At 56.3% G+C, this 57,671-nt stretch carries 46 protein-coding genes, 1 tRNA gene and 1 pseudogene (2 of these 48 running past the window's edge); 20 read left to right on the forward strand and 28 right to left on the reverse strand.

The annotated features are described in order from the left end of the window. Together J7412_RS13265 and J7412_RS13270 are read right to left on the reverse strand one after the other, a co-directional pair. Window positions 1-1,015, reverse strand: partial view of a dipeptide ABC transporter ATP-binding protein gene (locus tag J7412_RS13265; RefSeq protein WP_209079061.1) — the 5' portion only. The gene continues 86 nt to the left of window position 1, outside the view; the window shows 1,015 of its 1,101 coding nt (coding positions 1-1,015); its start codon is at window positions 1,013-1,015; the stop codon falls past the left edge of the window. Further along, the gene (locus J7412_RS13270) at window positions 1,012-2,037 is read right to left on the reverse strand and encodes an ABC transporter ATP-binding protein (RefSeq protein ID WP_209079062.1); all 1,026 of its coding nucleotides are present in this window, start codon (window positions 2,035-2,037) and stop codon (window positions 1,012-1,014) included. Before J7412_RS13270 ends, J7412_RS13265 begins: the two co-directional genes overlap by 4 nt. A 341-nt stretch (window positions 2,038-2,378) precedes the next feature. On the opposite strand from J7412_RS13270, the gene J7412_RS13275 reads away from it, so the two are divergent. After that, the gene (locus J7412_RS13275; protein WP_209079063.1) at window positions 2,379-3,002 is read left to right on the forward strand and encodes a glutathione binding-like protein; all 624 of its coding nucleotides are present in this window, start codon (window positions 2,379-2,381) and stop codon (window positions 3,000-3,002) included. A 161-nt stretch (window positions 3,003-3,163) separates the two neighbouring features. On the opposite strand, the gene J7412_RS13280 is transcribed toward J7412_RS13275, so the two are convergent. The 11 genes and pseudogenes from J7412_RS13280 to J7412_RS13330 form a co-directional block, all read right to left on the reverse strand. Continuing rightward, window positions 3,164-4,138: an NADPH:quinone oxidoreductase family protein gene (locus J7412_RS13280; RefSeq protein WP_209079064.1), complete on the reverse strand. Its 975-nt coding sequence runs from the start codon at window positions 4,136-4,138 to the stop codon at window positions 3,164-3,166. A 27-nt stretch (window positions 4,139-4,165) separates the two neighbouring features. After that, complete coding sequence (locus J7412_RS13285; RefSeq protein WP_209079065.1) at window positions 4,166-5,371, reverse strand: acyl-CoA dehydrogenase family protein; 1,206 nt, start codon at window positions 5,369-5,371, stop codon at window positions 4,166-4,168. Window positions 5,372-5,543: 172 nt separating this feature from the next. Further along, on the reverse strand, window positions 5,544-6,566 hold the full coding sequence (locus tag J7412_RS13290; RefSeq protein ID WP_209079066.1) for an AraC family transcriptional regulator: 1,023 nt from the start codon (window positions 6,564-6,566) through the stop codon (window positions 5,544-5,546). A 928-nt stretch (window positions 6,567-7,494) separates the two neighbouring features. Then, complete coding sequence (locus J7412_RS13295) at window positions 7,495-8,262, reverse strand: hypothetical protein (RefSeq protein ID WP_209079067.1); 768 nt, start codon at window positions 8,260-8,262, stop codon at window positions 7,495-7,497. Window positions 8,263-8,327: 65 nt separating this feature from the next. Then, window positions 8,328-8,843 carry a DUF805 domain-containing protein gene (locus J7412_RS13300; protein WP_209079068.1) on the reverse strand — a complete coding sequence of 172 codons (516 nt, stop codon included), beginning with the start codon at window positions 8,841-8,843 and terminating at the stop codon, window positions 8,328-8,330. A gap of 55 nt (window positions 8,844-8,898) precedes the next feature. Further along, complete coding sequence (locus tag J7412_RS13305; protein ID WP_209079069.1) at window positions 8,899-17,619, reverse strand: VCBS domain-containing protein; 8,721 nt, start codon at window positions 17,617-17,619, stop codon at window positions 8,899-8,901. 23 nt (window positions 17,620-17,642) lie between these two features. Continuing rightward, window positions 17,643-18,944 carry an HlyD family type I secretion periplasmic adaptor subunit gene (locus J7412_RS13310; RefSeq protein WP_209079070.1) on the reverse strand — a complete coding sequence of 434 codons (1,302 nt, stop codon included), beginning with the start codon at window positions 18,942-18,944 and terminating at the stop codon, window positions 17,643-17,645. Then, window positions 18,941-20,902: an ATP-binding cassette domain-containing protein gene (locus J7412_RS13315; RefSeq protein ID WP_209079071.1), complete on the reverse strand. Its 1,962-nt coding sequence runs from the start codon at window positions 20,900-20,902 to the stop codon at window positions 18,941-18,943. Before J7412_RS13315 ends, J7412_RS13310 begins: the two co-directional genes overlap by 4 nt. After that, window positions 20,899-22,377 (reverse strand): hypothetical protein, encoded by a 1,479-nt coding sequence (locus J7412_RS13320; protein WP_209079072.1) that lies wholly within the window; start codon window positions 22,375-22,377, stop codon window positions 20,899-20,901. The genes J7412_RS13315 and J7412_RS13320 overlap by 4 nt, the downstream gene beginning before the upstream one ends. A 464-nt stretch (window positions 22,378-22,841) precedes the next feature. Next, a pseudogene (locus tag J7412_RS13325) lies at window positions 22,842-23,099 on the reverse strand (transposase); the annotation flags it as partial. 218 nt (window positions 23,100-23,317) lie between these two features. Next, on the reverse strand, window positions 23,318-23,971 hold the full coding sequence (locus J7412_RS13330; protein ID WP_209079073.1) for a GntR family transcriptional regulator: 654 nt from the start codon (window positions 23,969-23,971) through the stop codon (window positions 23,318-23,320). A 194-nt stretch (window positions 23,972-24,165) separates the two neighbouring features. On the opposite strand from J7412_RS13330, the gene J7412_RS13335 reads away from it, so the two are divergent. From J7412_RS13335 to J7412_RS13395, 13 genes are all read left to right on the forward strand, one after another. Continuing rightward, complete coding sequence (locus J7412_RS13335) at window positions 24,166-25,284, forward strand: Gfo/Idh/MocA family oxidoreductase (protein ID WP_209079074.1); 1,119 nt, start codon at window positions 24,166-24,168, stop codon at window positions 25,282-25,284. Between the two features lie 60 nt (window positions 25,285-25,344). Next, window positions 25,345-26,352 carry a TRAP transporter substrate-binding protein DctP gene (gene dctP, locus J7412_RS13340; protein WP_209079075.1) on the forward strand — a complete coding sequence of 336 codons (1,008 nt, stop codon included), beginning with the start codon at window positions 25,345-25,347 and terminating at the stop codon, window positions 26,350-26,352. Between the two features lie 27 nt (window positions 26,353-26,379). Continuing rightward, window positions 26,380-26,970, forward strand: coding sequence for a TRAP transporter small permease subunit (locus tag J7412_RS13345; RefSeq protein WP_209079076.1), 591 nt, complete (start codon window positions 26,380-26,382; stop codon window positions 26,968-26,970). Then, complete coding sequence (locus tag J7412_RS13350) at window positions 26,967-28,262, forward strand: TRAP transporter large permease (RefSeq protein ID WP_209079077.1); 1,296 nt, start codon at window positions 26,967-26,969, stop codon at window positions 28,260-28,262. The genes J7412_RS13345 and J7412_RS13350 overlap by 4 nt, the downstream gene beginning before the upstream one ends. A gap of 4 nt (window positions 28,263-28,266) precedes the next feature. Beyond that, window positions 28,267-30,165 carry a sugar phosphate isomerase/epimerase and 4-hydroxyphenylpyruvate domain-containing protein gene (locus tag J7412_RS13355; RefSeq protein ID WP_209079078.1) on the forward strand — a complete coding sequence of 633 codons (1,899 nt, stop codon included), beginning with the start codon at window positions 28,267-28,269 and terminating at the stop codon, window positions 30,163-30,165. Further along, window positions 30,162-31,034, forward strand: coding sequence for a shikimate dehydrogenase (locus J7412_RS13360; protein ID WP_209079079.1), 873 nt, complete (start codon window positions 30,162-30,164; stop codon window positions 31,032-31,034). Before J7412_RS13355 ends, J7412_RS13360 begins: the two co-directional genes overlap by 4 nt. After that, complete coding sequence (locus tag J7412_RS13365; protein ID WP_209079080.1) at window positions 31,027-31,839, forward strand: citryl-CoA lyase; 813 nt, start codon at window positions 31,027-31,029, stop codon at window positions 31,837-31,839. Before J7412_RS13360 ends, J7412_RS13365 begins: the two co-directional genes overlap by 8 nt. Further along, window positions 31,836-33,017 (forward strand): Gfo/Idh/MocA family oxidoreductase, encoded by a 1,182-nt coding sequence (locus J7412_RS13370; protein WP_209079081.1) that lies wholly within the window; start codon window positions 31,836-31,838, stop codon window positions 33,015-33,017. The genes J7412_RS13365 and J7412_RS13370 overlap by 4 nt, the downstream gene beginning before the upstream one ends. After that, window positions 33,007-33,672: a hypothetical protein gene (locus J7412_RS13375; protein WP_209079082.1), complete on the forward strand. Its 666-nt coding sequence runs from the start codon at window positions 33,007-33,009 to the stop codon at window positions 33,670-33,672. Before J7412_RS13370 ends, J7412_RS13375 begins: the two co-directional genes overlap by 11 nt. Before the next feature lies 1 nt (window position 33,673). Beyond that, on the forward strand, window positions 33,674-34,864 hold the full coding sequence (locus J7412_RS13380) for a Gfo/Idh/MocA family oxidoreductase (protein WP_209079083.1): 1,191 nt from the start codon (window positions 33,674-33,676) through the stop codon (window positions 34,862-34,864). 144 nt (window positions 34,865-35,008) lie between these two features. Beyond that, a complete protein-coding gene (locus J7412_RS13385; protein WP_209079084.1) occupies window positions 35,009-35,923 on the forward strand; it encodes a sugar phosphate isomerase/epimerase in 915 nt (304 codons plus the stop codon). After that, window positions 35,904-37,313, forward strand: a complete 1,410-nt coding sequence (locus J7412_RS13390; protein WP_209079085.1) for an aldehyde dehydrogenase family protein — start codon at window positions 35,904-35,906, stop codon at window positions 37,311-37,313. Before J7412_RS13385 ends, J7412_RS13390 begins: the two co-directional genes overlap by 20 nt. Further along, complete coding sequence (locus J7412_RS13395; protein ID WP_209079086.1) at window positions 37,313-39,106, forward strand: thiamine pyrophosphate-binding protein; 1,794 nt, start codon at window positions 37,313-37,315, stop codon at window positions 39,104-39,106. The genes J7412_RS13390 and J7412_RS13395 overlap by 1 nt, the downstream gene beginning before the upstream one ends. A 278-nt stretch (window positions 39,107-39,384) precedes the next feature. Here the strand turns inward: J7412_RS13395 and J7412_RS13400 are convergent, their stop codons facing one another. The 8 genes from J7412_RS13400 to J7412_RS13435 all read right to left on the reverse strand — a co-directional run bounded on the left by J7412_RS13400 (window position 39,385) and on the right by J7412_RS13435 (window position 45,990). After that, window positions 39,385-40,998, reverse strand: a complete 1,614-nt coding sequence (locus J7412_RS13400; protein ID WP_209079087.1) for a tyrosine-type recombinase/integrase — start codon at window positions 40,996-40,998, stop codon at window positions 39,385-39,387. Continuing rightward, window positions 40,995-41,432 carry an AlpA family phage regulatory protein gene (locus J7412_RS13405; RefSeq protein ID WP_209079088.1) on the reverse strand — a complete coding sequence of 146 codons (438 nt, stop codon included), beginning with the start codon at window positions 41,430-41,432 and terminating at the stop codon, window positions 40,995-40,997. Before J7412_RS13405 ends, J7412_RS13400 begins: the two co-directional genes overlap by 4 nt. After that, the gene (locus J7412_RS13410; RefSeq protein ID WP_209079089.1) at window positions 41,432-41,635 is read right to left on the reverse strand and encodes an AlpA family phage regulatory protein; all 204 of its coding nucleotides are present in this window, start codon (window positions 41,633-41,635) and stop codon (window positions 41,432-41,434) included. Before J7412_RS13410 ends, J7412_RS13405 begins: the two co-directional genes overlap by 1 nt. A gap of 101 nt (window positions 41,636-41,736) precedes the next feature. Next, entirely contained in the window at window positions 41,737-42,381 is a 645-nt protein-coding gene (locus J7412_RS13415) for a hypothetical protein (RefSeq protein WP_209079090.1), read from the reverse strand. 135 nt (window positions 42,382-42,516) lie between these two features. Next, on the reverse strand, window positions 42,517-42,894 hold the full coding sequence (locus tag J7412_RS13420) for a hypothetical protein (RefSeq protein ID WP_209079091.1): 378 nt from the start codon (window positions 42,892-42,894) through the stop codon (window positions 42,517-42,519). A gap of 7 nt (window positions 42,895-42,901) precedes the next feature. Continuing rightward, window positions 42,902-44,092 (reverse strand): integrase arm-type DNA-binding domain-containing protein, encoded by a 1,191-nt coding sequence (locus J7412_RS13425; RefSeq protein WP_209079092.1) that lies wholly within the window; start codon window positions 44,090-44,092, stop codon window positions 42,902-42,904. Between the two features lie 163 nt (window positions 44,093-44,255). After that, window positions 44,256-44,331, reverse strand: a tRNA-Thr gene (locus J7412_RS13430). Between the two features lie 48 nt (window positions 44,332-44,379). Further along, complete coding sequence (locus tag J7412_RS13435) at window positions 44,380-45,990, reverse strand: iron ABC transporter permease (RefSeq protein ID WP_209079124.1); 1,611 nt, start codon at window positions 45,988-45,990, stop codon at window positions 44,380-44,382. Window positions 45,991-46,173: 183 nt separating this feature from the next. On the opposite strand from J7412_RS13435, the gene J7412_RS13440 reads away from it, so the two are divergent. After that, the gene (locus J7412_RS13440) at window positions 46,174-47,049 is read left to right on the forward strand and encodes a hypothetical protein (protein WP_209063097.1); all 876 of its coding nucleotides are present in this window, start codon (window positions 46,174-46,176) and stop codon (window positions 47,047-47,049) included. A gap of 79 nt (window positions 47,050-47,128) precedes the next feature. Here the strand turns inward: J7412_RS13440 and J7412_RS13445 are convergent, their stop codons facing one another. Then, window positions 47,129-47,392 (reverse strand): DUF2312 domain-containing protein, encoded by a 264-nt coding sequence (locus J7412_RS13445; protein WP_209063099.1) that lies wholly within the window; start codon window positions 47,390-47,392, stop codon window positions 47,129-47,131. A gap of 282 nt (window positions 47,393-47,674) precedes the next feature. Here J7412_RS13445 and J7412_RS13450 point away from each other — a divergent pair, with 282 nt between their 5' ends. Next, window positions 47,675-47,890, forward strand: a complete 216-nt coding sequence (locus J7412_RS13450; RefSeq protein WP_209063101.1) for a hypothetical protein — start codon at window positions 47,675-47,677, stop codon at window positions 47,888-47,890. 24 nt (window positions 47,891-47,914) lie between these two features. Here J7412_RS13450 and J7412_RS13455 read toward each other — a convergent pair whose 3' ends face one another. After that, the gene (locus tag J7412_RS13455) at window positions 47,915-49,984 is read right to left on the reverse strand and encodes an enoyl-CoA hydratase-related protein (RefSeq protein WP_209079093.1); all 2,070 of its coding nucleotides are present in this window, start codon (window positions 49,982-49,984) and stop codon (window positions 47,915-47,917) included. Window positions 49,985-50,161: 177 nt separating this feature from the next. Here J7412_RS13455 and J7412_RS13460 point away from each other — a divergent pair, with 177 nt between their 5' ends. From J7412_RS13460 to J7412_RS13475, 4 genes are read left to right on the forward strand one after another with little or no spacing between them, the layout of a single operon-like run. Further along, window positions 50,162-51,025, forward strand: a complete 864-nt coding sequence (locus tag J7412_RS13460; protein WP_209079094.1) for an MBL fold metallo-hydrolase — start codon at window positions 50,162-50,164, stop codon at window positions 51,023-51,025. 43 nt (window positions 51,026-51,068) lie between these two features. After that, a complete protein-coding gene (locus J7412_RS13465; RefSeq protein ID WP_209079125.1) occupies window positions 51,069-51,494 on the forward strand; it encodes a YeeE/YedE thiosulfate transporter family protein in 426 nt (141 codons plus the stop codon). Continuing rightward, window positions 51,494-51,928 (forward strand): DUF6691 family protein, encoded by a 435-nt coding sequence (locus J7412_RS13470; protein ID WP_209079095.1) that lies wholly within the window; start codon window positions 51,494-51,496, stop codon window positions 51,926-51,928. The genes J7412_RS13465 and J7412_RS13470 overlap by 1 nt, the downstream gene beginning before the upstream one ends. Window positions 51,929-51,937: 9 nt before the next feature. Beyond that, window positions 51,938-52,366, forward strand: coding sequence for a TIGR01244 family sulfur transferase (locus J7412_RS13475; RefSeq protein WP_209079096.1), 429 nt, complete (start codon window positions 51,938-51,940; stop codon window positions 52,364-52,366). 65 nt (window positions 52,367-52,431) lie between these two features. Here the strand turns inward: J7412_RS13475 and J7412_RS13480 are convergent, their stop codons facing one another. The 5 genes from J7412_RS13480 to J7412_RS13500 form a co-directional block, all read right to left on the reverse strand. Further along, window positions 52,432-53,766 (reverse strand): flagellar motor switch protein FliM, encoded by a 1,335-nt coding sequence (locus J7412_RS13480; RefSeq protein WP_209079097.1) that lies wholly within the window; start codon window positions 53,764-53,766, stop codon window positions 52,432-52,434. Window positions 53,767-53,851: 85 nt separating this feature from the next. Continuing rightward, on the reverse strand, window positions 53,852-56,542 hold the full coding sequence (locus tag J7412_RS13485) for an ATP-binding protein (protein ID WP_209079098.1): 2,691 nt from the start codon (window positions 56,540-56,542) through the stop codon (window positions 53,852-53,854). Continuing rightward, window positions 56,542-56,814, reverse strand: coding sequence for a hypothetical protein (locus tag J7412_RS13490; RefSeq protein ID WP_209063116.1), 273 nt, complete (start codon window positions 56,812-56,814; stop codon window positions 56,542-56,544). Before J7412_RS13490 ends, J7412_RS13485 begins: the two co-directional genes overlap by 1 nt. Continuing rightward, on the reverse strand, window positions 56,811-57,194 hold the full coding sequence (locus tag J7412_RS13495; protein ID WP_209079099.1) for a response regulator: 384 nt from the start codon (window positions 57,192-57,194) through the stop codon (window positions 56,811-56,813). The genes J7412_RS13490 and J7412_RS13495 overlap by 4 nt, the downstream gene beginning before the upstream one ends. A gap of 81 nt (window positions 57,195-57,275) precedes the next feature. After that, window positions 57,276-57,671: the 3' end of a helix-turn-helix transcriptional regulator gene (locus tag J7412_RS13500; RefSeq protein ID WP_209079100.1), read on the reverse strand. It continues 906 nt past the right edge of the window; only the last 396 of its 1,302 coding nucleotides appear in the window; the start codon falls outside the window, past its right edge; its stop codon occupies window positions 57,276-57,278.

The following is a 57,671-nucleotide window of genomic DNA, read 5'->3' on the forward strand; positions in this document are numbered from 1 at the left end:
CGGTGGCAGATCTCTGAGGGGGCGCCGACGGCGTATGACGACCGGCGATTTGTTCCCAAAAGTGACATGCGGTCTGGTGGCCGCCTCCTGCCAGTGCAGGACTTTCAGCCCGGCACCGGTCTTCGACATACGGGCATCGTGTGTGAAATCGGCATCCAGACGGCGGGTTTGACGGACTGGGCAACTCTCCCAAGAGTTCCGGCCGCGTGTCGCGAGATGAACCATCCATCATCGGGATCGCTGCCAAAAGGGCCTGGGTATAAGGATGGCGCGGCTGGCCAAAGACCTCTTCAGCCGTGCCCATTTCCACAATCCGCCCCAGATACATGACGGCTACGCGATCACTCATATGCCGTATAACACCCAGATCATGCGCAATTACGACCAGCGTCAGACCCAGGGCATCGCGCAGATCAGCCAACAAATTGATAACCTGCGCCTGTACCGACACGTCCAATGCAGAAACCGGTTCATCGCCAATAATCAACTTGGGCTCCGCGGCCAGCGCACGTGCAATACCGATGCGTTGACGCTGCCCGCCACTAAATTCGTGGGGATATCGATCCGCGTGCTCGGGGCGTAGGCCAACTTGCCGCAACAAATGTGCGACCTTTGCCCGCCGTGCTTCCCTGCCTAACTCCGGGGCATGAACTTCCAGAGGCTCGCCCACCAATTTGCCCACGCTCATGCGGGGATTGAGCGATGAGAACGGGTCTTGGAAGATGAATTGCATATCCCCGCGCAAGGCCGTCAGATCCGCACCCCGCGCATGGCTGATGTCAGTACCGTCAAAACGCACCGCGCCCCCTGTCGGCTGCAATAATCGCATCAACACCCGTGCCAAAGTCGACTTGCCACAGCCGGACTCACCAACGATGGCAAAGGTTTCACCCCGTTTGATTTGCAGGGACACACCATCGACGGCCTGCACCGGGCGCTTATTGGACAACCATCGACGCTCGGTTCCAAAGTGTTTGACCACATCAAGGGCTTCGAGAATGACATCATCCGTCATGACGACACCGCCACATGATCTTCTAAAGGCGCGAAATGGCACGCCACTGAATGGCCCCCACCGAGCTCCGTCAAAACAGGGCGCTCAACACAGGTTTCAGCGGCAAACGCACAGCGGGTGCGAAAACGGCATCCTTCAGGCATTTGTGAAATAGTTGGTACGGTTCCCGGAACGATGGCAAGCTGTTCGCCTGGACGATCCATCCGCGGCATCGCACTCATCAAACCAATGGTATAGGGATGCTGCGGATCGTCAAAAACGTCGCGCACCGGCCCCTGCTCAACAACCTGCCCCGCATACATGACCGCAACCGTGTCCGCGATTTCGCCAACCACGCCCAGATCATGAGTGATCATGACGGTACCCATGCCGGTCTCATCGCGCAGATCCCGGATCAACTCGAGGATTTGCGCCTGAATAGTAACATCTAAAGCTGTGGTTGGCTCATCCGCGATCAACACCTTTGGATCATTGGCGAGCGCCATGGCGATCATGACCCTTTGGCGCATACCACCGGACAATTGGTGCGGATATTCATGCAATCGCTGCTCAGGGTTGGCGATACCAACGCGACCCAACATCTCCTTTGCACGCCCCAAAGCCCCCTCTCGGGAACCACCCCGATGACGCTGAACGACTTCGGCAATTTGGTCCCCGATACGAAACGCCGGGTTGAGAGAAGTCATCGGTTCTTGAAAGATCATCGAGACAGTGTTGCCACGCATCTCCGCGGGAAGTTCTTCGCTTGGCAATTCCCAGCCACCCTCAGAAATCGAGAGGAAACCCGAAAAAATTTGAGTATTTTTCTTGGGAAGCAAGCCCATCAAAGCCATAGATGTGACACTCTTTCCGCAACCGGACTCGCCAACCAGACACAAAACTTCACCACGGCTCACACGCAAATTTACGCCTTGGACCACATCATTTTCCTGACCTGCGAACCGCAGAGTCAAATCGGTCAGCTCGAGAAGAGCGGTGCCCAAAGAGGTGTTTTTTGTCTCTTGCTGCAGATGCGTGCCCATCAATGCATTCCGAATCATCAAATCTGAACCAATACTAGATTGGTTTGCATAAATAGCGATAGATATTCCCAATCAGACAAAGAATGACCGGTTTAAGGTCAGCAACTGCAGCCACAACGCCGCTTTCTTAGGCAAGACACTCCCAAAGCGCTGAAGGGTTTCGCATCGCGCTGCCGCGCCCTTGCACCGCATTCCTGCAGTTCGCTGCGCAGGTGCGCGCTCAAAGAACAGCAGATCTTGCCAAACATCGGGCTTAGCCATCTATTGCGGTGCCTGCACCAGTGACGGATCTAGAAACTGGAGATAAACAAACCGGTAAACCCAAAATCAGGAGACCGCCAATGCCCGCGCTTTTGTATCACTGTCCATTCAATTGCTCGCTCGCAGTGCGGTTCGCAGCCACGGAAGGCGGAGTACCGCTGGATATCGAACTGGTTGATTTTGCATCCAAGACGCTGGCCTCGGGAGGGTCCCTTCTGGATGTGAACCCCTTAGGACAGGTATCAACCTTGCGCCTCGAGACAGGAGAACTGCTCACAGAAACCACTGCCTGCCTGCTTTGGGTGCAATCACAGGCTCAGATAAACATGCGCATTCCTGCGGACAATACGGATTATTTTCAATTGGTCCGATGGGTAAGCTTTACCGCCACAGAGCTGCACAAACAGATCTTGCGCGTGGTGTTTTATCCGGAAGCAACGGACCCGGTGAAAGACAACTTTCGCGCGCTTGCGCCAGATCGTCTGGCATTTCTGAACGCGCATCTGAGCACACGCGACTTCCTCGTCGGCAATCGCTTTACAGTGGCAGACGCCTATCTTGTCTGGTTCCTTGTGCTTTCAGCACGCGCGCAAGTGCCAATAGCAGGCTATCCGCACTTGGAGGCCTATTTCGCAAGGCAAGTAGCCCGCCCGAAGATCGCGGCGCTGATTGCCGAAGATGAGGCCACCCGCGCCAAAGCGTGAGATCATGATGCCTTGCACGAGTGCTATACGCAGTGGACAGCGCAATTCTTTACGCAGCCCAACAACACCGAAAAATGACAATGGGGTGGTGAGCACCCTCCCCGTCGATAAAAACCGCGTGCCACACCCTACTGAGCAGACCAAAACAGCAATTGATCCGCCTAGACTTGTAGAACAATACGCCCGATTACTTCACGCTCCTGAAGAGACCGGAAAGCCTCAGCCGCCTGCTCCAAAGGCAAAACGCGATCAATAAGTGGCTGCAGCTCCCCTTCCGCAATCCAACTCATGATCTTGTCGGCTGCCTCCGTGGCTTCGGCCGGGAATTTCTCCGCCCAGGCGCCCTCAAACACGCCGACAACTGAGAAGCCTTTGAGCAGAGGCAGGTTCATCGGCAGGTTTGGAATGTCCCCACTCACAAACCCAATTGGCGTGATGCGCCCGCCCCACCGCATGGATCGGGCAAGCTTTACAAAAGTGTCGCCGCCAACCATCTCAAAGCACACATCCAATCCTTCGCCGCCTGTGAGCTCCTTGATCTGTTCACGCAGATCTCCTTCACGCATGTTGACGACAGCATCCGCGCCCAGATCTTGCAGGACACCCATCTTGGCAACATCGCCCGTCCCCGCAAGAACCCGCGCGCCCAGCATCCGCCCCATGTCAACTGCGGCAAGCCCAACCCCGCCGGTGGCCCCAGTCACCATCAGGGTCTCACCTGGCTTCAACGTGCATCGTTGGACCAGCGCGTGATAGGCGGTCATGTAGTTGTGCAAGACCGTGCAGGCGACGGTAAAATCGACGCTTTCAGGCACCTTGGCGCACTTCCAGTGCTTGGTCACCGCACGTTCCGCATAGCTCCCATGCCACATTTGCCCAACGACCCGGTCCCCCGGCTTAAAGCTCGTGACCTCACTGCCGACCTCAAGAACGATGCCCGCCGCGTCCGTTCCCGGGACATAGGGCAGCGCTGGTTTCAGCTGATAGCCGCCTTCGGCCATCAGCTTGTCCATAAAACTCACAGCGGCGGCATGCACTTCGATGAGCACCTCATCAGCCGCGGGGGTCGGCTCTGGCGCTTCGCCAAGCTCAAGCGCATCCGCGCCCTCAAATTTATTACAAAGTATGGCGCGCATGGCTTAAATCCCCGTGAGTATTGCGTTCTATTCCGCCGCGATATTTGCATCGTTCTCATCGGTTTCGCCATACCCCTTTGGCACGGGAAGGTCTGGCAAACCAGCTGCACGTTTTTGAAGCGCACGGCCAATCACAACGCGGCTGATCTCGGTTGTTCCGTCAACGATCCGCAGCATCTGCGCCAAACGTGATAGGCGATCCAGCCCATACGGCTGCAAGAGCCCCATGCCCCCCAAAACCTGAGTGCACGTGTTGGCAGCCTTTACTGCGGCATCTGGCACAAACCGTTTGGCATGTGCCGCCATAAGTGGCCCTTCGGGGGTACCGAGCGCTTCAGCAGCTTTGCGGTAAAGCAGTTTGGAGGCTTCGAGATCCGTTGCCACCTCGCCCAACATCCATTGGATACCGTCAAGATCGAGGTTTTTGCCGCCAAACATCTTGCGGTTCTTTGAATAGGACAGCGCAGTATCCAGCGCGGCCTGCATCAAACCACAGCATCCAGAAGCGATCGATACCCGTGCGATATCGATGGCCATCAATGACCCCTGAAAGCCCTGGCCAATTGGCAGAATGATGTTGTCTTCGCTGACCACAACATTGTCAAAATACATCTCGGCCAGCGGCAAGAAATTGTAGGACGGTGTGTCATACTTCGGACCAAAGCTGATGCCGGGTGCGTCTGCCGGGATCGCGATCATCGCCATGTCTTTATGGCCCGGATCATCGGAGGTTTTGACAACCGTAAAGTAGATATCGGCCTCGGTCGCCAGGCTCACCCAGGCTTTGGCACCGTTGATTGTCCAGGTGCCGTCATCATTGATGGTGGCACGGGTGTACATCTTCATCGGATCAGATCCGGACTGCGGCTCAGTCAACGCAAAATTCGCAAGCTTACGACCGGAAGTCAGATCGCGCGCCCATCCCTCCTTAAAGGCGTCGGTCCCGTATCCGCAGCCCGCGAAGGTACAAATGTTGTGCATAGAAAGCGCAAAGGCATAGGCGCCATCACCCAGCCCCAATTTTTCATACACCTGAATGCCCTCTGAAAGCGGCAAACCCTGACCGCCCCACTCTTTGGGAGCGTAAAGGCCGGTCAGGCCAGCCGCGCCAGCCTTGTCAGAGGCTTCGCGAGGCCAGGTCTTATTTGTGTTCCAAACATCTACATTGGGCAGGATGACATCGTTGGCATGATCGCGTGCAGCGGCCAAAATGGTTTCGAGATGAGACGACATGGGCTTGGTCCTTTCTGTAGCGCGCAAATATCCAACTTCGCCAAACTCAGTCGGCGAAGAAAATTCGTTTCACGCAGTAAGATGTGCTATGACAGCCAGATAACAGGCTACACCAGCCTCATGCCATCTCGGACGGTGACAACCGATTGTCCAAAAGTGACAAAAAAATTACTTAGGAAAGATGCCGCTGCCGATACGAACTGGGCGTCGCGCCCGTCCATCTGTGAAACGCCTTGTGGAAACTCGCCGCCGAAGAAAAACCAACGTCTTGAGCGATGGCTTCGATACTTGCATCTCCGATTTGCAAGCGGCGAATGGCGATGTCCCGGCGCAAGCCGTCTTTGATGGCTTGAAAAGATGTGCCATCCGCATCCAGTTTGCGGATCAGCGTGCGCGGCGTCATATTGAGCGCCTTGGCAGCCCCTGCCAGATGTGCGTCTTGCCACCCCGATTGATTCAGATAAGCACGGACACGCAGAGACTGCCTGTGCTCCTGTGAGCGCGTAAAGAGCCAGTCACGCGGCGCGTTTTCCAAGAAGCGATCAAGATCATCGGTACTGCGTGTATTGACCGGTCCGAGGGAGGCCTTGGAAAAGCGAATGGACGTGGCGGGCGCACTGAAGGTGACCGGCGCAGGAAAGATAACGGCATAATCCTCCTCAAAAGAAGGACGCTCAAACGCAAATTCCACACACTCCACGGCCACTTCACGCCTGGCCAACCAGGACAAGATTCCATGGGCCAGCTTGAGGATCAGCATATGACCAAAACGCTGCGCATGAGTGTCTGACCGCGGCAGAAGACAGAGCGTTATGCTGCCTTCTGCATCGATCAGCTCAAACTGGTAATCATCAAGCAGCAGGTTCCAGAATGTCGAAAAGCGATAGAGAGCGGAAGATAGCGAGGTCGACTCACGCACCGATGTCAAAAGATGCTGCAAGGCGCGTGCCCTTATCGGACGCGACCACAACCCCATCATCTCATCTCCGGTCTCCACCGCCGCCAGTTGGTAAAGGCGCACCATCTGCTCTAATGTCACCCGCTCCAACGGGGCTTTGTTGCCACATGGAATGCCAGACCGGGCAAGCAACGACGCAAATTGACCCAGCTCACAAAGCCCCTGCAGCGCCCCGAGCCAATCCAGAATGAAGCCGCTCGAAACGGTTGAAAATGAAGATTCTGGTTCGCGTGTCATCGTGGATGACAGTAGCAGCGAATACCGAGGGCTAGAACCAATATCCTTAACGACCCAACAGTGCCATGAACCGCCAGATTCTCTGATGGCAGAAAGGTAAATCAACCTTGCGCTTGATGGGGCTGGCTTTGGACTTGATTGCCCGAATCCTCGCATCGCTCAAAACAGTCATGGGGGTATCTTCCAAAATGCTGCGCGGCACGTCCCCCAGAGATACCCCCGATTGAGGTAGACTTGGCTCGACGTGGCAGGACAACATGAAACAAGACCAATAGAAAAGACTCGCAAATACAGGTTACTATCAGACTAAATGGGACGCAAATGGAAGATTGAGCGGTACCCCACACGGACACTAAAAATGAAGCTATCACACTGTAAATAATATACAAAAATTCACACCTAACGTTCAATACCCCCAAACATACCCCCAACAAAAAAAGAATGCGCTCAACGGAGATCTCTCGCGAGAATGGTAGCTAAAAAGTCGGCTTCGTTTCACCGAAAATGCAGCTTGCATCGAACCCACTACTAATGCTCGTCGAGCTCTAAAAAGATAAATTTTGAACATCGAGAAATCTAATAGTCTTTCAAATGAACAAGGGCGCACGATGAATGCGATCAACGTGCACTGCAACAAGAAGTAATAGCATTACCTTGGGGAAGGTTGTTTTCGGCCCTAAGTTACACTCACTATGAAGCCTGATGCTGCGACGCAGCTGCCCTAAATCGGACCGCAGAAATCTCGTCGTCCTCCAAGGCGAACAGAATAGTAGAGCCCGCCAAACCTTGGTGGTTACCATGTGCCAGAGATCCGCTCTTATCAGATCACCCTAATCTATACCATTGGCACTGACGTCAGACACCAACCATTAACTTTATGTTTTCTCAACTACCTAAGAAAGGGCTTGTGAGTTATTCGTCAAGGCTATCAACATTCGTCATACCTGTAGTCGCCGTATTCAACCCAACTTGTCGCGCCGTTGTCGAAAATCAACAACTCGGACCTGTCCTCCCCCAACAAGGCAACCACGAAGTGAGCTGGCGGCTTGGAGTTTCCAAAATAGCTGTAGGCCGTCATGGCGCGTGTGGTGGCGTCGTTCACTGTGATCAGCGCATCCCATTCAGAGGACGGCTCCTCGAGCATTTCAAATGCTATTTCTCGTTTGATGCCGCCTCCACCACAATAGGTCGCATGGCTGTCATACCCTGTGTCAACGATAGCGGTACCGGATATGGGACAGATTTCCTTCAGCGACTGAATGGCTTTTGCAGATCCAGACAGGTCGAAGCTGGCGTAGCGGAGATCGCTGCCGATTTCTGAAAACTCGAGCCTTTGACCTTTGGCCACCTGATCCCACACGAACAAGAGATCATCGAAGGCCGCAAACTCGATTTCAACCGGGTAGTTGTCAACAATATGGATTGTAGCATTCACGGGCCCCACTTGAAACACCGCATCAGCCTCGCCCTGCGCATTCAGAACCTGTAGGCTCACCTCTTGTGCGTCGCTTATCTTTTGACTGTCCTGATAATTGGGCGGCACAAATCGGAGGCGGTCGCACTGTAGCTCCACACTTGCGGTTTCTTCCTGAGAGAATGCCATAGGCGCGGGCGCCGCGTTGAATGCCCAGTCTGCATGCAGTGTTGTCGCAGTTAAGGCGCTCAAGGCGGTTACTATAAGTGATGTGCGCATCATAACGGTTTCCCCATTCGTGACTGTGAATTTAGGCTGCGCATTGAGCGCCGAGCCCAATGCCGGGCTCAGGTCACCGACGGCTCATAGTCGTTTTCTCCCTTTTGCGATGGTCTGGTGAGCCACCAAATCATCAAAATCGAAAGGGCCAGTTGCAGTATCCAGACGGTGACAAGCCCGCCCACACCCAAAAAAGCGGCTGGGCCGCGCAATGCATCTGCATTTTCCACGTTCTGCTCCAGTACAGAAAACGCAGCGACACCACTCATGAGCAGAACCACGCTCGCCACACTCAAACCCAGGGGCAGCAAGAGATACCAGCCTGGCCGCCCCGTATCATGCAAACGCCGCCAGCCAGCCGCCAGCATCGGCAAAGCGACACCCAACTGGACCAAGGGCGTAATCACTTGCCGCCCTTCTCCTGTTTCAGCATCCACACCAAATAGAAAGCTGTCCAAAATCGCAGAGATGACACTCACCAGAACCACAAAGAGAACGAACCACCAGTATTCGGAGCGTTGCGCTCTTCCGGAGAAGGTGAGGTAGTTTCCAAAGCAGGTTTTCACGGCATCTGTGAACTTCATCTCAAGTCTCCCATTGTTTCGTTCTGGTCTCGCCCTTTTTGAAAGGGTGGCAGCCTCATCCGTTTTGTGTGTCGTCCGGGTCAGCGCCTGTGTCGGCTTCTGTATCGAAAACATCCGGAATATCCTGAAGTGGATCCGGCTCGTCGTGTCCAAGCACATCATCCAGCTGATCAACGGCGCCCGACTCCAAAACGTCCGGGTCCACGGCGGTCAGTTCAGGCGTTGGCAAAGCGGTGCCATCAATCCCAACAGCCACCAGATACGGATCAGACCCAAGATTTTCTGGGTGATCAGGTCCAGTGGGCGTGTTTTGTAGGCCAACGGAGGCGAGATATGGATCTACTGCATCGGGCAAGGACACGTCCGACTGATCCTGCGCAGCGGCAAACGTATCCTGATCGTCTTCGAAAACGACAAAAACGCTCTCCATGACTGGTGACATGGGTTCATCGTGCGACAACATTGGGCTGTCTACGTGATCCACGTGGCCATTGGGATGTTGCGTGGAAACCGTTTGAATACCCACCGCTGCGTTTTGCGTTGTCACTTCAGTTTGAAAGCTGGGCTGTTGGCTGAGGTGATGATCCGAAATCAGGGTGACATCGGAATGGGCGGGATCAATTGTGTAGCTGCCATCACGGTTTTGCGGCACCGCTTGCCCTAGGTGATCCTGCAAGCTGAGGCCCGCAGCAAGATGGCTGATCCGAATGCCAACAATGCTGCCGCCGGCACCATGGTTCGTTATCCGAACATCGAGATCGTAGGCGTAGTGCGGCGGAGGGGCGGCTTGAAAATACCTGCTGTCAAAGCCATGCGGCGGCCCGCCTCTCACCCAGACACCATCATTGGTCATGATGTTCTCGACATCCTTGATTTCTGGGATGTGACGCCATGAATGAGGTCCATGTCGGGAACTGTCATAGCTGCCCAGAACAAGCGTATCGGTGTTTTCTTTGCCCTCGATCTTTTCGTGCGTGGTTCCGCGCAGATAGAAGAAGTCGCTCCCCTTCTCCATGTTGATTTCTTCCCCGCCCATATTTGCGAAGATAAAGACCCTATCGTTATGTTCAGACCCTTTCACTTCGTCATGCACATGGGAAACCACCCGACCGCCGTGGTCGTGCTGCAATTGGTGCATCATCTGATCAAGGTGGGCGTTGTAGCCCCCAGACCCATGCCCACCACCGGCTGTCTGGGATCCGCTTCCAGGAATCTGTGTTGCGTGGCGAACGTCAACACTGACAGCCAGATCTGGCGGAGTGTAGGTTTGAACGACATCTATCTGGGCTGACGCCTGCGTCGTTGCCATGCCATCCGTGACCCCAATGGAAACGGGAATGTCAGCACGATGAACGCCCGAAGCTGGGTGAAAGGTCCAGGTATCTGCGCTGGTGTCGTGCGTGAAGGTGCCAAATTGTCGATCAATCCGCACGGATGAAACCGACAAACTGTCGTGATCCACATCCTGAGCCTGCACGAGCGACAGAAGCTGCGCGGACGTGAAGGTCTTATCTTGGCCCGCATCCGTCTGGCCCAGATCGCGCGCAGAAACTGTGGGGGCATCGTTCACCGGTGTGATGTTGATATGCGCCCTCGCCGGGTTTGACTCCGTATGACCATCATGGGTTGTAAACCTGAAATAGGTATCAGTGCGATGCACATCCGTTGCAGGTTGGAAAACCAGATGCCCAGCCTTCAGATCAGCGGCACTGATCTGCGTATGCGCTGCAACCTGCACCCCGTTGAGCTTCAACACGCCCTGCGATGCGTAGGGAACATCGAGTATGGTGAGGTGATCCAAAGCATCGCCATCGGGGTCGCTATAGTGCAGATCCGAAAGACGGATCGTGATTGGCGTGTCTTCCGGGGTGCTCAGTTGTGGCACGCTGACCGTCAATCGGGGCGCGTCATTTGTGCCTGTCACCGCCCAATGGAACGTGAAGCTGTCGGTTAAGCCGCCACGATCTGTTATGGTCACAGGCACATCTATGGTCCGTACTTCACCGGCCTTCAGCCCCTGATAATCGGCCACGCTGGCATCAAATGTATAGCTGCCGTCCGTGTTCAGAACAAATCCCGGCACAGTCGCTGTTGTTGTAAACTGGTGCGTATCACCAGCGTCAACGTCCAGAACTGACAAATGGCCGCTCTGGAGTGCTCCTTCGGTGACGGCGCCTTGCTGAGAAACCGCGATAGGGGCGTCATTCGTCCCATGGATAGAGAGCGTCACGGTATGATGCGTGCCGTCCTTTGACGTCACGGTGAACGTGTCAGTCAACGGCGCCGATCTCTGCGTCAGTTGCTGAATGGCCGTCTGCGTATTGTCAGCGGTATATGTCCAATGCCCCTGCGCATCGAGCAGCAAGCTGCCGTAACGGCCCGCACCGGCTGCGCCTGACAGCGGAATGAACTCCGCTTCTCCCGGATCTGGATCCGTAATTGTCAGGGTGCCAGAAGTGGAAATAGCGGCCAGCGTTGTGTGATGCCCAAGACCGACATCTTCGGTAACGTTGCCAGTATCAACGCCCGCAATCCGCGCTGAACCATTGGTGCCGGTGACCGTTATGACAAGATTGCGGGTGTCCGTCGCGCCCGCTTTGTCGGTCACAGTAACGGTAATGGTTACATCGCGTGTTTGGCCGTTTGGAATTGTCTGATAGGCCGCATTTGTGGGATCGAAACGCCACGACCCATCTCCACTTATCGAGAATCCGTCCACAGGCTGGGTGATCGAGAAATGGAGCGTGTCGCCGGTATCCACATCCGTCGCTGACATCTGACCTGTGACGCGTTGCCCCCCCTCTGTTGCGGAAGCTGTCGAAGCACTCAGTACCGGGGCATCATTGGTGCCACGCGCAAAAATCTCGATGTGCTGGGTTGCCTTCGAGCCGTCGCTGGACACGGCTTCGACATCAAAACCCATTGCATGCCGCTGACCTGCTCGCATGCTTTGCACGGCACTATTGTTCAGAGCGAAAGCCCAATGCCCGGATGCGTCCACCGTAAAGGTGCCATAGGTATTGGTTGTGGTTTGCGGTGTGAACGACACGCTGTCATGCACGTCAATGTCATGCGCCTGCAGCTGTCCGCTCACCTGCGCCTTTTTGTCCTCAACGACTTCGCCCAACCAACCAGCGCTTGAGGGGGGCGTAGCGATGACAACCCCGTCTTCGTGGCCTTGAATCGTCACCGATATAGGAACCCGCGTCCCATCTTGGGTCACAAGAACGGCCGTTTCACCCAAGTTTTCGCCCGCTTTCAAACCCTGAATGGTCGGGTTCCCATTGTCAGCGAAATACATCCACTTGTCATGTCCATCTGTGCCATGCGTGGTGTGGAATGCGCCATAAGTGCCCTTTATGGTAGAGGCAAAATTCGCTGGCAACTGGTGCAACACGCCACCAACTTCGATGGCGACCACTTGCCCCTCGCCCGTATCGGGATCTGTGATATCCACATTGTGCCATGGGGTTTCAAGCTTGCCAGAAAAACTGATCTTGTCTTCTGTCACACTGCCAGACGTTGCGCCTGTATAAACGGCTCCGTCATTGGTGCCTGTCACGGTGATAACGAGGTTTTGTGTGTCGGTGGCGGTGCCGTCAGTGACGGTGACCGGAATTGTGACCTGTTCGGTCGCGCCAGCCGCAAGATGCTGGTAGGCCGCGTCTGTCGGGTCGAAGTGCCACGAACCATCTGCATTCAGAGTGAACCCCGCAGGTGCCGCCTGGCCGAGTGAATAGGCCAACGTGTCGCCACTATCCACATCCGTCGCCGACATTTGACCCGTGACCGAGGATCCATCCTCCGTCGCAGAGGCCGTCGCAGTGCTTAGGACAGGCACATCATTGGTGCCATGTATCGTGATCTGAATCTCGTGCGTGGTGCCGTCAAGGCTTCGGATCGTCGTTGTGTCGGTTGCGGTCTGACCCGCACCGAGCTGCTGGATGACCTGCAAACGATTGTCGATATAGTAGATAAAATTACCATCTCTCTGCAGCAGAATATGACCGCCAAGGCGCGAGTTATACCCGATCCCCTGATAGGTCTGCGAACCAATATTGGGATCAAACGAGGCTTCGCCGGGATCGGGATCCGTGATGTCCAGCTTGCCATAGACCTGCAGTTCGTAATGGGTGTTGATGTAGCCGCGATCCTCCGTCACCGAAGGTATTTTGACGTCGGTGATGATCGCGGGATCCCCGTCACCGGCGAGTGTCAGGCTTGCGGTTTGCGCCACCGCCCCGCCTTGGCCATCGTTGACGGTGTAACTCAGGCTAACTGGGCCGTTGTAATTGGCATCTGGTGTGAAGGTGAAACCGTTGGCCGCATCCCCGGCAATCGTGCCGTGGCTCGCACTGAGACCTGTGATGGTGAGCTGATCCCCTGTGTCCACATCTGTCGCATGCGCCAAAAGCTGCGCTACCGTGATCGGAACCGACTTGTCTTCCGTGCCGCCCGGAAGCATGACAGGGCCAGTGACGGCAGGTCCGTCATTCGTGCCTGTGACGGTAATCGCCAGGCTTTTTGTGTCCGTCGCGGTGCCATCGGCGACCGTGACGGGGATGGTGATCTGTTCGGTCGCGCCCGCCCCAAGATGCTGGTAGGCCGCATCTGTGGGGTCAAAATGCCAACTGCCATCGGCGTTGAGCGTAAAGCCCGCAGGGGCTGCCTGTCCCAGAGAATAGGTCAGCGTGTCACCGCTATCCACATCTGTGGCCGACATTTGCCCCGCCACCGCGGCCCCATCCTCTGTCGCAGAGGCCGTCGCTGCACTCAAAACAGGCGCATCATTGGTGCCACGGATTGTGATATGGATCTGATGCGTGGTGCCATCAGCAGAGCGCACACGATAGGTTGCGTGCCCCTCTTGACCAGCGGCCAGTTGCTGGACCGCTGCATTGCTGTTGTCGGTCACGTAACTCCAGCTGCCACTGGAATCGATATGCAGGTTGCCGCCAAATGGATCGGAGATCGCATGTTCTCCGAACTGGCTGTACTGGAAGTGCTCTTGGGATGGGCCGTCGGGATCGCTCACTGTCAGCAAACCACTGACCACAATGCGCCCTTTGACATGATCCTCTGTTGCTGACCCCCTGTCTGTACCACCGATGATTGCCGCGTCGCTTACGGCGGCAAGTGTTGTGGTGGCGCCAGTATGGTTGACACCGCCGTGGGCATCTTTGACATCGTAGGTGAAGTGAACCGCACCGTTGTAGTCTCGCGCAGGCGTAAACGTATAGGTGCCGTCGCCATTGTCCCGGATGGATCCGTGATCAGCCCGCAGTCCTGCAATGGACAGCTTGCCTGTATCATTGGCATCTACCTCAACCGTGTTGGCCAAGAGCTGCGCCTTGGTCAGGGTTTGCGCTGTGTCCTCGGTACCGGGCGCAAGCGTGACTTTGGACTCGCAATAAGGGGCATCGTTGCTGCCGTGGATCGTGATCGTGATGTCATGCGCCGTGCCATCCTTGGAATAGACGGTGATTGTGTCGGTGAGCGTCTGGCCTTCACCCAGTTGGTCAATCGCAGTGCCGCGGGTGGTTGGGCGACCATCAAAAAAGCGCGCATTGCCTGCGTCAGCGGAATAGAACCATTCACCGTTCGCACGCAGATTCAAATCGCCATAGGTGCCGTGGTACGTGTAGCCAAGTCCATGAGTGTCAAAGACGGCTTCGCTTTGGTCTGGGTCAATGATTGTGAGTTTCCCGCTGGCATTCAAAGTCTCCGTACCGATCACACCGATACCAGGTTGGTGTTGATCCGGGGATTTATCGACGCCAGCCTTGTCCTCAGTGACATCCCCCGTATCCACACCACCGATCACGGCAGCGTCCCCAACAGCAGCCAGATTGAGCGAGGCGGTCTGCGCCACAGAACCACCATGTCCGTCGGTGACGGTGTAGCTCAGGCTGACTGGACCGTTGTAGTTGGCGGGGGGCGTGAAGGTGAAGCCATGAGCCGCATCGCCCGTGATTGATCCGTGGCTGACTGTTAGGCTGGTCACTGAGAGATGATCGCCCGTGTCGACATCCGTCGCATGTTCCAGCAACTGTGCCGCCGAGATCAGAACCGCCTTGTCTTCTGTGCCCCCCGGAAGCGCGACCGGACCGCTCACAGCCGGACCGTCATTGGTGCCTGTGACAGTGATCACAAGGCTTTGGGTGTCTGTGGCGGTGCCATCGGTGACGATGACCGGGATGGTGATCTGTTCGGTCGCGCCAACCGCGAGATGCTGGTAGGTCGCGTCTGTCGGGTCAAAGTGCCATGCGCCATTGCGATCCATCACAAAACCAGCGACGGGCTGCGCCATTGAAAAGCGCATGTTGTCCCCGACGTCCACGTCGGTTGCGTTCATCTGTCCGGTGATCGAGTGGCCGTCTTCCGTCGCGCTTGCACTAGCAGCGGCAAGCACAGGCGCATCATTTGTCCCATGCACTGTGATCTCAACCGCGTGGTGGGCAGAGCCGTCTAAGCTATTGACCCAGAACCGGTCGGTCACGGTCTCTCCAGCCTTCAGTCCCTGAACGCTGGGGGCGGCATTGTCCAACTGATAGGTCCAGCTGCCGTCTGCAGAGATCGTGAAGGCACCAAATCCGCCGATCCGAGACTGTGCGACAATTTGGGATTCGCCGGTGTCCGGATCCGTAACACTCAGCGATCCGCTGGCGGTGGCAGATTTATCTTCCGTGACGCCGCCTGTGGACACGCCGCCAAAGGTTGCAGCATCATTGGTGCCTTTGACGGTGATCACAAGATTTTGAGTGTCTATGGCGCTGCCATCGGTGACGGTGACCGGGATGATGATCTGTTCGCTCTGCCCCGCCGCAAGATGCTGGTAGGCCGCGTCTGTGGGATCAAAATGCCAACTGCCATCTGCGTTGAGCGTAAAGCCCGCAGGGGCCGCTTGACCGAGTGCATAGGTCAAGCTGTCGCCCGCATCCAAATCTGTGGCTGACATTTGCCCCGTCACCGCGGCCCCATCCTCTGTCGCAGAGGCCGTTGCTGCACTCAGAACAGGCGCATCATTGGTGCCACGGATTGTGATATGGATCTGATGCGTGGTGCCGTCGGCCGATGTCACAGTGAACGCGGTTGTGATGCTCTGACCGGCGCCGAGCCGTTGCACATCCGGCGCGCCGTTGTCTATGGCGTAGGTCCAAGCGCCAGATGGCCCGATGCCAAAGGTGCCGCCCAGGCTGTCCGTTTGTGGTGTGCTGACAAAATGGTCGTCTCCCTTGTCCGGATCAATGATTAACAAGGCCCCGTTGACAACGAGTTGGCCGCTGCTGACGTTGTGATCCTCGGTAACAGCGCCCCCTCCCGTGCCGGAAATAACGGCACGGTCATCGGTGCCATTGATGGTGACAACGATTTCGCGAGTGGTGCCATCAATGGTCGAAACCGTCAGCCTGTCGGTGATCTGCTCGCCTGATTTCAGCCCCTGAACTGCCGGCTGGCTGTTGTCCAGCGTGTAGCTCCAGGTCCCGTCAGGGGCCACTGTGAAGCTGCCATGGGCACCTTGCACCCCGGTCTGAGGTACAAAACCCGCCTGTCCCGCATCTGGATCGGTCACGTCCAGCTTGCCACCCGTGGATTGGGTTTTGTCCTCGGTGACCGCGCCCACTGCCGTACCGGAAATAACCGCGCGGTCATCAGTGCCCGCAACAGTGATCGTAATAGGGCATGAGGTGCCATCGATTGTGCGGACGACAAAAGTTTCTGTGACGCGGTCTTTGGCCAATAGCGCCTGCACTTCGGTTTTGCTGTTGTCGAGAGTGTATTTCCAAGCGCCGGAGCTCTCAATTTCAAGTGTCCCAAGCTTGCCGTGTTCACTTGTCGGCGCAAACGCCGCTTCACCGGGGTCAGGATCCGAAACCGAGAGTTTGCCTGAGGCGGTTTGCTGCAGATCCTCTGTTGCCGCCCCTTTTGAGAGACCAGAAACCACCGCTGCATCCGGGGTGTTCACAATGTTAAAGGGCAGCAGTGCGGTTGCAGTTTGTCCATCGGGCTGTGTTACGGTTATGCCAATTGCGCCGCTGCCAAACCAATTGGCCGCTGGAATGAGTTGGATGCCCGTGAGTGGTGTCCCCGCAGGAACAACCCATCCTCCGGTTGGATCAGGGTGCCCCGCCGAAAGCGTGGCCCCCGGTGGCAGTCCATGAAAATGCGTCGTAACGCTGTTTGAGTGGGCCCCACCATCCACAGCTGATACCATCAGCTTCAGAGGGCGGTCTTCAAAGCCCGTCGCCGTCATGGCTACAACAGCGGGGCCATTGGGATGGCCTGCAAACGCAAGCTGTGTTGACTGGGCCTGAGTGGGAACCTGCCCGCCGGTTGGCTCGCCCCTCATTTGGGGCGCTATTTCGACAGTGTGGCCGACACTATCCCCAAGCGAGGCCAAGGGGATCCGCAAGGTGCCGAGCTGACCTTCCGCGCCGGGCATATGCTGCGCGCCGGGCAGTACGTTCAAAAGATCGGAAACCTGCGTGGGTGCCACCGGAGGCACTACGGCGCGCGCGGCGCCTTGCATAGGCAGATCTTCCGGATCTTGCCCGGAGAGCTCATTGATCGCGCTTATAGGGATTTGAAAGCTTCGGCCATCTGTCCGACCGCTTGGCAGAGCTGGATCCGCTTCGCCCCCTTGGCTGGAGCGTTCTGTTTCTGGGCCCATGTCTATCGGATCGAACACAACCCATCCAAATCCCTCCTCTGACAGTCCCTCTCGGAGTGACGGCTTTTGGGCTTTGGGGTCGTCTTTCGAAGGTAAATCGGACATGGAAACCTCGTGAATTCAGTACCTCAACGTTCAGTCAGCGCGAGATCAAGATTGGTAAACACTGGCTTCCAGACATACTGGAACACCGTTTTTGAGCCTGTGACGATATCGGCCTCACCGGTCATTCCGGGTAAAAGCGAGAGCTGGTCTTCTGGAGCGCGAAAGAAGTCTCGTGGCAAAGCGACAAGCACCTCGTAGAAAGCCTGTCCGCGGTCATCAAAGAGTGTGGTTGGCGACACTTCTTCGACCACCCCAACCAAAGAACCGTAGCGACTGAAATCGAAACTCTCAATTTTTACGCGCACCTCTTGCCCCACATTCACGAAGGCAACATCGCGCGGTGATAAACGCCCGGAGAAACGCACACCGCCCTCTGCAGGCACAATGGCCGCAACTATGCCGCCGGCCTCAATCACATCTCCGGAACTTTCGTCAGGAAGTGTTTGAACAAGGCCCGCCAAAGGGGCCGTCACTTCCGCTTCCGCAACACGTGCGCGCAGGGCCTGAGCCTCGGCCATAAGAGCGCGGCGCTCTGCGACCGCATCAACAATGCGATTTCGCGCCGTCGAACTCTGGTCCAAATCAACCCGTTCAATTGAGGACTGCAGTTCAACGATTGCCGCCTCTGTTATGGTTTCTCGTCCCGCCAATCGGGAAAGATCGAAACGGTACTGCGCCTCCCGCTCAATCAGCTCAACCATGCGCGCGCGCGCAGACAGACCACGCTCTACCAAGTCTTCCTCGATTGTGCGTTCTTCTTGCGCCACAGAAATCTGGCGCTCTAGCTCTGGCCGCTGCTCTCTAATGGCATCTAATTCGGCGCGCTTTGCTTTGATTTGCGCTTCCAGAACGCTGCGCTCAGCCGACAAGAAATTCTCTTGGGTTTGGATGGCTGCGGTCTCAAACGCGACCAATGCTGGATAAGCCTTGGCATAAGCCGAAAAATCAGGCGCCCGCTTTTCCACAAATGATGTCAAACGTTCAACTTCCAAGGAAAGTCCGGCAATACGTGCGTCAGTTGCAGAAAGAGCGCTCTGCGCCTCGGTGCGGTTCATTGTAACCAGAACGTCGCCTTTCGCCACCATCTCACCCGCGCGCACCAAAACCTCTTCGACCTGTCCACCATGCCGGCTTTCCACACGCTGAACCATCGCAATTGGCTCCACCGCGCCCGGTGCCTTAGCCACTTCATCGATCTTTGCTGTCACGGACCAGCCAACAACAGCAACCAATCCCACCACGGTCGCCCACGCCGCGCGCGTGATCCACTTGGCGGTGGGGCTTTCATCGATACGAAAAGGTTCCAAGGCTTTCTTGTCATTCATGGTGTCGTCTCCTCGGCAACATCACTTAGAGGCGCGTCAAGGTTTCCCTGCTGTTGGATCGGCCCCGCATAAACAAGCGTGCCCCGATCTAGAACAATGGCCATGTCTGCCAAAGGCACCAAAGCCGCATCATGGGTGGCGATCACGACAGTCGCCGCGCCGCGCTTGCGTGCCATGAAATCTGCCAGCTGGGCTCTGGCATCGTCTCCGGCAACCGAAAGCGGATCATCCAACAGATAAACAGGAGCCTTTCTGGCGGTCGCGGCCGACCAGGCAGCGTCCTCTGCTGCGACTTGATCCAATGTCATGGCGTCTTTAAACGCCGGTGGCACATCTGGGTTTTGTCGCGGATCGGACGGCAAAAATACAAATTGCTCCGACAAACTGTCTGGGTTGAAGTGGGAAATTGAACGACCGCCAAGCATTAAGCGACCGGACTGCGTGGCCAAGGCCCCCGACAACACCCGCAAAAGAGTGGACTTGCCAGACCCATTAGGGCCTATCACGGCAACCACTATACCAGCTGGAATCTCAAAGCTTGCGCCGGTGAGGGCTGGATCAGCACCGGCCGCATAGCGTACAAACAGACCTTCCGCTTTGATATCTACCGGCGCCTCAGGCGCGTTGTCCTGTGCGTGGCTCACGGCATGGATAACTTGCAGATCCAATGTGGATTTCAATTGCCGCCACGCGTCCTTCAGGGCACGCAATCTGGGAATGGCCAAAAACACCCCTTGCGCCGGACCGGTGATCCTCCAGGTCAGCAGCATCGTTCCAATGAGCGTTCCCGGTGAAATCAGCCCACGCAAAGCAAGATCCAATCCCACGACGAGTGTGGCAAGCGCCGTCCCAGAGCCAAGCGCGTTGCCCACACTGTGCACAAGCGCCGGTTTCTGATGCGCTGCATGTGTCACACGTGCTGATGCGCGGCTCAACTGATCAAAGCGGGCCATCCATTGTTTGGACACCCCCCGGGTTCTGACGCTGTTGGCAAATGGCAAGTCAGACAGCATGGCCTTGTGCCGTTTTGTCAAATCAGCCTGAATCGGGTCTGACGTCGCCTGTGTCCACCCCAGCAAAACGCCGAGCAACAGAAAGAGAACAAGGTAAATTGCTGGAATGACTGCCAATCCACCGCCAACAACCACCAAAGCAATGAGCGTCAACAGGATGAACGGCGCATCATAAATCGCCACCGTGTTTTTGCTCGCAAAAAGATCAGCGGTCCGTTCACATTGGCGCAATTTTGCCACTGCTGTTTCCGCATCAAGCTTGTTTTGCATCAGATACGGTTGCCGAAACATCCTGTGCGCCACCGCATTACTCACAGTTGCCCCGAAACGCGCATGCTCAGACGCCAACATAGACGCACGAATACGCCGCAGAACCAGCAAGATGCCCAAAACCAATACGGCACCACTGAGCAATGCCGGCAGGCTTGACACCGCTGCGCCGCCCAGAACGCGATCATATACAGCCATCGTGAAAAACGGCACCGTGAGGGCGCACAGATTTATGGCAAGTGACTGCCATATGCCGTGCTGGACAACCCGCCGTGCCCGCGCAGCCAAAGAAAGATAGGTTATCGCAGCAGCATTTTTGGCGGTTACAGCCTCAATGTGCAAAACGCGTTCATTGGGTTTGAGAACGTAATGCTCTGCCTCCCCAACAGTCGACACGTTCTCTAAAAGTCCATCCGTGCGCAGTTGGGCGTAGAGCTCCCCATCACGCAAACACACCAACGCCCCATCACGGCAATCGCGCCAGCCAGCAGGCAATTTTTGCACAACGCTCGCTGACAGCCCCAAAAGCGACACAACCTCCGCCAGATCATCCAGGTCTTCGCTGATGCGATAGCCGTGGCAGGCACTTAGCGCCACCGGCTTTGAAATTGCGCGCCCCAGACCAGCAAGCAACGCAACAAGAAAGTCATGTACTTTTTTAGGTGCATCACTCATTTGCCGGCCTCGTTTTGCAAAGCGATTGCAGGGGCGCGAATACGCTTTGTGACAATCTCGGAAAGGGCTGCCTCTGTTGTTGTCATCACCACAGTAATGTCCTGCGCTTGTTCGTTCAGAACCGATGCAAGCCGCTTGCGGCCATCCAAATCCAGCCCCGCAGCGGGGCGCTCCAACAACAGCAACCGAGGGCGCGCCACAAGCGCTTGAACAATCATCGCACGTTTTACCGCGCCATGAGACAATCCGCCGTTTTTCGTGCGGCTGACATTCGTTTCATAGCCTTGTGCCAAACGTCCGATCAGCACATCCAAGCCAAGGGCAATCGACAGGGCCAAAGCGTCTTGCGCACGCTCCTTTTCAAAGCCCGACAGATTTTCGAGCAATGTCCCACGCACAAATTCTGGCCGCGCTGGAACCAGCACAGCATCCGTCCTGTGTGCGCCAGATCCCCACAAAGCCGTAACCAAAGACTGCAGAACCCTTGCTTCCTTCTTGGTTTCGTCGCCTTTGATCAAGATCACGTCACCTATGCTGATCTCCTCCTCAGAAAAAAAGCGCGACAGCACTCGCATGCAATCGGTGGGTGGAGCTTCGCTTGCATCCGCTTTGTCAAGGCTGCGCATCAATCTGTTGGCTGTCTGAGTGTCGGCGCGGCGCGTCAGTGCCAAAACCGCCCCAATTCCCTGACTGGCGGCGCGGCTTCCGAGAAGGGTACAAGCTGCCAGGCCGCCTGTGGTCATATGCCCATTCAGCACAACAGCGGCGCCAAAGCCCACAATCAAAACCGTTGTTGCCAGACCGGCAACTTGCATCAGATCAAGCTGACGCGCGGACGCCGCTTCCACCCCCAAAAGAGCTTGGGCGCGGCGCCTCAAAAGCGTGCTCATCTGTGCCATTTGACCAGCAATAGAACGCAAATCCCCCCCCGTGCTGTTGGTGATCTGCGTTACGATGAGTTTCATTTCCCTGTTGTTGCGCTCAAACAGCTGGCGTGCTGCTGCCCCTTGAGCGCGCGTGTAAAGAACAACTCCAGCAGCCAGAGAAATGATGCCCAATGGAACAAGCACAACTTGCCCACCGAGAAACCAAATCAGCCCTATGAAAATTAGAACAAAGGGCGCATCGTACAATCCGACAGCTGCTTCGCCTGCTTCAAAGTCCCTCGCCTTTGCTGGCCCATCCATGAGGTGCTGCGCGGTTTCAAACTCGACATGTTGGGACATCAACCGATCAGACACCAGCATCCAATTTCGATGATCTGCGGTTGCGCTGATGTGAGAAAACATGCGTGCCCGCGCCGCACGCAATACACCTCCCAGTAGCAGAGCGATCGCAACAGCCGAAAAAATCACAAAAGCTGTGCCAGAATTTTGGTTCGGGAGGATGCGATCATAAACCTGCAAAAGCGCCAAAGGCATGATCAGCGCCAGAATATTTATCGCGGTCGAAAACACAGCCAACTTAAAGTACATGCCATCACTCTCAACCATAAGTATATAAATGGTCAACAGCGCAGAAGGATATCCGCATAGCCCAATGACATGTCTTTAAAGCACGCGCGGCGCACTTTGGTATTTCTTTCGGTTCTCTGCCTTTGAAGGAATCAACAACATTAAGAAAACCTCCAAAACTCCGCGATTAGTGATTTTCACTGTTTGTGGTAAATCTAGAAAACAACCTAAGCTAATTGATAAGATAGATTGCGATTTTCAACTTGATTGAAAATACTGCTAGTGTGAAAAGCAGTCCTATTCAGCGAGAACCGCTGCTGTACAAACAATTACTTTGGACTCGAGGTGACAAAAATGCCGCGTCAAAGGATGCAGTAGTTCGATCTAGGACGTGACACTTGATTGCCGACTATACTCGGTCTCACATCCGTGCGTCGAACATCTGTGCATTGGGGTAGGATATTGATAAACTTCGAAAGTTCTCATAGGCGGCAGAACCAGAGACAGACCAAGTTTAAATGCACCTCTTCGCACAGCAAACGTTCTGATCGAATGCCAAAGCCATAGCCGAACAGCAGCATTCGAATTCGCAGTTCGGGATCAATCGAAGGACGACCGGTATGGCTATAGAATTCCGCGAGATACGTTCGAATGCCGCTCAGGTCGACATACCGGACAATTGACCACAGCAAATGCTCCTGTGGCACGTGATCTTCCAGAGAAAACTCGTAGACAGAGACGATGGGCTTCCTGCCTCAATCCTCCCACCAATTGGAAGAATTGAATCAGCAGCTCATGCACCGATCAAGGAACAGTTTTTTAACAAAATTTGCCCGTGTAGCCGGGAGAGCCAAGATGTTTACAAATGGTCTTTGAGCTTGTGGGCCCGTTTGATGCAGAACTGCAAATATGTTTTTCAAGCGTTGGAGGCACCGAAAAATAGCTACGACGTGAGCGCTCCCTAGAACGCGTCAAGCGAGTGTTCCAACCCCTTTTTTATGTGCTGTCTAAGCATGCGGTTCGCGCTTTTGCTATCTCGAGCGATGGCGGCATCGAAGATCGCCTTGTGCTCATCGACGGCTTCTTGCCCGCGGTAAGTAAGAACAAGCATCTGGTACCTGAGGTACTTGTCAAAAACGATCTCATGGATGGACATAAGGTTCTCAGAATTGCACGCGCTGATCAGGGCTTTGTGGAATTCAAAATCGTACCGTTTCCAATCCTCTTTTCCTGTTTCATCCCCACCGAGCAGTTTTTTCTCCATCAAGTGTAACTTGTGATGCGCGGCAACCAGGTTGCCTTCCCACTCGGTGTCGCCGTTCTCCACAGAGAGCTCAAGTGCGTGGCACTCGATAAGCGCGCGCAGGTCTGCAATTTCCTTTAAATCTTCCTTGGAGACCGGCTTAACAAGGAAGCCTCTTTGTTCCGGAGCCTCAACGAACCCATCGCTCGCCAACCGATTGAGAGTTTCACGCAAGGTAGACAGAGACGCTTCATAACGTTTTCTCAGCGCTTCCAACTTGAGTTTGGCACCAGGTTCAAGCTCACCAAAGATGATGTCACGCTTGATTTGTTGGTAGGTGCTGGCACCAATCGTGGAAGGCTGCTTTGCCATGTGGTCTGCTCAATATCCGAAAATTTATCCAACAAATAACAGTCAGGCGCGGCATCAGCAATCACGCTTTACACCATATGAATTTTAAAATATCAGATATTATTGAAAATCACAAGGATCACGCATACGATCCTAACATTGAGTGAGTCGCGCCCCATGCGACTGGTCATGCTGGAAAACAGAAGGGACCTTAGGTGTCAGACCCGTTTAAAATTGCCGTGGTTGGCGTGGGCTTGGTTGGCCGCAGACATGTCGATGCGATCCAATCCCTGCAAAATGTTTCCTTGACGGCAGTGGTAGACCAAACCCCCGAGGGGGAGACCTATGCGGCCAAAATAGGCGCCCCATACTTCTCCGATCTCAGTCAGATGTTGCAAACTGTTAGCCCTAACGGAGTCATTCTTGCTACTCCAACGCCACTTCATATCGAGCAAGGTCTCACTTGCGTTGCTTATGGCTGCCCTTTGCTTGTGGAAAAGCCCATCGCCGTCGATGCAGCGTCCGCTCTGAAATTGGTTCACGCTGCAGAAGTTTCAGATGTACCGTTGCTCGTCGGGCATCATCGCCGCCATAATCCGCTGATTGCGGCGGCCAAACAAGCTATTGATGCCAACAAAATTGGAGAGATCCGCGGAATTCAAGGGTCTTGCTGGTTCTACAAACCCGACGGGTATTTCGATGTGGCACCATGGCGGAAGAAAAAGGGAGCCGGCCCGATTTCTGTCAACCTCGTACACGACATTGATCTCATGCGGTACTTGGCAGGCGAGATTATTCAGGTGCACGCCTATGCCCAACCATCACTGCGCGGCTTCGATAACGAAGATGTCGCCGCTGCCGTCATGACTTTTCAAAATGGCGCAATCGCCACAATTAGTGTGTCAGACAGCATTGTATCCCCATGGAGTTGGGAACTTACGTCTGGCGAATACCCAATATATCCCACAACTCAAGAAAGTAGCTATCTCATAGGTGGTTCACACGGATCGATCTCCATACCAGATCTCCGCCTTTGGTCTCACGAAGAGGGGCAAAGAGACTGGTGGACACCAATTTCTGCCACATCCTTGATGACCGCTGCCTCGGACCCTTTGGTCAATCAGATCGCGCATTTTGTGAAGGTGGCAAGGAAAGAAGCATCACCATTGGTGTCGGGATGGGAGGGATTGAAAACCCTGCAAGTCATTGAAGCAATTCAAAAATCTTGCACGTCTGGAGTGTCAGTCACCATAGCAGAACCGACTTCCATGCAATCTGAGATCGCGCTCGCCCCTAAAATATCTGATATTTCGCAAAAAATATTGCAAAAATAATAAAATCAGCCAATGATCAACATCGAAGATTGAGTATCAGTCTAAGGGAGGAAATAGACGATGACCAAATTCACACGCAGAACTGCGCTCTCGGTGCTCATGGCCACCGGCCTCGCCTTTGGCGCCGCAGGCAGCGCGCTTGCAGCAGACAAGGTGAAGCTCCGCCTGGCAACATCAGGCTCTGAAACCGATCAGCGTTCCGTGGCCATGGCCGAAGTCTTTGCGCCGATGGTTGCTGATTTTGCTGACTATGAGCCAAGCTACAACGGCACAATCTTTGCCCAAGGTACTGAGCTTGACGCCATCAGCCGTGGCAACTTGGAAATGTCTATCGCGTCAGCACAGGAGCTGGCACAGTTCTTCCCCGAGTTCTCCATCTTTGCGACCGGATATGTCCATCAAGATGCCGCGCACCAAGTGGCCGTGTTTAACGACCCTCTGATGGACCCTTTCAAAAAGACGGCAGAAGAAGAACTGGGCGTCAAACTGCTGTCGGTCATGTACCTGGGGCGTCGCCAAGTGAACCTGCGCCAGACTAAAGATGAACTGACGGTGACGACGCCGGCCGATTTGGCTGGCGTCAATCTCCGCATGCCGGGCACAGATGCGTGGCAGTTCCTTGGCAAAACCCTTGGTGCTGCGCCAACGCCAATGGCGTTTTCCGAAGTCTATACAGCACTTTCAACAGGTGCGGTGGATGGTCAAGACAACCCGCTACCAACCGTTGTTGACGCCAAGTTCTACGAGGTCACAAATCAGATTGTTCTGACCTCGCACCTCGTCGATCTGAACTACATCGCCATGTCCAAAGCCGTTTGGGACGGCCTGACAGCTGACCAGCAAGCGACCGTTCAAAAGGCCGCAGATGCAGCCGCTGAATCAGGGCGTCAAAAACAATTGGAGAAAGAAGCAAACCTTGTCAGCTTCTTAAAGGAACAAGGTATGGCGATCTACGAACCCGATCTCGACGCATTTCGCAACCAGGTGCAGTCCATGTACCTAGACAGTGAGTTCGCTGCGTCCTGGCCAGAAGGCGTTCTGGATAAAATCAACGCCTTAGGCAACTAAGCCCAACATATTCGAGGGAGGACACTCATGAGAAAGCTGATCAGGGGGGTCTCCCGACTTTCAGAAGCGATTGCCGGCGGCATGCTGGCGGCAATCTTCATAATCTTTCTTCTGCAAATCATTTTGCGATACTTCTTTACCCCTGCCGGCTGGACCCTAGAACTGATTGGTATTCTCTGGGTTTGGGTGATCTTTTTCAGCTGTGCGTTTGTGGTTCACGAGCGTGATCACGTCAAATTCGACATTATCTATCTCTCGGTTCCCACAAAAGTGCGCATGGTGTTTGCGATCATTGGATCTCTCGCTGTGGTCGCAGGCGTGCTCTACAGCTTCCTGCCGACTTGGGACTACATCGACTGGATGAAAATCCGCAAAACCTCCACGGTGCGAAACCCCTTTACCGGCAACAAAATTCCGCTTCGCGACGTGTTCTCAATCTACCTCGTCTTTATGGCAGTTATTGCAGGTCGTTATGCATGGCTTGTGTTCGACATTTTGCGCAACGGGCCTCCAAAAACCGAACTTGAATTGGTCGTAGGCTACAACGTTGTGGACGATCATCCGCGTGTGGACGTTCCGCACGAAGATAACGACAAAGATCAGGGAACTACAAAATGAGCTTTGAACTTGCTTCGTGCCTGCTGACACTTTTTGTGCTTGCAGGGATCGGAACGCCCATCGGATACTCGATCATGCTGGCCTCGATCGTCTATCTTGGCGTTGCAGGGTTAGACGTAGCATTGGCGGGCGAGAAAATCCTGCAGGGATTTTACCGCAGCACTATTTTGCTGGCTGTTCCCCTATTTATCGTAGCAGCCAACATCATGAATGCAGGCTCTATCACGGGCCGCTTGCTGAACTTTTGCGTCGCAGCTGTAGGCCGTTTCAAAGGCGGGCTTGGCCATGTGAACGTGGTGGCTTCTCTGATTTTCTCGGGCATGTCCGGCTCTGCCGTGGCGGATGCTGCCGGCATAGGCAAAATCATCATCGAGATGATGACCAAGGACAATCGCTATCGCCGTGGATATGCGGCAGCCATCACGGCCGCCTCGGCGACAATCGGCCCGATCATTCCTCCGTCTATCCCCATGGTGCTCTATGCGCTCGTATCAAAAACCTCCATCGGTTCTTTGTTTCTAGCGGGTATCCTGCCGGGATTGATCATGGGGGCGGTACTGATGGCGATGAACTACTATCTCGCCAGCAAACGCAACTTTGCGCTTGAAGAGCCTGTGCCTCTTAAAGAGTTGCCGCGAAAGACGGCCAATGCCTTCCCTGCCCTGCTGATGCCAGCAATACTTCTCTACGGCATCTACGGCGGTGTAACCACACCTACAGAAGCCGCCGCTGTCGCAGCTTTCTATGCGCTCCTATTGGCCGCATTTTTCTATCGCGCCCTAACACTGCGCGGCCTGTTTCAGGTGTTTATCGACAGTGCGCGTTCTTCAGCAGCAGTCGGAATGGTCATCGGCGGCGCCTTCATCCTGAACTTCATCGTCATCCAGGAACAAATTCCGCAATCTATTTCCGCAATGCTGGAAGGCGCGGATGTTAGCCCGATCATGTTCCTCATTATGGTGAACCTGCTGATCCTCGTTCTGGGCTGCATTCTGGATGCCACGACCATCATCTTGGTGATCGTTCCCCTGTTTATTCCGACTTGCGAAGCACTTGGCATTGACCTCGTACACTTTGGAGTGCTTGTCGTGGTCAACTCTATGATCGGCTTGATCACTCCGCCATATGGCATTCTTCTTTTTGTCATCAACGCCGTCACCGACATTCCACTGCGCGAGATCATTGCCGAAATCTGGGCCTTCCTAGCTGTCTTGATCGGGGCGCTATTGGTCCTGCTTTTTGCACCTGATCTGGTGCTCTGGCTGCCTCGACTGTTCGGCTATCAAGGGTGATCCGATGGCCCTATCCGTATCGACAACTTCGGTTCCAGGTAGCCTGACTGACAAACTCACGGCCATCGCCAACGCCGGCTTTGACACGGTTGATATCCATGAACCAGACATCACGGCATCAGAGTTAAGTCCTGCGGCCGTCGGCAAGCTCGCAAACGAACTCGGGCTCGGTGTTGGTTTCCTACAGCCCTTTCAAAACCTTGAAGGGCAAGTAGATGCCGAGGCGACTTTCGCTCGTTTCGAAGAAAAGCTGAAATTGGCTTCTTTGCTCGGCGCCAAAGGGATCCTGGTGACATCAGCAACCGTCAATGACGACACCGCAGACGTTGAACGTCGTTTGGCCGATCTTAAACGCGCGGCCGACATGGCTAGAAAGCATGACCAAGTGATTGCGTACATGGCGCTGCCTTGGGCGAAATCTGTTTGCACAGACATTGAAGCATTTGAGGTAGTGTCACGCGTGGACGCACCAAATTTCGGATTGGCGCTGAATTCGTTTTTTTCTCTTGCGGATGGTTCCAAACCGGCGCGGTTGAGGGAAATTCCCGGCCACCAACTGTTCCATGTTCAGCTATCGGATGCACCACGCTTGGAAACGGACATCCGTCACCTCAAGCGCCACTTTGGGCTGCTTCCTGGGCTTGGCGCCCTAAACCTTTCCGGATTTGTCAAAGTACTGGCAAGAGCCGGCTACGAAGGTGCATGGTCCGTTGCCCGCGTAAACGAAACCGCGCCGCAACCCGGCGGTACCACGTTAGCACGAGACAGCTACCGCGCTTTGGTCAATCTGCTGGATGAAGTGGCTCGAAGTGAGCCCGGTATGAACTTTGGCACCCCTGCTATGCCTGCGCGGGTATATGCATCAGGTTTTGAGTTCATCGAATTCACCACCGACGAAGCTAGTGCGCGTGCGCTGGGTGAAAGCCTCGGCGCATTGAGCTTTCGCAGAGAGCGCAAACACGTCAGTAAACAAGTTGAGCTTTGGCGGCAAGGTTCCATCAACTTCGTGATCAACAAAGATCCCGAAGGTTTTGCTCGGAAGGCCTTTCTCGGCCATGGCCCATCGGTCTGTGACATGGGGTTGCGGGTTAAGGACGCCGCTCAGACTGTCGCCCGCGCAACGGCACTTGGCGCGCCAGATTTCTCTCAACCTGTGGGGATTGGCGAACTTGACATCCCTGCCATCCGAGGTGTCGGGGGCAGCGTGGTTCACTTTATCGATGAGCAATCTGACCTTCATCGTGTTTGGGATATCGAGTTTGATCCAGTGCAACACAAGTCGGTGGTCCAGCCTGCCGGGCTGCGCCGTATCGATCATGTGGCACAAACCATGCGCCACGATGAGATGCAGAGTTGGCTACTGTATTATCTGTCGACTTTCGACATGTCCAAAGCCCCTATCCACAACGTTGCGGACCCGTCCGGCGTTGTGCACAGTCAGGCTATTGAGAGCCCCGAAGGCGAGGTGCGCCTGAACCTCAATGGGGCGGTCGGGCGCAATACGTTGGCCGCTTCATTCCTGCAGGAGGGCTTAGGCGCAGGCGTGCAACATATTGCGCTGCTCACGGATGATATTTTTGAAACGTCCGAAATCCTCGCGCAACATGACTTTGGCCGCCTCAAAATCCCTCAAAATTACTATGCCGACTTGCGCGCTACATTCGGCCTGGACGCCGACTTTGTGGCGAGATTGCAAGCTGGCAGCATTCTCTACGACCGCGACGGCGCTAGCGAGTATTTCCAAATCTACAGCAGAACCATGTTCAATGGCTTCTTCTTCGAGATCGTGCAGCGGAAAGGCGGCTACGCCGGTTTTGGCGCCCGAAACGCGCCCATTCGCCTCGCAGCGCAGCAGGCCTATGCGGCGTCTGCGGATCAAAACACGGAGCCAGCACACTCATGAAGGCCGCACTCATCGGCAAAAATACCTCCGGTTCGCTAACCCCGAAACTTCATGAGCAAGAGGGGAAGGCTCAAGGCTTCGCTTACAGCTATTCCCGAATTGATCCGTCAGAAACCCCTCCGGATCTCCAGAGTGTTTCTGAGTGTATGGAATGGGCCGAGGCTCATGGTTTGGCCGGTGTAAATGTCACATACCCTTTCAAAAACGACGCCGTTGCATATGTGGATGAGCTTTCGCCAATCGCAAGGAAGTTGGCATCCGTGAATACGGTTGTGTTTCGTGACGGTCGACGCATTGGCCACAATACGGACTACGGTGGCTTTTCCAGAGCTTTGGAAGAAGTACTCCAGAACCAGTGTAAAACGACATGTGTTCTCTTTGGTGCTGGGGGCGCTGCAAGTGCTGTTGGTTTGGCGCTGCTGGACGCAGGCGTGCAAAACTTGACGGTCATCGACCCCCAACAAGACCGCGCAAAAGAGCTTTCTGAAAGCCTGAGTGCTTTGCGGCCCGGCTGTACAATTGCGCATTCCCGATTGTGCTCGTACGACACCTTGGTGAAAGCCAATGGCGTTGTGAACGCTACTCCACTGGGTATGGGGCTGGATCAAAGGAAATCCTTTGATCCAGCCAAATTGACGCTCGGCACTTGGGTTGCTGACATCGTCTACTTCCCTTTGGAAACGCCCCTTTTGCAGACCGCCAGAACTTGCGGTCTCACCGTTATGAGCGGACGCGGCATGGCGCTTCACCAAGCGGCAGAAGCCTTCCAGCTGATCACAGGGCGTCAGGCCAATGTGGCGCGCATGAGCGCTCACTTCTCCGCGCTTCTTGAAGAGAAAACACCTCATTCGGAGACAGAACATGTCTGAAGATGCAGAAGCCGTACGCCACTGGTGGCGCACATCAATCATCGACATGGCCCCGGGACAAATCGCGTTCCGTGGCGAGGCAATTGAAGACCTGATTGGCAACGTCAGTTTTGCGCAAATGATCTGGCACATGGTACGCGGGGGAGTTCCTTCCAAGGAAGTAGCCGCGCTTTTTGAGGCGGCGCTGGTTGCTGGCGTCGATCACGGCCCTCAGGCCCCATCCATTGCCGCAGCGCGCATGGCCGCGACCTGTGGCGTCGGCCTAAACAACGCCATGGCCACTGCAGTGAATATGCTCGGCGATGTTCATGGCGGGGCTGGCGAGCAATGCGCCGAACTTTACTTTGGCATTTCGGCCCGCATCGACAATGGAGAGCGCCTTTCTGATGCTGTGAAGGCAGGCCTGAATGATTGGCGCGCCACCTACGGGAAAATCGTATCGGGCTTCGGTCATCGTTTCCACAAGCCGGTCGACCCACGTGCCCCGCGTCTCTTGCAGCTTGTTCATGACGCCGCCGAAGTCGGAACAGTGTCCGGGCGCTACGCGGATATCGGCGAAGCAGTCCAGGAGGAATTGGCTCAGCAACGCGGTGGCCGCGCAATTGCCATGAACATCGATGGTGCCACAGCTGTGATCTTTTGCGAACTGGGCTTCCCCGCACCGCTGTCTCGCGGCTTGTTTTGCTTGTCGCGCTCTGTCGGCATCCTGTCACACGCATGGGAACAAATGCAGCAGGGCGGGCGCAACAAAGGGCCAATTCCTCCCAAGTACCTCCCCCTCTATCAACCAACAGGAACGGAATGACCCATCGCCCGAAATCCTTCCGGGTCGGCCTCATCGGATGTGGCCGCATAAGCGATATTTACCTCACAACTTTGGCAAAGTTTAATCAGGTCGAGGTTGTGGCCTGCGCCAGTCTTGAACCCTCCGAAAGTCGCGCGAAAGCGGCGCAGCACGGTATTCCCAAAGCCTGCACACCGGAGGATCTGCTGGCAGATCCCGGTATTGATTGTGTTTTGAATCTCACCATTCCAGCAGCGCACGCTGAAGTAAGCTGCAAAGCGCTTTTGGCTGGCAAACATGTCTATTCGGAAAAGCCTTTCGTGACCGACCGTGAAGACGGCAAAACCCTTTTGGATTTGGCCAAGCAAAAAGGACTGCTGATTGGCAATGCTCCTGACACGTTCTTGGGCGGGCGTTGGCAAACTGTACGCAGGCTCTTGGATGACGGAGCGATTGGGAAACCGACAGGCGTCTTTGCGCATGTTGGCACACATGGAACCGAAAGACACCATCCTAACCCCGACTTTTACTATCAGCCTGGCGGCGGGCCTCTGCTCGATCTCGGCCCATATTATTTGACCGCAATGGTGTTTTGCCTTGGCCCTATCTCCAAAGTTGCGGGCATGGCGCGCCGTACATTTGACAAGCGGCAAATCGAAAACGGCCCACGCAATGGCACATGGATGAATGTGGAGGTGGACACCCATTCTCTCAGCCTTTTGCAGTTTGAAAGTGGTGTGTTGGGCCAGATGACCATGAGTTTCGACATTTGGGACAGCGAGATACCTCGCTTTGAAATCTATGGCGAAACCGGCACTATTTGCATCCCTGATCCTGATCCAGTGCATGGGGCCAATGACTTTCACGGCCCCGTATGGCTGCGCACCAGGGAGACCTCTCGCTGGAGCCATCAACCACGTCCGACGGGGCGGGATTTTTGGGAGGAAATCCCGCCCGTCCATGGCTTTAACGAAAACAGCAGAGGCCTCGGGCTGTTGGACTTGGCAGCGGCTGTTGAGGAGAACAGAGCGCCGCGCGCGAGCGGCGAGTTGGCCTTCCACGTGTTCGACGCAATGGACGCAATTGCGCGATCCGGCCAGAGCTCGACTTTTGAAGAGATTGCCACCACCTGTGTGCGTCCATCACCTCTCCCAATTGATTTCTTGTCTCCAGTCAAGGACCCGGCTCATGCCCGTTGAGAACCTTAGCTTCGCCGCCCCTTTTTTCACCGTTCGCTTGCTCACTGATGTAACAACCTACGATTTGGACACCCGTGCTATCGCTCTAAACTTGGGCAAAAGCGCGATATCCGTTGAACAACAGTCACTGGCGCCGTTGACCTCTGTCATCGTTCAAGATTGCACGCTGTCTGATGTGGAGCGCTGTCTACTTATTGAAGGCTTTGACGATCACGAAGACGATGAGGCCTTTTTTAAAGAAATCAAAGCTCATTGGCCTTCTGCCTTTGATGTGCGGCGCGAAGAGCGTTTGCGCGGTGTCAGCCACTACATGTCTCCCAAATCCATCAAGGGCGATCTGGGATTGACCATGTATCACTCCGGCTCGGTACCGCTGAAAGTGGGCCTGCACAGAGATCACCCGTTCTGCCCCGTTCCGGGATTTCGAGAGGTCCACACGCAGGTCGTTGGCTTTGGTAAAATGCAGCAATGTCGGGAAAAGGACGTGGGCACCTTGTATTTGGAAGAACCAATGGCGCCCGGCACCACCCATCGTCCAATGTATGATGCCAACGGCAACTACCCTTGGCATCAATATGAAACCATCACACCAAGTGTTTTTCTCGCGGTTGAGTTGCTTCCACAAGGCGCCTCTTTCCCAGGTCAGGAGATGTAATATGTCACACAAACTTCTTCCAACCGACCTGAACTTTGATGGCCCTTTCCCTCGACTGTCGCGCCGTTTGAGGCTTGGTGTCGTCGGAGGAGGCAGGATATCAGAAACCCAGGCGACCGCAGCCCGCCTAACAGGTCAGTGGGAAGTTGTTGCGGGCGCTTTGAGTTCTGACCCAACCCGCAGCGCAGAACGTGGCAAACGTTGGTACCTGGACCCGGATCGAAGCTATTCCTCCTTTGAGGCGATGGCGGCATCAGAAGCTGATCATCCGCAAGGGGTAGATGCGGTTATGATAACCACCCCGAACAACATGCATTTTCCTGCTGCGAAGGCGTTTCTGAAGGCCGGCATCTCGGTGATCTGCGACAAACCGTTGACCAATGAAATCGATGAGGCACACGCCCTTGTCGCGGCGACCCAAGACACCAATCAGGTTTTTGGTGTCGGGTATGTAATGTCTTGTTTCCCCATGGTGCGCCAAGCAAAACACATTGTGGCTCAAGGCGGCATTGGCGAGATCAATCAGATTCACGTTGAATTCATGCAGGACTGGATGGTGCCCGAAGAAGTCGCCGATGCGCCTCACGTCAAATGGCGACTTGACCCCAAAATTTCGGGACCAACCAGCTGCGTTGGTGACATTGGCACCCATGCTGCGCATCTGGCCAGCTTCGTTTCGGGGCTTTCTCTGACCGATCTACAGGCTGAGTTTCATGTGTGCGGCGCGCCAAAGCCTTTGGAAGACACAGTCTTCATGCGTACGAAGTTTGCTGGATGTGTTCCTGGAACGCTCATGGCCACTCGGCTCGCACCTGGGAATCGCGGAGGCCTCAGGCTACGCATTTATGGCAACGAAGGTGGCGTTGAATGGGATCTGGAGAACTCCGAGCAGCTCAAATTCAACCGTTTTGGGGAGGCGGATCGGGTCATCAGCCGAGGTCATGGTCACGAGGTCGCGCCTCATGTTGAGCGTTTGATCCGCACCGCGCGGGGGTTTCCCGAAGGCATCATTGAAGCCTGGGCCACGTTGTACGCTGAACTGGCATTGGCGGTTGCTGCGCACAAAGATGGGGTTTCTTCGCCGCCAGATTGGCTGGATTTTCCAAGGGTTGAAGCTGGCGCGAATGGGGTTGCATTTGTGGACGCGGCCGTGCGTAGCAATGCGACCTCGGGTACTTGGGTGCAGGTATAATAACAATAAACATAGAGCTTTACCTGACCGCCTGTCACCGCAGGCGGTCTTTTTCTTTGGCAAAATCGAAAAGTTGATATTTTCAAAAACATCTGATATTTTTGCATTTGTGTGATGAATTAGATTCGCTGGGAGGCGCACAAGATGACCGGATCACAATCTGAGGCGAGCCCCTCATCGCTCTACTCCCTTGCGCATCTCACTTTGATCAATTGCACCCCACCGGAACTGGTCTACATCGCGGCGCGCGCAGGGTATGACGCCGTAAGTCCACGTTTTATTCCCATGCACGTCCCCGGAGAGTTCACCCAGTCTCCAGTGAGCAAATCGCAGGTCCAGGCCACAAAGACGGCTTTGACGACAACTGGATTGAGCGTGCTGGATGTCGAGCTGGCCCGCATCACTGAAGATGTAGATCCACGCAGTTTCGAAAGGTCTTTGGAAATCGGCGGTGAACTTGGCGCCAAACGCATGATCATGAGCGCTTGGACCAACACGAGAGACGATCGAGACTTTCTCATCGATGTCTACGCAGAGACATGTGAACTCGCCGCACCCTATGGTCTGACGATCGACCTCGAGTTTCCGTCCTTTTCACGCTTGCGAACATTGGACGAAGTGCTCGACATCGTGACAGCGGCCGACCAGCCCAACGGCGGTATTCTTGTCGACACCCTGTATCTGCATCTCAGCCGCGTTGACCTAGGAGAGCTGCTACATGTACCAGCTAACCTTCTGCATTTTCTGCATATTTCTGATTGCCTACCCGGCATCGCAGACACCCGCGCAGGCATGATCCAGCTCGCACGCGACGCGCGCTTGTACCCGGGAGAAGGCTGGATTGATTTTGCTGGGATCATCGAGCGCATGCCTCCTGTCGACTACTGCATAGAGCTGCCCAACCAGAGCCGCGTCGCGGAACTTGGCTATGAAGAACACGCGCGCCGCTGCCTGACACACGCGAAACGCACATTTGGAGAGGCGCGTTCTCAACGCCGCCTGTCAGACCCTTCCACCCTTTCCATCAACGAGGAACACCATGGGCAGAGAGCTCACTAACGAAGAGCGTGACCTGGTCGCGCAGATGGTCGATCGCGCACGCGCGGCAATGGCCCAGATCGAAGACTGGAGTCAGGCGGATCTTGACCGGCTGTCCCAAGCAATCGCCTGGTATGCTGGCAACGAGAAAACTTTCACCCGTTTGGCCAAGCAAGGCGTGGATGAAAGTGGCATTGGGGATCGCGAAGGTCGCCCCGGCAAACGCTTCAAAATTCATATGGTATTGCGCGACGTCTTGCGCACCCCTTCCACCGGCGCCGTTGAGGTGGACGAAGCAAAGGGCCTGGTCAAATATGCAAAACCGGCTGGTGTGATCGCCTCCCTCATCCCCATGACCAACCCGGCCATGACGCCGCCGGTGACAGGCGTGTCGTCAGCAAACGCGCGCAACGCGGTCATTTTCTCTCCACATCCCCGTACTGCACAGACCACCTACGAGATGGTCGAGGTCATGCGCGCCGCCTGCCGCGCAGCTGGCGCACCAGAGGATCTCTTCCAATCCATCCGCAAACCTTCTATCCCAATGACCCAACATTTGATGGAGGTTTGTGACCTGACCCTCGCCACGGGCGGCAAACCCATGGTCAAGGCCGCCTATAGCTCTGGTCGTCCAGCCTATGGCGTCGGCGCAGGCAATTCCTCCATCGTGATCGACGAAACCGCGGATCTGGACATCGCGGCTCAGAACACACGCATTTCCAAAACATCCGACTTCGGCTCAGGCTGTTCGGCAGACGGCAACATCATCATTCAGCGCTCGATCTACGAGAACATGGTGAAAGCGCTGGAAGCGGAAGGCGGCTACCTATGTTCTGAGGAAGAAAAAGCACTGCTCGAAGCCGCCATGTGGGACGAAAATGGCAACCGCACATTCCCGACAATCGCCTGTCGCCCTCAGCAAACTGCAGAGGTCGCCGGGTTCTCTATTCCCGAAGACCGAAAATTTCTGATGGTCGAGAACCAAGGCCAAATCGGGCCAGAGCACAAATTCTCCAAAGAGAAGCTCACCACGCTCATGGCCCTCTATCACTTTGACAGTTTCGACGACGCGCTCGAAACCGTCGGCAAGATCTATGCGACCGGTGGCAAGGGGCATTCCTGCGGCATCTACAGCCACAATGACGATCACATTGACCGCCTCGCACGTCTGGCGCCGGTGAGCCGTATGATGGTGCGCCAACCCCAATCCAAGGCCAACGCGGGCGCATGGACCAACGGCATGCCCATGACCTCTTCGCTTGGCTGCGGCATCTGGGGCGGCAACATCACCAATGAGAATGTCACCATGAAACACATGATGAATTACACGTGGGTCAGCCGCCCTATCGCAGAGGATCGACCTTCTGAGGAAGAGCTGTTTGGAGAATTCTATGGCGAGGAGGTCGCGTGATGGACGGCAGCAAAGTGGACGGGAAAACCGTAGCAGAGCACATCGTCGATTTCCTGCAGCGCAGAGAGGTTGAACATGTGTTCGGCCTTTGCGGTCACACCAACATTGCGGTGCTTGCCGCTCTGGCAGAGAGCCCGATTGATTTTATCACAGTACGTCACGAACAAATCGCCAGCCACGCCGCAGACGCCTATGCCCGCGTGAGCGGTAAGGCCTCGGTGGTGCTGTCACACCTCTCCCCTGGTTTGACCAACTGCGCCACCGGGGTCGCCAATGCCGCATTGGATTGTATTCCAATGGTGGTCATTGCTGGCGACATTCCCACGCATTATTACGGAAAACACCCCCATCAGGAGGTCAACCTGCATGCCGACGCCGCCCAATGGGAAATTTACCGTCCGTTTGTGAAACGCGCTTGGCGCGTCGACCGCGCAGACCTGATGGCGGAAATCCTCGAAAAAGCCTTCCATTTGGCCGAAAGTGGCCAACCAGGCCCAGTGCTGGTTAATGTGCCAATGGATATCTTTTCCGAAGTGATCCCTTCGGACACTTTTGACAGGGTCGCCCAAAACACCCGCGCCTTGGTTAAGCCTTCGATTGATGACGAAACGGCGCGCCAAATCGTTGCGAAACTGGCATCTTCCAAGGCGCCTGTCGCTTACGTCGGCGGCGGCATTCTTTTGGCGCAGGCCAGCGATGAACTGCGCGAGTTTGTGGATCACATGGGTCTGCCTGTTGCGCACTCCTTGATGGGAAAAGGTGCACTGCGCGATGATCATCCACTCGTGATGGGCATGACTGGCTTCTGGGGCACCGAGTTGGTGAACCAATCCTGTCTGAACGCGGATACCGTCTTTGCCGTCGGCACCCGCTTCAAAGAGGCTGACTGCTCCAGCTGGTATCCGGGCTACACTTTCAACATCGGCGGCAAAACCGACACCACCAAAGTGATCCACATCGACATCGAGCCAACGGAGATCGGCCGCAATTATCCTACCGAAATCGGTGTTGTCGCCGATGCCAAAGCGGCGCTGCGTGTCCTCACTAGGGTCGCGCGTGAAATGTATCCAAACGGCTTGGATCGCACAGACAAGAAGGCAGAAATCATCAAGTTCCGCACTTCGTTCAAAGCTTCAAATGCGGAAATGCAAGCCTCGAAAGCGTTTCCAATGGTGCCGGAGCGTATTCTTGCGGACACACGCAAAGCGCTACCAGAGAATGCAATCATTACAACCGATGTCGGGTGGAACAAAAACGGTGTCGGACAGCAGTTTGACATTCTGACCCCAGGTTCCATCCTCACTCCGGGCGGCTTCGCCACCATGGGGTTTGGCCCCCCCGGCGCGATTGGAGCCAAGTTGGCGGCGCCGGACCGAGTTGTCCTCAGCCTGGTGGGCGACGGCGGATTTGGTCAGAACCCGTCGATGTTGGCCACCGCCGTTGAGTTGGATCTGGGGATCATCTGGCTGGTAATGAACAACAATGCTTTCGGCACAATCGCAGGCCTGCAGAAAGCGCACTACGGGTTAACCTACGGCACCACGTTCCCAGGCACACCGGACGCGCCAACAAATGGGCCCGGCTACGCTGAAATTGCACGAGCCTATGGTGCCGAAGGGATCCGAGTCACCTCCGCAAGCGAGCTGCTGCCAGCACTGGAAGCGGCAATTGCCAGCGGAAAGCCCACAGTTTTGGATGTCCCAATGATCAACAACCCCACGCCAACTACCGGACACTGGAACATCTTGGACATCTACTCGCCAGACAAGAATGTATCGCACGTTTCGACGTAGTCTATATGTGCGCTAATTTTTTCAATTGGCGCACATCAAACAATGAAATGAAGTCTAGAGGATACAAACTAACTCAATACTCTCGCTTGTTTTTGCCTAACAAGGGCTGCCGCATTGAGCAAACAAGAATGAGTACATGGTACTTTGCGCCAAACAAAGCAGCCGTCTATCACCAACGCAGTAAATAGTCGGTTTCCGCCCCTTAAATTTGCCGATTCTCGCGAACGTCCCTGCGTGCTTAGTTGCAAGACTACGCCGCCCCTAGGGACGGCCCAAACTCATTCAATCACCTCATAGTCTCCCCTAACCTTCTCTCGTTTCTCAGCAAGCCGCCGAGCAGCCCGATATTCGCTTGTGCCGCGCCGGAAACGGTTTTCGTGATAGTCGATGATCATGTCTTTTTCATCCTCGGTGAAGACCTCATCGGAACACATGGCTTCCATCAACGCATCACTTTGCTCTTGGGACATCTTGCCATAGTGCCGCTCCGTGATTTGATCATCGTCATGGCCTAAATGCATAGACCATGCTTTGCGCTCATCTTGTGTTCGGCAAATCCTGCTCCCCAGTGCCTTGAGGGTGTGTCTCGCTGAATGGGGCGAGCAAGGCTGCTCAATCGCGGATGAGGCGCACGCAAAGGCTGTTTGGAGCGGCCGCGCAGTTTGTATGGGCTCAACAGGCGCAAGATCCACTGAACGCTTGCCAAGATGACTAGAAGCCGGAAAAATCCCATCCCGCCCGCAAAAGCCCAATACTCTCAATTCCTCGATCCACTCCAGGAAGATCTCTTGGAAGCTCTCGGTTCGAGGAAACCATCTGGCTCGGTAGCTCTTGCTGTTTTTGGCCTCCATATCGCGAGCATCCTGCATGACAGTCCTGCGCTGAAGGTCGAGGTGCTTAAAACGCACAGCAATGAGCGCTTGAGCCCTGAGACCACAGACATAGGTGAAAGCCACCATCGCCCGATCCCGGCGTTGTAAAATGGTGGTTGTGGGCATTGTTTCCACCATACGCCAAGCCTCCTCGATGCTGAGGTACGGCTTGATCTCCTCTCTAGATTTCTTAGCCGTCGCGCCGCGCGGCAAAGTAAAGTAATCCGGAATGCTCACGCTGAGACGCCGGCATCCACTTTGTCCCCGCAGCCATTTGAAGAACAGCGACAACTGTGCCGCCCTATGGCACACGGTAGAATTGCTCAAACCGCCCTCTTCCCTCGGCAACTTCGCGAAACGCACCAGATGATCGCGATAAGATCCCGCGTGTTTGGGGGTCACCTTGGCAAAGGATATACCGCCCAAAAACACTTCAAACTCCCTGATACTGACAAGATGCGCCTGCTTAGTCTTAGGGTTGTATCGCCCTGCATAGGCCTGCCAATCATGTATGATCCGATCATTGATTGTGACGAACGCCACACCTTGAGAGGGGCTATCCTTCCCAATACAACCTGAAAGCTCACCCTTATCTTCGTCTATTCGGGCCAGCCCAGTGTTGGACGTAATGCAGGCCTTGATTTTGTCGTGTTCCGTCGCCCCTAGTAGCTTCGTTATCATGCGTCCGCAGTCGCAACACGTCGCAACCGCAAACCATTTATTTCCCTTTAACTCGCGAAAAGACACCGTCTTGGTTTCCGGGAAGACAGCTTGACCACAACCGGTACATTTGAACTCGCCAAGGCGGAGGTTTCTGCGTTTCCTCTGCCGCCTTTCATCGTGGAACCGCTTCAGCTCTGCCCCTCGAAACAAATAGGGCAATTCACCGTCGGAAGTGGTCAGGCCTGCACCAACCCAGTTTGACACAGTGTTCCGGCATACGTCGTAAAGTGACTGAACTTCCTCAACGGAGTAAACCATATGAATACAGGGACGCACGTTCTTATAGGAGCGGCTCATGAAGTACCCTCCTCTACTTCTACTTTGGCGTGCGGGGTGCGTTTGACCCCGCTGCCGATTTTCCTGGAGAAAGCGCTTTCAAACGCGATGAGCTCTGAAAGCCGCCAGCGCGTGGTCTTCTCAGACAGTTTCACCGGATCAGGCAGCCGCCCAATCTTCACGCGCCGCCAAACCTCTTGGCGACATATTCCCAACCGATCCGCCACCTCTCGGTCCCTGAGAAACCGCTCCTGATCCGGAGGCAATATATTTGTCGCCTTAAGTTTTGACTTGGATTGCTCCTTACACGGTCGCGCCTTTTGCTTCTTTGGCGTTAAATGCGCTTTGGCCTCAGGCTCTAGTGTCACAGGCGGCGCACAGCGTTCCGGTTCTGCAATGTCAAAGCGCTCAAACATATCCAGAGTTCCTGGATCATCGCTTATGTCACCCGGCATCACGCCACCCCGCCTTTTAGGAGCTCTCGAATGTCACCAACGCGCCAAGCGGTGGTGCGTGGCCCGAGGTGTACGGGCTTAGGAAAGCGCCCGCTGCGAACGCCCGCCCACCATGTGGAGCGACAGACCGGAACCGGGCCATTGGGGTGCGAGATCTGCTTTTCGCGAAGCAGAGCATCATTGGGGAGATCGTCGAATGTCATCGAACCTATCCTTCTAAACTTCAGATAGGTTAGACGCTCTCACAGTCCGAATTGGTCGTGGGCCGTAAGACTTAGTCTTAGCTCGTACGGCCTAAGTGAGTTTATTTTCTTGGGTACATTTGACCCCATACATCAGGATCGACGTGAGTATTCGCGCTTTCCCTAATGTAATTTAGAATCGTAGATTCAGCTACATCACAGTTAAGTTCGACTGTTTTGGCCGCGATTTGTTTCGCTGTATCCGATCGCGTGGCACGCAGGTCAAAATTATAGGCATCGCATACCGCTCCTATCAGGATTTTCTCCAAGCAAATCACTTTTCTCGTTAAAGCGCTCTTTTCACTTGGGTTGGCGAAATCTTCTGAGAGTTGTTTTATACGACGCTGCAGGTTCTGGATTTGATTGGCTTCTTCATTTTTATCATCGGCGGAGGCTACAGCCAGCGCTTCAATCTGTCGCTGTAGATTTTCATTTTCGACGCCAAGCGCTGCAAGCTGTCGTTGTGCGTCGCCTTCCGCTGCCGCCTGTGCCGCTCGTTCTTCCAAATCTCGCCTTAGCTGCGCATTCTCTTCCTTGAGGGCAGAAATTTGGTCCTGCTTCATGCTTTTCCTACCATTACTCTCAATCCAGACAGCTCGACGCCAAGCCTCGGAGATGATGTAGCCAAATTTGTCCAGCCAGAGCACATAGTCCTTTGGAGCAGCCTTCTCGGAAATGTCACCCACTTCAACGGCGCGCTCCAGCATCCGAAACCGGTCATCCCGTTCCCGAATTGTATTGCCAAATTCGGGCTCTTGCCCGCGCCAGCTATCAGTGGTGAACGGATCAAAATTTAGGGACAGATCTATCGCTTCACGAGGCGTCCAATAAGGTTTACGTGCTCATTTGGTGATCAAGTGCCGCTCGCGCTGAAGATAGGCATCTGACAGCATCTCTTCGCGCAGCAGGGCAAAGTGCTGACCATCAAATCCGATGGGCCCTTGCGGCGTGATTGCCAGCCACCAATCGCTGTGGAAGGGCACACCGTTTTTCTCACCCCACCAGAGCCAATCTATTGGTGCCGCTGATCGTATTCCGTCGCTTGTTGTCCTTTCTAGCAGCGCTGAGAGCGGTGCGATGTGTTCGACAGCATCTGCGGCTTCCGGTGAAACGCCCAAAGCCAAGAGGAGCGCGTCTCTTGTGGTCCAGGAAGCCTGATAGATCCAAGCTTGCATCAACGTTTCTGTTGGTTCGGCAGAAAGAGTGGCCGCGTCTTTCATTTAGGCTTTAGTCCTGTCTTAAGTCTTCAAGTTTGTCGGCCCACCACTGGGCAAGCTTGACGCGCTCCTCCCAATGCTGGCCTCGTGCATAGGCGCGGCGAATTTCGTTTTTCTCGAGATGCGCCAAAGCGCGTTCGATGGCATCAGGATGCCAAAGCCCGGATTCATTCGCCAATGTCGAGAATACAGCCCGAAACCCATGCGCGGTCATTTCTTCTTTGCCATACCCCATCCGACGCAAAGCTGCATTGAGTGTATTGTCACTCATCGACCTTTGTGCGGAGCGTATAGAGGGAAACACAAGCTTTCCCCAACCTGTCAGCTCCTTGAGATGGGCCAAAATGCCCAGCGCCTGGTGCGGCAGCGGAACAACATGCTCTCGACGCATCTTGGTGGGTTCTAACGGAATGGTCCAAGTGGCCCCTGCTTCATCGAACTCGTCCCAACTAGCAAGCCGCAGCTCGCCGGGGCGCACGGCGGTGATCGAGAGGAGCTGCAAAGCAAACCTTGTCGCTCTTTGCCCGGAGAAGTCATCAATAGCACGCATCAGAGCACCGACTTCTTTAGGATCGGTGATCGCGGCCCTATGCGTGACCTTATGCTGAATCAGAGCATCCTTGAGCCCAAAGGTTGGATCATTATCAACTTTGCCCAGCGCAATGGCATAGCGAAAAACGGCCCCAGCTGCGGAGCGCATACGTTTGGCGCTCTCGTGATTGCCTTTCTTCTCGACTTTGCGCAGCGGCACAAGAATGTCTTGTGCAGTGACCCGGCTAATGGGCATGTGCCCTATGTCGGCGTTGAGCAACCTGTGGAACCATTCCGTCTTCACAAGCGTCGCTTCTGCACGCCCCTCCTTGCGTTTCTTGTCCAATAGTTCGGCCGCCAACAGCGCGAAGGTGTCATTTTGCAGCGCAGCTTCATTTATCTGCTGCTCTTTGCGCTGCGCTGACGGATCGACACCGCTTGCCACACAACCTCTCGCTTCATCCCGACGCTTACGCGCTTGCGCCAAAGTCACATCTGGATATTTGCCCAGCGCGAGCAGCTTCTCTTTACCATGCAGTCGATACTTGAAGCGCCATAGTTTGCTGCCGCTCGGGTTCACCAAAAGGTACAGCCCATCAAAGTCCGCGCGCTTGAAGGGTTTGGCTTTGGGCTTGAGTGCCCGAATCTTAGCATCGCTCAAAATAGTCATGGGGGTATCTTCCAAATTGCTACACGGCACGTACCCCCAGAGATACCCCCGATTGAGGCAGACTTGGCTGGACGTGGCAGGACAACATGGAACAAGACCAATAGAAAAAACCTGCAAATACAGGCTACTATCAGACTAGATCGGACGCAATTGGAAGATTAAGTGGTGCCCCCACACGGACTCGAACCGCGGACCTACTGATTACAAATCAGTTGCTCTACCAGCTGAGCTATAGGGGCACTGACGCTTCCTCTAAGGGTTTGGCGCGGGAGCTGCAAGAGGTTTTTTTAGCGATTTGCGCGGGCCAGCAAACCAACCGCCACAAGCCCCACCAAAACGATCAAAATCGCCCCCGGGCTGGCGTCGCCAAGGTTCTCCAGACTGGCCTGCTCATGCACCCTTGTGGCCAATGTATCAAAGTTGAAGGGCCGCAGCAGCATCGTCGCCGGAAGCTCTTTCACACAGTCCACAAACACCAGCAGAAGCGCGGAGCCGATGGAGGCCCGCACCAGCGGCAGATACACCTCCCAGAGCACCTTAACGCGGCTACGGCCTAACGAGCGCGCCGCCATTGGCAGGCTTGGGGCGACTCGCCCCATCGCGCCATCTGCGGCCCCTTGCGCAATCGCGAAGAAGCGCACGCAATAGGCCAGAATCAGGGCAAATGATGTGCCGGTCAAAAGCAGCCCTGAGGGGCCGCCTGTGACCGCTTCCACCAAATCGGCCAGAGAGTGGTCGATGGTCGCCAGCGGGATCAGAATCCCTACGCCAAGCACGGCGCCCGGGGCGGCATAGCCTATGGTGGTGATCGGCAGCAGCAGGCGTGGCAGGCTGCGGCCAGAGAGGCGCACGCCATAGACCATGAACACCCCTGCGGTCACCGTGACAAAGGCCGCAATGCCGCCCACACGCAGCGTGTTATAGAGCGCGGTCAAAAGCGCGGGATCCTGCCAGCGCTCCAGATTGCCAATCGCCTGATGGGTGATCACCGCAAAAGGCAGCACAAAACCAATCGCAAAAGGCAACAGACAGAAAAGACAGGCCAAGGCGCTGGCCGGTCCGGTCAGTTGCGCGCGTTCTGGCGCGCGGTGCCGGGTGCTGAGGCTGAAGAACTGCACCTTGCGGCGGCTGATTTTCTCCATAGTGACCAGCACAATCACCAGCATCAGCACCACGCTGGAAAGCTGCGCCGCGCCACCTGCGTTGTTGCTTTCCAGCCAGACGCTGAAAATCCCTGTGGTGAGGGTCTGCACCGCGAAATAATCCACCGTGCCAAAATCATTAACCGTTTCCATCATCACGATGGCGGTCCCGGCAGCGATGGCCGGGCGCGCCAACGGCAGACCAATGCGCCAGAACCGGGCAAAAGCCCCTGCCCCAAGCGATCTCGCCACCTCTTCGCCGGCTCCGGATTGCTCGCGAAACGCAGCCCGCGCCAGAATATAGACATAGGGGAAAAGCGCGGCAGACAGCACCAAGATCGCCGCCCCCATGGAGCGGATTTCCGGGAACCAGTAGTCCCGGCTGGTCTGCCACCCAAACAAGGAACGCAGGCCGGTTTGCACCGGGCCCGCATATTCGAGAAAATCCACCAACGCGTAGGCGCCCACATAGGCCGGGATCGACAATGGCAACAGCAGCGCCCATTGGATCCAGCGCACCCCGGCAAAGCGGTAGCGTGTCACCAGCCAGGCGGTCGTAGCCCCCATGGTGGCGGCCAGCGCCCCGACCGACACCATCAGCACCAAAGTGTTGCGCATGTAGCGTGGCAAGGTGGTGGACAGCAGATGCGGCCAGATGTTTTCCGCCGGATGAAAGGCAATCCACACCACCGCCAGGATCGGCGCCAGCACAACAGCGGCAATCACAAATGCCCCTGCCGACCAAGGGTCCACCATAGGCAGGCGCTTGGGCTTGCCACCGGGGACTGCGAGGGCCGGATCAGCGCCGGAAGAGGTCGAGGGAGCGGGAGTTTTCACGGTGTATTCCTTTTTCGCGCCCTTCTGTTGCCTGAATCTGGTTTCACTGTCCAGAAACGAAGCTATACTTGTGCCAAGCACAATCCAAAAACGAAAAAGAACATGCAGATTGTCCTACATGCGGGCGCGCACTACACAGACGAAGGCAAACTCCTGGGCAGCTTGAACCAGAACAAGGCGCTGCTGGCCGATCACGGCATCGCTTTGCCGCCGCCCAGCACCTATCGTCGTCAGATCCGCGACACGCTGGGAGAGATGAGCAAATCCGTGATGGCAACGGATTTCAAAGGCGCGGTCATGTCCGGCATGATTGGTGACGCAAAGCCTGACCGGCTGATCCTGTCCAACGACAATTTCTTCGGCGTGCCCCGCCGCGCCATCCGCAACAACATGCTGTTTCCCGCCGCACCGGAACGGCTGCGCACGATGTCTTCGCTGTTTTACGGCGAGGATATCGAGATCTTCATCTCCATTCGCAATCCGGCCACCTTTGTACCCGCGCTGGTCAAAGCTTCGCCCAAGCACAGCATCGAGGAAGTCACCGACAATTGTGACCCGCTTCAACTGCGCTGGTCAGATCTGATCCTCAATGTGCGCGAGGCCGTGCCGCATATGCCGGTCACCATCTGGTGCAACGAAGACACCCCGCTGATCTGGGAAGAGATTTTGCGCGAAATGGCCGGGCTTGATCCCAACACGCCAATTGAGGGTGGCACGTCGCTTTTGCAAAACATCATGAGCGAAGAGGGCATGGCGCGTCTGAACACTTTCCTTGCGGAGCACCCCGGTCTCACCGAGATTCAGAAGCGCCGGGTCTATGCGGCGTTTCTGGATAAGTTTGCGCTGGAAGATGAGATCGAAGAAGAGCTCGACCTGCCCGGTTGGACCGAGGCGATGGTGGACGCCATGTCAGACGCCTATGACGAGGATGTCTTCCGCATCGAGCGCATCCCCGGCGTGACCCTGATCCACCCGTAAGCCAATCGACGCGCTCAAAAACAAAACGGCCCCCAAAAAGGAGCCGTTCCAATCCGTGCAAACTCTGCGACTGCGCAGGTTACCCCATGCCAAGCGCCGCTTTGTACATGTCGATCACCGCCTCTTGCTCGGCAATGTCGTTTGGGTCCTGCTTGCGCTCGCGCAGTATAGTGCGGATCGCCTTCACATCAAATCCACGGCCCTTCATCTCAGCAAAGACCTCTTTGATCTGCTCAGACACTTCTTTCTTTTCTTCTTCCAAACGCTCCACGCGCTCGATGAATTGCTTCAGCTCCTGACCGGTGACGCTGTATTGGGAGTCTGACGATGTGCCTTCGCTCATAAGTGACCTCTTGTCTTGCCTGATGCGCGTGTTCGGGACCTCCCGCAACACCCACGACGCCTGCTCAGACGCCAATTAATAAGGCTCGTATAGACCGCAAAGCGCGCCGCCATGCAAGGGGCACTCCGCGCGCATCGGCCAATTCTCTCGCAACATGCGGCCTCTGTCCCGGTTTGTCGCACAAGGCGCGCCCATGCTTGATCCCTGCCCCACAATCCGCTAGGCGCTTTTCACGGCTGACGCGGCCCCAACGGCCCGGCCTCGCAATTGAAGGAACACCACATGCAATGGATGATCTGGGGCGGCGCCCTCTTGTCGCTGATTGGTCTGCTGGGCCTCATGCTCTCCATCGTGAAAGTCGCCAAGGCCAAACGCGCGGGCCTCTCTGACGAAGAGCTGCGCGCCGCAGTTCAGAAGGTTGTCCCCCTCAACATGGGCGCGCTGTTTCTTTCCGTGATCGGGCTCATGGTGGTGATGGTCGGAATTTCTTTCTCCTGACCGCCGCCCCCAGCGCCATCGCGCTCAACAATTTAGCGAGCCAAATCCCTGCGCCTCTTTGATCAGCTCATCAAATAGTGGCTCAGGCTGCCAATATTCGGCATCCCCTTCCGCGAGAACCCGCAGCTGCGTGCGCAGCGGGATCAGCCCCAACTGATCGCTCGCCATCATCGGCCCACCGCGCCAGCGCGGAAAACCGAATCCATGGATCATGGCCACGTCAATCTCCGCAGGCGTTTTCACAACGCCCTGCCGCAAAAGCTTGGCGCCGGCATTGGCCATGGCCGCAAGACAACTGCGTGTGATCTCCGCCTCTTTGGTGCTGGTCTTGGGCAAGGGCCGCGTGTCTTCGGCCAGCGCCACCGCCAACAGATCGCGGGCGGCCTCATCAGCCTCTCCCAGCGGGTGCTCCATCGAATAGAGATACCACCCTTTGCGCATATCGCGCCCTTCGCGCCCGTTGCCATAAAGCGACGCTGACAGGCTGGCCCCGGCAATGCGCAACCCCGGTGCATTCAGCCCCAAAGCATCCGCCACCTGAAACGGCCCCCGCGCCATGCCCCAACCCAGCATCACCCGGTCGATCTCATAAGGGTCGGCCCCAAGGCGCAAAAGCTCCTCTGCCGCGCGGATACAGGCTCCCATCAAGGTCTGTCCGACAAGCCCGGCCTGCGCCTTGGCCGTCACGGGAAAAAAGCCCATCTTGCTTAGCGCCTCAACACAGGTGGCCATCGCGGCGGCGCCGGTCTGTGCCCCGGCCCCGATCTCCACACCGGCAGTGCGCAGGTAGAGGTTCGGCACGTAAAGGCTTAAAAGATCTTCCGGATTCTCCGTCGCGCTCGCCAATGTCTCAAGCGGGGCAGCGGGGTCATGCACCACAATGAGCGCACCCTCATCTACAATGCCGTCGAGCTGGGACACCAACTGTCGCGACACTTCCTGCCCCAGCCCCACCGCTTCGATCACCATATCCGCCGCGCTCAGCGCCACCAGATCTTGGGGCGTCGACAAGGCCGCCCGCATGGCATCTGCCTGCGCGCCTGAGACCTGCCCGCGGTCCGTCTGCCGGTGCAGCACCGCCTCCAGGCGCTTTTGCGCCAGATCGAGTGCGGCAGGCACCTGCGCCACCATCACCACCTCAAAGCCGGAGCGTAGCCCCGCCAGCGCCAGCTCCGCGCCCAGTCGGTCACGCCCGACAATCACACCAAGCGTCTTGATCTCCCGAGGCATTTCCTCCAGCAGCTCTGACAAGCGCACCTCTCGGCGCTCCGCCAGTGCCACATGCTGCAATGCCGCGCGCTGCTTGCCGTTCAGCAGCTCTTCAAAACGGTCCCGCTCAAAATCCAAGCCGACGTCAAACGGCAACAACGGCGCAACCCGCACGCATTCCACAATCGCATGCCCCGCATCCTGCCCCTGCGCGGCAAGACGTTTGCGCCAGCTTTCAATTGATTTCTGATGTCCGGCAAAGTCGCTGATCTGCTCAAACGCCTCCCGTGTGGGCCTCGCTGGTTTGAACTGGGCAATACAGGTCAGCGCAAAAAGAACCGTGGCTTCCTCGATATCGCCCTCAGCCACTTCATCCACCGCGCCTTCCAGCCCTGGTGCGTTTGCAGGCATCAACGCCCCCGCCAGCAACAGCTTCAGCGCGGCATCCGCGCCAATCAATCGCGGCAACCTTTGGGTCGCCCCCGCGCCGGGGATCACCCCAAGCGCCGCGTCCGGCATGGCAAATTGCGCGGTGTGATGCGCGACGCGGTAGTGACATGCCAGCGCAAACTCCAACCCGCTGCCCACAACTGCGCCGCTCAATCCGATCACCACCGGTTTACCCGCCGCTTCAACCATGTTGCACAGATCGCTAAGCCGCAAAGGATTTTTGGGTGCACCAATCTCCGCATAATCGCTGCCACCGGCAAAATCGCCCGCTGCGCCGATCAGCGCGATGGCCCCAACCATCTGATCTTCAAGCGCGCGCGCCACAGCCTCCTGCACCGCCTGGCGCACAGGCGCGCCCCGCGCGTCCGATGGCGGCTCTGACAGGGAAAGGATCGCCACCCCGCCCTCAATCCGATAGTCTAGCAACTGCGTCATGCCTCAACCCTGACAATCTTATGGTGCAAGTCTTTGTGTTTTCAGAGTTTAGCGGCCTGCCCCTCTCACGCAAGCCTGAGATCGCCGCCGCGCATTTTTTGACAGCAAATAGACCTGCACACCACTCTTGAAACACATGCAGTTTTTATTATATGTGCATCCTATGGAGGAATTCTAATGAAGCCAGACGTCACCGCCTTCTTTGATGATGCGACCAACACTGTCTCCTTTGTGGTCAAAGACCCGGAAGGCAGCGCCTGTGCCATCATCGACAGCGTGCTGGATTTTGACCACGCCGCCGGGCGGACCGATACCAAATCCGCAGATGCGATCATTGCGCACATCAAAGCCAACGCGCTGAAGGTCGTCTGGATCTTGGAAAGCCACGTCCACGCCGATCACCTCTCCGCCGCCCCCTATCTTCAGGAACAGCTTGGCGGCAAAATCGGCATCGGCAAAAACATCACCCTCATTCAGGACACCTTCGGGAAAATCTTCAACGAAGGCACCGAATTTCAGCGAGACGGCTCGCAGTTTGATCAGCTCTTCTCAGAAGGCGACAGCTTCATGATCGGCCAGATGCGCTGTGACGTCCTGCACACTCCGGGCCACACACCGGCCTGCATGACCTATGTGATTGGCGATGCGGCCTTTGTGGGTGACACGCTGTTCATGCCCGATTTCGGCACCGCCCGCTGTGACTTCCCTGGCGGCTCGTCTGAGGATCTTTTTCACTCGATCCAGAAAATCCTCTCCCTGCCGGATGACACCCGCATCTTTGTTGGCCACGACTACAAAGCGCCGGGGCGCGATGAATTTGCTTGGGAAACCACAGTCGCCGCGCAGAAAGCCAACAACGTGCATGTGGGGGCCGAGGCGGATCAGGCAAGCTTTGTCGCCATGCGCGATGCCCGCGACGCCACGCTTTCGATGCCCAAGCTCATCATCCCCTCGCTGCAAGTGAACATGCGCGCAGGCCAGATGCCGGAACCGGATGAGGATGGCGATGTCTACCTCAAGGTCCCCATAAATAAGCTTTGACCCTCAAGGCACTTTAAGAAAAGGAAAACACATGTTGAACGCGATCCCCGCCGATTGGCTTTGGGGGCTGGCTGGCGGCCTGTTGATCGGCGCCGGCGGTGCAGTCTTTCTACTCGGCAATGGCCGCATCATGGGCGCAAGCGGCATCCTTGGCGGGCTGGTGGACGGCTCCGGACGCAGCAATTGGGCGGAACGGGCGATCTTTCTGTTGGGGGTCTTCGCCCTGCCGCTTTTGCTGCTGCCTGTGGCGGGACCGGTCGACACCCATGTGACCCAGAACCTGCTGGTGCTGGTTGCCGCCGGTCTTTGCGTGGGCATCGGCACACGTATGGCCAATGGCTGCACCTCCGGCCACGGCGTCTGCGGCATCTCCCGCCTGTCGCTGCGCGGGATTGTGGCCACTGTGTTCTACATCCTCGCAGGCGGGCTGACCGTCGCGCTCTTCCGCCATCTTCTGGGAGTGATCTGATGCCCCGTTTCCTGCTCGCGTTTCTCGCCGGTGGCCTCTTTGGCACGGGCCTCTTTCTCTCCGGCATGACCGACGCCGCCAAAGTTCAGGGCTGGCTCGATGTTTTTGGCGCATGGGATCCAACACTCGCATTTGTGATGGGCGGTGCGATCATCCCCATGGCGATCGCCTGGCGCATCGCTGAAGGGCGCAAGCCACTGGTTGGCGGCACTTTCCCCAAACCGCCAGAGCCCAAACTTGGCCGCAATCTTGTTGTGGGATCTGTGCTTTTTGGGGTTGGCTGGGGACTGGCGGGCCTTTGCCCCGGCCCCGCAGTGGCCTCGCTCAGCTATGGTGGTTGGCCGCATTGGGTGTTCTTTGCCGCGATGATCGCTGGCATGATCCTCACCCCATTTGCGCGCGCGCAGCTAGACAGAGTGGTTCCTGCCGAGTAATCAATCCGCATGGATATTCGTCAGATCACCGACCGCTTCTTTGCCGCGCCTCAGATTGACGCAGCAGACTTCGCCGCCCTTGCCGATGCTGGCTTTGGACTTGTCATCAACAACCGGCCCGACGGCGAAGTCGGCCCGGACCAGCACAGCGAAACCATGCGCGCCGCAGCCGAGGCAGCTGGCCTGAAATATGTGGTCAACCCGCTGACCATGGAAACCATGACCGAAGACCGTCAGGCGCTTCAGCGCGACAGTCTTGCGGATTGCGAAGGCAAAGTTCTGGCCTACTGCCGCTCCGGCACGCGCTCCACAATCTGCTGGGCGCTGGCACATGCGGGCGAGATGGCCTCTGAAGACATCGTCAACGCTGCCGCGCAGGGCGGCTACGATCTCTCCGGTCTAAAACCGCATCTCGAACAGATCAAAAACAACAAATAAGCATTTGCTTAAAAACAGAAAAGCCCCGATGGATCGGGGCTTTTTCTTTCGGTATACGGCCGGACTTATGTGCCGGAGAGATCCAGATCCGCCAGCGCCATCGGGTCGCCGATATCATCTGACCCCAGATTGATCAGATCATCCAGATCGTCCAACCCGCCAAAATCTTCCCCGCTGTCCGCATCCAATCCGATGCCACCCATGGAATCCAGATCCGGCAGATCGCCGCCAAGATCAGGCAGACCACCACCATCAAGATCGGGCAATCCGCCGCCCAGATCAGGCAGGTCCCCACCCATGTCCGGCATACCGCCGTCCAGATCAGGAAGGCCGCCGCCGCTCAGGTCAGGCAGGGCCGGTGTGTCCATATCAGGCATGCCACCCATGGCAGGCAAATCGCCGCCCATATCTGGCATACCGCCCATTGCAGGCATGGCAGGCTCATCCATTCCGGGCAGACCGCCCATATCAGATGCGCCTGCAAGACCATTCGTCAGACCGCTCGCCAGCGCCGCGCCAGCAAGCCCCGGCACACAGACCGCACGCATCCCGTCGAGCTGACCGATGCGGGCATCCGCGATCACCTCACCACCCAGCGCTTCGAGCTTGGCGGATTTGATCGGGTCTTCCGGCAGTTTCAGCACATCGCCAACCTGCAAGCCCTGAATTTGCGCAATCGGCATGGAAACCTTGCCAATCACCGCATTCAGCGTGGTGGTTGCCTGTTTGACCGTGCTCTGGAATTTCTCAGCACCGGATTTCTCTTCCTCGTCACTGCCTTCAACAAGCACTTCGATGTCCGGGAAAATCCACGCCATGGTGCCGGTTTTCTTGCCATGCTCCAGCGTGATGTCCATCACGAACATATGGTAGTCCTGCGCCATCATGCCCAGCGACAAGGTCCGCCGGTCCGCCACCATCGCGCCAAACTTGTAGTGCTGCAGCCATTTCGGCGGCTCGCCCTCTTCGCCCAGATTGCGGACAAACCGCATCAGCGCATCTTCCATCAGCGGGGTGATCAATGCGGCATCCACGCGGGTCGGCACACGATCCACGACCGGCTTGGGGATCACCTGCCCCAGCGTCTGAAATTCCACCAGCCCGGCAAGCACCTGCATATCCACCGCCATGGCACCGGGCTCACCATTCTGCCCTTCCAGAATGGCCAGCAGCGATTCTTCATCGAGAATCTCCTGCAGCGCACGGTGCGGCAGCGTGGTGTGGGTCACCTTGGTCACATCAAGCGCCAGATCGAGCCCCTTCTCAGCAGCCTTGGCCAGCCCAAGCCGCATGGCTTTTGTCGGCGACATCGCCCGTGCCTGATGCTCGGTGCTGCCGTCCGTTGCCTTACGTCTGAGAATGGAGCTGCCTTTGGTCTCGCCCATGTTCATCACTGCCATATTTGTGGATCCGTTCCATGGCAGATTTGCCCCAATAAGGTTAACAGCCTCTCTACGAAGCCGCTAAAACGCCTTCAAAAACCGGTCATTGTGCCGCGAGCGCTGCGGATTGTGGCAGGATCACCCGAAAGGCTGCGCCACTCTGCCCGGGCAGGTAGTCCACAGAGCCGCCCAGACGGGTCATAATCTCTCGGCAAATCGCCAATCCAAGCCCCGCGCCGCTGACTTTCTGCTCACCAGTCCGGGCGAATTTTTCAAAGATCACCGCCTGATCCGCTTTGGAAATGCCGCTGCCATTGTCGATAAAATCAATCACCAGCTGCCCCTGCCCGTATTGCACCGAAATATGCAGCTTCGGCGTTGGCGCATCACAATATTTCTGAGCGTTTCCAATAAGATTGATAAAGACCTGACTGAGGCGATCAAGGTCGGTGGTCAGGGTCACTTTCTCCGACAAGAGATCGCGCATCACCCGAAGTTCGACGGTCTGATTGCCCGTCAGCGCACTTGACAGCGCATGATCAAGCACATCGCCCAGCACACCGGTCTGTTCATTCAGGCTCACCTGTCCGTTCTCCAGAACACTCAGATCCAACAGATCATCCAGCAGCCGCGTCAGGCGGATCGCCTCATCGTGGATGATCGAACTGTAACGCACCTTTTCCTTCGCACTTAGCCGGTCGCTATCGCGCAAAATCTCTGAAAAGGCGCGGATAGAGGTCATCGGTGTGCGCAACTCATGGCTGACCTGACTGAGGAAGGCATCCTTCTGTTCCGAGATCTGCGTGAGCTTCTCATTGGCCTGCCTCAGCTGCCGTGCCGTGCGCGCCTGCTCCTCAGATTTCGCCTCAAGCCGCGAGGAATATTCCATCATCTGCGCGGTCTCATCCGCCACCGCCATCAGGTCTTCCACCGACACAGAGGCACCGCCCACAATCTGCCCGATCATCGCATGGGCCGTCGCCGCGCCCACAGAACCCGCCAGCTCACGCTCCAGCACCGCAAGGAAATCCGGTGACGGCTCGGGCACCAGCCCGCTCAAGCCCTGCCGACGCGCCTCGCGCTCAAACAACCGCTGCGCCTCCCGCGCGCCAATGATGCGCTGCGCCATCACCATCAGGTCTTCACTCTGCGCAAGGCTCCCGCTCCAGCTCTGCGGCGTGCGGCTGTGCTCAAACACATTCACAAACTGCGCTCCCTGCAGCCGTTCAAGCGGCGAAGGAAAGCCTACCAGCGAAGCAATGAAAAAGCTCAGCGTGTTCAGCAGCATCGACCAGAAGATCGCATGCACCAGCGGGTCCATCCCCGTGATGCCAAAAAACGCCTGTGGCCGCAGCCAGCCAAGCCCAAACGGCCCCTCTGTCAGCACCGCAGTGCCGATCAGCGTTCCGGTCCCAAAGCTGGGCAGCAACAGCGTATAGGCCCAGATCAGAAAGCCCACGCTCAGGCCCACAAAGGCGCCGGTGCGCGTGGCCCCGCGCCAGAAAATCCCGCCAATCAGCACCGGCAGGAACTGCGCCACACCGGCAAAGGAGATCAACCCGATAGAGGCCAGCGCCGCCCCTCCGCCGGACAGGCGGAAATAGAGGTAGCCCAGAAAGACCACAGCGGCGATCGAGATCCGGCGCGACAAAAGCACCACATGGCGCACATCGCCAGACACCGTTGCGCCCCCGCTTTGCGCGCTCAGCCAAATCGGCATGACAATGTGGTTGGATACCATAGTGGAAAGCGCCAGCGCGGCGACAATCACCATCGAAGTTGCGCTGGAAAACCCGCCCAGAAACGACAGCATCGCCAGCCCGTCATTTCCCGTCGCCAGCGGCACGGTCAGCACAAAGAAATCAGGATTGGCTCCGGGCGGCATCATATCAAGGCCAACCACCGCAATCGGCACCACAAAGAGGCTCATCACCATCAGATAAAGCGGAAAGGCCCAGCTTGCCGTGCGCAGGTGATCCTCGTCCTCATTCTCAACCACCATGACCTGAAACATCCGCGGCAGACACAAGAACGCGGCCGCCGAGAGGAAGATCAACGTCGCCCAGCGGTCACCGCGCATGTCCCACTGACCGATCTTGCTGGCATCAATCCGCTCGAAAATATCGCTCACGCCGCCCGCAACGCCCCAGACCACAAAGGCCCCCACGGCTAGAAGCGCGAAGAGTTTGACAATCGCCTCCACCGCAATCGCCATAACCACCCCATGGTGGCGCTCATTGGCATCAAGGTTGCGCGTGCCAAAGACAATTGTGAAAAGCGCCAGGCCGCAGGCCACCAGCAGAGCGTTGTTGCCGTGATTGATTTCCGTCAACTCCGCGCCGTAAGCATCTGAGAAAACACCAAAACTCACGGTGACTGACTGAAGCTGCAGCGCGATATAGGGCGTGGTGCCAATCACCGCAAGAATGGTTACCCCAACCGCGAGCATATTGGATTTTCCGTAACGCGAGGAGATCAGATCCGCAATCGAGGTGATGCGCTGACTGCGTCCGATGCGCACCAGTTTGCGCAGCAGCCACCACCAGCCGATCACCACCAGCGACGGCCCGATATAAATCGTCAGATACTCTAATCCTGAGCGCGCGGCGTAGCCAACTGCGCCATAAAACGTCCAGGCGGTGCAATAGATGGACAGGGATAATGTGTAGATCAGCGGGCTGCGCAGCCAGCCGCCTTTGCCGTTGAGCGCCGCACGCTCCGCACCAAAAGCCACCGCAAACAGAAAGGCGACATAGATCAGGCACACGCCGACGAGGATGTTTAACGCCCCCATCAGCGCCCCCCGCCTTCCTCCTGCGCATCACTGCGTTTCATCAGAAAGGCAAACCAAGCCCCGAGCAGCACAAGCGCAAACCAAACCAGAAAGATATAGATGATGGCGTCCGAGCTGGCGACGCTGCCCGCACCATCCTCAGGGGTCGGCCACAGCAACGGCACCGCCCACAGCACAGCGCCCACCACAGGCACCATGCGAACGGTGTCAATCAACCTGCGGCGGCGATAGCTCTGCCGCTCCAGAAACGGGATATTGGGCCGATCGCTCATTGAGCCTGCTGCTCACCCACCACCAGCTCCCGCACGGCATCCAGCACTTCGGCATTGGAAAATGGTTTGGTCATGAACCGGCTTGCGCCTGCGCGCGCGGCCATCTCACGATCTTTGACCTGCCCTTTGGCTGTCAGCATCAGCACCGGAATGCCTTTGGTGAGCTCAGCCTCACGCAGCTCCCGCAGAATGTCATAGCCATTCTTGCCAGGCAGCATCACATCCAGGATCACAACATCCGGCAACGCCGCAGTCACCACGCCAACGGCATCATGCCCGTTGGAATGGGTCGACACAGTCCAGCCGTCCCGCGACAGGATAAAGCTGATTGCTTCGATGATATTGGGCTCATCTTCAATGACGAGAACATTCTTGCCCATGCAGCCTCCCCTCCCCGAAAGTCCACAAACGGTGGTCCATTTTTAGCGTGCGCTTGGCAAAAGCCAAGAGGATTTCTTGCGTCATGATCTCGCAGCCAAAAGTGAAGGCTCCCGGCGGCCGTCACAGACCTCCAGCGGACAGACCCGACAGGAGGATCCAACCGGGGCCCCGGTGTCATCTTTCACGTCCAGCGGAACGATCAACATATATGCGTGATAGAGCGGTGCGACATTCACCTGAATCTGCCCAACAGGCTCAGAGACAGCATAACAGTCAAAATCCCGCGCCTCCCGGCCCGCCATGGTCAGCCGTTGCCGCAGCGCCTGCATCGGACGTGACAGCGCCTGAAACAGCGGCCACTTCGGGCAAGCGCCGGAAAATCTCGGGATCGCAAAGCCTTCCACCGGTTTGCGCAACATAAGTGTGCCAGACGCATCCGCCATCACAAGCCCCAACGGGCGCTCAAGCAGCGCATC

Origin of the sequence: Shimia sp. R9_3 (assembly GCF_017743755.1) — a bacterium.
Lineage (GTDB): Bacteria > Pseudomonadota > Alphaproteobacteria > Rhodobacterales > Rhodobacteraceae > Shimia.

What these genes read in the sequence shown, in the direction of transcription:
- J7412_RS13315 (WP_209079071.1), bottom strand. Translation starts at nt 20,902, where the DNA reads ATGAGTGATGCACCTAAAAAAGTACATGACTTTCTTGTTGCGTTGCTT.
- J7412_RS13405 (WP_209079088.1), bottom strand. Translation starts at nt 41,432, where the DNA reads ATGCCGGGTGACATAAGCGATGATCCAGGAACTCTGGATATGTTTGAG.
- J7412_RS13410 (WP_209079089.1), bottom strand. Translation starts at nt 41,635, where the DNA reads ATGACATTCGACGATCTCCCCAATGATGCTCTGCTTCGCGAAAAGCAG.
- J7412_RS13450 (WP_209063101.1), top strand. Translation starts at nt 47,675, where the DNA reads ATGCAATGGATGATCTGGGGCGGCGCCCTCTTGTCGCTGATTGGTCTG.
- J7412_RS13370 (WP_209079081.1), top strand. Translation starts at nt 31,836, where the DNA reads ATGACCCATCGCCCGAAATCCTTCCGGGTCGGCCTCATCGGATGTGGC.
- J7412_RS13390 (WP_209079085.1), top strand. Translation starts at nt 35,904, where the DNA reads ATGGGCAGAGAGCTCACTAACGAAGAGCGTGACCTGGTCGCGCAGATG.
- J7412_RS13375 (WP_209079082.1), top strand. Translation starts at nt 33,007, where the DNA reads ATGCCCGTTGAGAACCTTAGCTTCGCCGCCCCTTTTTTCACCGTTCGC.
- J7412_RS13415 (WP_209079090.1), bottom strand. Translation starts at nt 42,381, where the DNA reads ATGCTGGAGCGCGCCGTTGAAGTGGGTGACATTTCCGAGAAGGCTGCT.
- J7412_RS13280 (WP_209079064.1), bottom strand. Translation starts at nt 4,138, where the DNA reads ATGCGCGCCATACTTTGTAATAAATTTGAGGGCGCGGATGCGCTTGAG.
- J7412_RS13470 (WP_209079095.1), top strand. Translation starts at nt 51,494, where the DNA reads ATGCCCCGTTTCCTGCTCGCGTTTCTCGCCGGTGGCCTCTTTGGCACG.
- J7412_RS13345 (WP_209079076.1), top strand. Translation starts at nt 26,380, where the DNA reads ATGAGAAAGCTGATCAGGGGGGTCTCCCGACTTTCAGAAGCGATTGCC.
- J7412_RS13285 (WP_209079065.1), bottom strand. Translation starts at nt 5,371, where the DNA reads ATGTCGTCTCATCTCGAAACCATTTTGGCCGCTGCACGCGATCATGCC.
- J7412_RS13490 (WP_209063116.1), bottom strand. Translation starts at nt 56,814, where the DNA reads ATGAGCGATCGGCCCAATATCCCGTTTCTGGAGCGGCAGAGCTATCGC.
- J7412_RS13445 (WP_209063099.1), bottom strand. Translation starts at nt 47,392, where the DNA reads ATGAGCGAAGGCACATCGTCAGACTCCCAATACAGCGTCACCGGTCAG.
- J7412_RS13425 (WP_209079092.1), bottom strand. Translation starts at nt 44,092, where the DNA reads ATGACTATTTTGAGCGATGCTAAGATTCGGGCACTCAAGCCCAAAGCC.
- J7412_RS13435 (WP_209079124.1), bottom strand. Translation starts at nt 45,990, where the DNA reads ATGGTGGACCCTTGGTCGGCAGGGGCATTTGTGATTGCCGCTGTTGTG.
- J7412_RS13275 (WP_209079063.1), top strand. Translation starts at nt 2,379, where the DNA reads ATGCCCGCGCTTTTGTATCACTGTCCATTCAATTGCTCGCTCGCAGTG.
- J7412_RS13330 (WP_209079073.1), bottom strand. Translation starts at nt 23,971, where the DNA reads ATGGCAAAGCAGCCTTCCACGATTGGTGCCAGCACCTACCAACAAATC.
- J7412_RS13270 (WP_209079062.1), bottom strand. Translation starts at nt 2,037, where the DNA reads ATGGGCACGCATCTGCAGCAAGAGACAAAAAACACCTCTTTGGGCACC.
- J7412_RS13395 (WP_209079086.1), top strand. Translation starts at nt 37,313, where the DNA reads ATGGACGGCAGCAAAGTGGACGGGAAAACCGTAGCAGAGCACATCGTC.
- J7412_RS13360 (WP_209079079.1), top strand. Translation starts at nt 30,162, where the DNA reads ATGAAGGCCGCACTCATCGGCAAAAATACCTCCGGTTCGCTAACCCCG.
- J7412_RS13385 (WP_209079084.1), top strand. Translation starts at nt 35,009, where the DNA reads ATGACCGGATCACAATCTGAGGCGAGCCCCTCATCGCTCTACTCCCTT.
- J7412_RS13440 (WP_209063097.1), top strand. Translation starts at nt 46,174, where the DNA reads ATGCAGATTGTCCTACATGCGGGCGCGCACTACACAGACGAAGGCAAA.
- J7412_RS13400 (WP_209079087.1), bottom strand. Translation starts at nt 40,998, where the DNA reads ATGAGCCGCTCCTATAAGAACGTGCGTCCCTGTATTCATATGGTTTAC.
- J7412_RS13455 (WP_209079093.1), bottom strand. Translation starts at nt 49,984, where the DNA reads ATGACGCAGTTGCTAGACTATCGGATTGAGGGCGGGGTGGCGATCCTT.
- J7412_RS13295 (WP_209079067.1), bottom strand. Translation starts at nt 8,262, where the DNA reads ATGATGCGCACATCACTTATAGTAACCGCCTTGAGCGCCTTAACTGCG.
- J7412_RS13460 (WP_209079094.1), top strand. Translation starts at nt 50,162, where the DNA reads ATGAAGCCAGACGTCACCGCCTTCTTTGATGATGCGACCAACACTGTC.
- J7412_RS13475 (WP_209079096.1), top strand. Translation starts at nt 51,938, where the DNA reads ATGGATATTCGTCAGATCACCGACCGCTTCTTTGCCGCGCCTCAGATT.
- J7412_RS13480 (WP_209079097.1), bottom strand. Translation starts at nt 53,766, where the DNA reads ATGGCAGTGATGAACATGGGCGAGACCAAAGGCAGCTCCATTCTCAGA.
- J7412_RS13300 (WP_209079068.1), bottom strand. Translation starts at nt 8,843, where the DNA reads ATGAAGTTCACAGATGCCGTGAAAACCTGCTTTGGAAACTACCTCACC.
- J7412_RS13380 (WP_209079083.1), top strand. Translation starts at nt 33,674, where the DNA reads ATGTCACACAAACTTCTTCCAACCGACCTGAACTTTGATGGCCCTTTC.
- dctP (WP_209079075.1), top strand. Translation starts at nt 25,345, where the DNA reads ATGACCAAATTCACACGCAGAACTGCGCTCTCGGTGCTCATGGCCACC.
- J7412_RS13365 (WP_209079080.1), top strand. Translation starts at nt 31,027, where the DNA reads ATGTCTGAAGATGCAGAAGCCGTACGCCACTGGTGGCGCACATCAATC.
- J7412_RS13290 (WP_209079066.1), bottom strand. Translation starts at nt 6,566, where the DNA reads ATGACACGCGAACCAGAATCTTCATTTTCAACCGTTTCGAGCGGCTTC.
- J7412_RS13310 (WP_209079070.1), bottom strand. Translation starts at nt 18,944, where the DNA reads ATGAATGACAAGAAAGCCTTGGAACCTTTTCGTATCGATGAAAGCCCC.
- J7412_RS13320 (WP_209079072.1), bottom strand. Translation starts at nt 22,377, where the DNA reads ATGTACTTTAAGTTGGCTGTGTTTTCGACCGCGATAAATATTCTGGCG.
- J7412_RS13305 (WP_209079069.1), bottom strand. Translation starts at nt 17,619, where the DNA reads ATGTCCGATTTACCTTCGAAAGACGACCCCAAAGCCCAAAAGCCGTCA.
- J7412_RS13485 (WP_209079098.1), bottom strand. Translation starts at nt 56,542, where the DNA reads ATGGGGGCGTTAAACATCCTCGTCGGCGTGTGCCTGATCTATGTCGCC.
- J7412_RS13495 (WP_209079099.1), bottom strand. Translation starts at nt 57,194, where the DNA reads ATGGGCAAGAATGTTCTCGTCATTGAAGATGAGCCCAATATCATCGAA.
- J7412_RS13350 (WP_209079077.1), top strand. Translation starts at nt 26,967, where the DNA reads ATGAGCTTTGAACTTGCTTCGTGCCTGCTGACACTTTTTGTGCTTGCA.
- J7412_RS13355 (WP_209079078.1), top strand. Translation starts at nt 28,267, where the DNA reads ATGGCCCTATCCGTATCGACAACTTCGGTTCCAGGTAGCCTGACTGAC.
- J7412_RS13420 (WP_209079091.1), bottom strand. Translation starts at nt 42,894, where the DNA reads ATGAAAGACGCGGCCACTCTTTCTGCCGAACCAACAGAAACGTTGATG.